This is a genomic window from Pseudomonas sp. TJI-51, assembly GCF_000190455.2.
In the GTDB taxonomy this organism is placed as follows: domain Bacteria; phylum Pseudomonadota; class Gammaproteobacteria; order Pseudomonadales; family Pseudomonadaceae; genus Aquipseudomonas; species Aquipseudomonas juntendi.
The window spans coordinates 1-57,671 of record NZ_AEWE02000079.1 but is presented as its reverse complement, the minus strand read 5'-3'; the positions used below and the strand labels follow the sequence as shown (position 1 = coordinate 57,671).

The window sequence follows — 57,671 nt, the reverse complement described above, 5'->3', positions numbered from 1 at the left end:
TGGTCGTAGTCGGCAGCCTGGCCACGCATATAGATCATGCCATTGATGGAAGAGCAGCCGCCCAGCACCTTGCCGCGCGGGTAGCCCAATGCGCGCCCACCCAGGCCGGGCTGGGCTTGGGTCTTGAAGCACCAGTCGGTGCGTGGGTTGCCAATGCAGTAGAGGTAACCCACGGGAATGTGAATCCAGGGATAGTTGTCCCGCCCGCCCGCTTCCAGCAGCAGCACGCGGCAACCAGGGTCGGCGGACAAGCGGTTGGCCAGCAGGCACCCGGCGGGGCCGGCGCCTACCACCACGTAATCGAAGACAGAATCGGCTGATGGCATGTGCAACCTCGGGCCTGATTATTATTCTTGTCCCGATCCATCTTAGTGCGTAATTTCGTGGGTGAAACACGCGATTTCGCGCAGCGGTTGTGCGTTTTAGCACAGCGGCAACTCTGTACAGGCCTCTTCGCGGGTTCACCCGCGAAAGGGGCCCACGAACAGCCACAAGGATCAGCATGTTCAACTGGAACGATCTGCGATTTTTCCTCGAGTTGCAGCGCAGCGGCCGCCTGCTTACCGCCGCCAAGCGCCTCAATACCACCCACAGCACCGTGGCCCGGCACATCGAGCGCATCGAGGAAAGCCTGGGCACGGCGTTGTTCGTGCAACACGCCCAAGGCTATGAGCTGACCCCTTCGGGCCAGGCCCTGCTCAAGCACGCCGAAGCCATGGAGAACGTCGCCCTGCTGGCCCAGGAAGAAATCACCCAGGCCATCACTCCGCTGGGCAAGATCCGCCTGGGGGTCACCGAAGGCATTGGCATCATGTTCTTCACCCCGCGCATGAACGCGCTGTTCGAGCGCTACCCCGGGCTGGAAGTGGAGCTGGTGGCAGTGCCGAGGTTCGTCAGCATCCTCAACCGCGAAGCCGAGATCAGTATCCACCTGGAGCGGCCCAACGCCGACCTGCTGATCACGCGCAAACTCACCGACTACCGCCTGGCCCTGTATGCCAGCCAGGGCTACCTCGACCGCGCACCACCCCTGCGCAACCGCGAAGATCTGGCCCGCCACAGCTGGATCGGCTACGTCGACGACCTGCTGTTCAGCCAGGAGCTGCTGTTTCTCAACAGCTTCTGCCGGGCGCCCAATGTAGTCTTCCGCAGCACCAGCGTGATTGCCCAGCAGGTGGCCGCACGTGCTGGGCTGGGCATTGCAGTGCTGCCCAACTACATGGCCCGGCACGACCCGACCCTGGTCCGCGTACTGCCTGGCGAAACCATCCAGCGCAGTTACTGGATCTGTACCCGCCGCGAGCTGCACAAGTCGGTGCGCCTGCGGGTCGTATGGGATTACCTGCTGGCGCTGTGCGCAGAGCAACAGGGCGAGCTGTTAGCTCAGTAATGCCTTGCTGGCCAGCAGCAGGGCAGCGGCGCAACCTGCCACGGCAAACATCTGCTGCAGCCGTGGGCCGGCCAACCTGGCCGCCAGGGGGCGCGCCAGCAGCAAGCCAAGCACGGCGCCGACAGCGAACGGGCCACCCACTTGCCAATGCAGGACACCTGCAAGGCTGGCACTGATCACACTGCCGGCAGACACCAAGGCAATCACCGCCAGCGACGTGGAGACGATCGTGGCCATGCGCAGGTTGGTATAGCGGTTGAGCGCCGGAATGATCACGAACCCGCCCCCCACACCGAGCAGGCCAGACAGCAAGCCGGACAGCGCACCGGTGAATGCCAGGGCGCGAGCGCAGGGCAGGGTCCAGCGCAAGCGGCCCTGCAGCGGGTTCAGCACACATGGCTCGATGAAGCGATGCGCATCGTTGGCTTCGCCACGCAGCTCCCTGGCCGCCTTGCGCCAGATACGCAGGCAGGCGTAGGTGAGCACACCGGCGAACACCAGTTGCAACGGCGTATTGGGCAAACGGTGCGCCAGCATCAACCCCAGTGGCGCTGCCGCCACCCCGATCAAGGCGATGAACAGTGCCGCCCGATAGCGCACCAGGCCGCGACGCAAACCCAGTACCGCGCCCACGGCTGCCGCCAGGCCAACCGCCAACAAGCCGACCGGTGCCGCCTCGACCATCGACAGGCCAAGGCCGAACACCAACAGGGGCACGGCAAGAATGCCTCCGCCGGCGCCCGTCAACGCCAGCACGGCGCCGATGATGGCCCCCAGGGCTGCGCCAAGCAGTTGAGTTTCGATCACTGCCCGCCCTCTGCTACCAACGGTTGTGGCCGTGCCAGCCACTCCCGCCCCTTGAGCATGCCTTGCCAGTACAGCGGCGGCAGGGCCTGGGCCTTGAGCAGCCAAGCCAGGCGGGTCGGCTTGCGACCGTCCAGCAACCAATTGGGGAAGCTGGGCGCCAGCTTGCCGCCATAGGTGAACTCGGCCAGCACGATCTTGCCGCGCTCGACCGTGAGCGGGCATGAGCCGTAACCGTCGTACTGGGCCAGTGTCTGCAACCGCCCCAGCGCTACCAGCACATTATTGGCCACTACCGGAGCCTGCTTGCGGGCCGCTGCAGCGGTCTTGGCGTTGCTGGTGTTGGCCACATCGCCCAAGGCGTGAACAGTGCTGTACTGGCGATGGCGCAAGGTGTGCGGGTCTACATCGACCCAGCCGGCACTGTCGGCCAATGGGCTTTCACGGATGAAGTCCGGCGCGACTTGCGGCGGAACCACATGCAGCATGTCGAAGGCCTCGACGCGGGTTTCGCTGCTGCCATCGGGCAGGCTACGCACGAAGGTGGCGCGTTGGTTGGGGCCGTCCACGGCGACCAGCCGATGGCTGAAATTGAGGTCCACGGCATATTTTTCGATGTACTGCATCAAGGCAGGCACGTAGTCGGCCACACCGAACAAGACTGCGCCGGCATTGAAGAAGCTGGCTTTGATCGCGCCCAGGTGACCGTGGCGTAGCCAATGGTCGCACGACAGGTACAGCGCCTTCTGTGGCGCGCCGGCGCACTTGATCGGCATGGGCGGCTGGCTGAACAGGGCACGGCCGTGCTTGAGCTTTTGCACCAGCTCCCAGGTATAGGGCGCCAGGTCGTAGCGGTAATTGGAGGTGACCCCGTTACGGCCCAAGGTCTCGCTGAGCCCATCAATGGCCCCCCAATCGAGCTTCAGGCCAGGGCAAACCACCAGTTGTTCATAGCCGATGGCCCGGCCATCTTCGAGCATGACCAACTGGCGCACCGGGTCGAAACCCTGGACGCGCGCCTTTACCCAGCGCACCCCGCTCGGAATCGTCGAAGCCATGGTGCGGGCAGTGCTCGCCGCGTTGAAAACACCAGCGCCGACCATGGTCCAGCCAGGTTGGTAGTAGTGCACCTCGGCTGGGTCGATCAAGGCCACATCCAGGGACGCGTCGCGGCTGATCAGGCTGGATGCAGTGGCGATCCCGGCGGCACCGGCACCGACGATGACCACTGTGTGGTGGTCGGGATGGGTAGTGGACGACAAGGCAGGCATGGCAATAAATCCTGGAAATCTGGTTATAGGGCAGGGCGCTTACAGCGTGTTCAGCGGGATCTTCAAATACCTGACGCCGTTGGCTTCCGGCTCCGGGAAGTGGCCACTGCGCATGTTCACCTGCACCGACGGCAGGATCAGCACCGGCATGTCGAGGGTTTTGTCGCGGGCCTCGCGCATGGCGACGAAGCTGTCCTCGTCGATACCCTGGTGGATGTGGATATTGCTGGCGCGCTGCTCGGCAACGGTGGTGACGTACTGCATTTCGCGACCACCTGGCAGGTAGTCGTGGCACATGAACAGGCGGGTCTGGTCAGGGAACGCCAGCAAGCGCCGGATCGAGCGGTACAGCGTACGGGCGTCGGCGCCGGGGAAATCGCAACGGGCAGTACCGTAGTCAGGCATGAACAAGGTGTCGCCGACGAACACCGCGGTCTCACCCGCATCCTCGATCATGAAGCTCATGCATGCAGGCGTGTGCCCAGGGGTGTGCAATGCACGCGCATGCAGGTTGCCGATGCAGAAACCTTCTTCGTCTTCGAACAGCACATCGAATTGGCTGCCATCACGGGCAAAGCCAGGCTCGGCGTTGAACAGGCTGCCAAAAACCTTCTGCACCTGGGTGATGTGCGCACCAATGGCGGTATGGCCGCCAAGCTTCTCCTTCAGGTAGGCCGCTGCCGATAGGTGGTCGGCATGCACATGTGTTTCAAGTATCCAGCGCACGCTGGCGTGCAATTCAGCCACGCGCTCGACCAGCCGATCTGCTGAGGCAGTACAGGTGCGCCCGGCCTTGGGGTCATAATCCAGCACGCTGTCGATCAACGCGCACTGCCGGGTTTCACAGTCCATGACCAGGTAGCTGATGGTCGAGGTCGCCTCATCGTAAAAGGCGTCCACGTGAAGGTTGTTGCCGATGATCATCACGTTCTCCAGTTATCCGACGCGTCTATTCAAGGCGTAGGCAGTGACAGGAGGTTTATCAAGATGCATGCCAGGCTCTTTATCGTGCCGGGCCCAACGAAACCGGAGCAGTGCTGACAGCGCCTGGCTGAATTGGCAGCATGATTGGCAGTCGACTGTCAGCCAATGGCAGTGTTTGGCAGTCCTTGTTACCCTGCATCCATCATCCGAACGGTGCTGTCATGCCTGAAACCCATCCGTTTATCCTGGCGCTGGTTTCCTACCTCGAGCACGATGCCCTGCCGACCATCGTGCTGGACACCGACTACAACATCCTGGCAGCCAATGCTGCGTATCGCCGCCAGTTTGGCCAGCACGAACAAGCACCCCTAGGGGAAAAGTGCCACAGGGTGTCGCACCACTATGCCGTGCCATGCGACCAGGCTGGCGAGCATTGCCCGATGCGCAAAGCCTGGGACAGCAAGGTCGCGGAGCGTGTGTTGCACATTCATCACACGCCACGCGGCCCCGAGCACGTGGATGTAGAGCTGCGGCCGATCCTGGACGAACAGGGTACGGTCGTAGCCTTTGTCGAACGCTTGACCACCATCACGCTGGCCTCGGCCCAGCCGCAAGAGCAAGGGCTGGTCGGCCGTGCGCCGGCCTTCAAGGCAGCCCTGGCCAGCCTGCAACGCGCGGCGCCAGCGCAGATCCCTGTCTTGCTGCAAGGTGAGTCAGGCACCGGCAAGGAGCTGTTCGCCCGTGCGCTGCACATGGGTAGCGCCAGGGCAAACGGCCCACTGGTGGTGGTGGACTGCACCGGCTTGACCGAGTCATTGTTCGAGAGCGAACTTTTCGGGTACGAAAAAGGCGCGTTCACCGGTGCCAACCAGCGCAAGATCGGCCTGGCCGAAGCCGCCCATGGCGGCACGCTGTTCCTTGATGAAATTGGTGAAGTGCCGCTGGCGATGCAGGTGAAGCTGTTGCGCCTGATCGAGTCTGGCAGCTTCCGCCCGGTAGGCAGCCTGCGCACAGTGCATTCGGATTTCCGCCTGGTGTCGGCCACGCACAAACCCCTCAGGCAAATGGTTGCCGATGGCAGCTTCCGTGAAGACCTGTACTACCGCATCAGCGGCTTCCCGATTCGCCTGCCGGCACTGCGTGAGCGGGTAGAGGACCTTCCCTTGCTGGCGCAGAGCCTGCTGCAACGCATGGCGGGCACATCGGTCCCCAGCTTGAGTGACGATGCCTTGCAGCACCTTGCCTTGCATCCGTTCCCGGGCAACATCCGCGAGCTGCGCAATGTTCTGGAACGGGCACGGTTGTTCGCTGATGATGGGGTGATCAGGCCGGAGCACCTGCCCGAGGACATCGGCGCGCAAATGCCGGTGAGCCGTGGCGCAAAGCGCCGTGACCTCGGTGAACTGGCCCAGGCCCTGGAACAGTTCAAAGGTTCGCGCAGTGAGCTGGCGCGTCATTTGGGCATGAGCGAACGCACGCTGTACCGTCGCTTGAAAGCGCTTGGGCTACGCTAGCTTCGTGTTTTTGCCAGGCCACCTTTACCGGACCTTTACCGCTGTCCTGACATTAAACGACCTGGTTCATGGTCTGATTGGTTAACCGTACCCGGTAACTGAAAGATTCAGCCGGGCGTTAATACACAGAGGACCGCAACGATGAAAAAGACCCTGACCATGATCTGCGCGGCGCTGATGCTCAGCGCACCTCTGGCAAGCTTCGCGCAGCCTGGCCCACCTGACCGTCATGATGGCGGCCCAGGGCACCCAGGCAACCCGCCCCACGCTCAGCCGCAGGGCCGCCACGAAAACGGCCGCGGGCCTGCTTATCGCGACCCGAACTTCCACCCGCAAAAAGGTATGCCGGTACCCCACCAGCAGTGGCGCCGCGGCCATGTGGTCGACCCGCATTTCCGTGGTGACCGTTACTGGGTAACCGACTGGAAGGCGCGTCACCTGTATGCACCTCCGCGCGATCACCGCTGGTTGTACGTGAACGGTGACTACGTACTGGTCGCCATCGCCAGCGGAGTGATCGTCAATATTCTCAGCGGCTACTGATGTGTAGGAACACGCTGTTCAGTTAGCAATCGGGGCTGAACTACGCGCCAGGATGTGCTCGGGCGTGTTCGATCACCATGTGGTGCCTGCCTCGAACGCTTCGCAAAAAAAAACCGCAGTAGTGAAATGCCAGTCAGTTTAGTAATTTGGGGCCGCTGTGCGACCCTTCGCGGGCCCGCCCGCTCCCACAGGGGGTCGCGCATTTCTTGAGGTCAGCGCCAAACATGTGGGAGCGGGCGTGCCCGCGAAGGGCTGCAAAGCAGCCCCAGTAACGCTTAACTGACAGGCATTACGCAGTAGCGGTTTTTTTTAGTGACCGGTAGGGGTCAGGCTTTGAACCCGGCCGGTCAACATTTGCGACACCGGGCAGCTCTGTCTTGAACCTACATCCGATCAGAAGTCCAGGTTAGAAACCGACAGGGCATTGCTCTCGATGAAGTCACGGCGTGGTTCGACCGCATCACCCATCAGGGTGTTGAAGATCTGGTCGGCAGCGATTGCATCTTCGATGGTGACCTTGAGCATACGGCGCACGGTTGGGTCCATGGTGGTTTCCCACAGCTGCTCAGGGTTCATCTCACCCAGCCCTTTGTATCGCTGGATAGTATGCCGCTTGGTGCTTTCGTTCATCAGCCAGTCCAGCGCTTCCTTGAACTCGCTGACCGCCTTGCGGCGCTCGCCGCGCTGCACATAAGCACCTTCGCCCAGCAGGGTAGAAAGGTTGGCGCCCAGCTTCACCACCGTACGGTAGTCGTTGCTGCCAAAGAAGTCGCGGTTGAACGTGACGTAGCTGGCCAGGCCGTGGGAGGTCACTTCCACTTCCGGCAGCCACACATTGCGCTCTTTGTCTTCGCGCAGGCTGGCCTGATAAGCAAGACCGGACTTCTGGCTGTTGCTCAGGCGCGCCTGGAACTTCACCAGCCAGGCTTGCATCGCAGCGTGATCGCCCAGTTGCTCGACGGTCACTTCCGGCAGGTAGATGAAATGCTCGGTGATGTCTTCTGGGTACAGGCGCGACAGACGCTTGAGCGTTTTCATCACGCCGCGGAATTCGTTGACCAGGTTTTCCAGTTGTACACCGGCAACCGCTGGCGCCGACTCGTCCAGGTGCAGGCTGGCATCTTCCAGGGCCGACTGGGTCATGTACTCTTCCATGGCCTCGTCGTCTTTGATGTACTGCTCCTGCTTACCTCGCTTGACCTTGTACAGCGGCGGCTGAGCAATGTATATGTAGCCGCGCTCGACAAGCTCCGGCAACTGGCGGAAGAAGAAGGTCAGCAACAAGGTACGGATGTGCGAACCGTCAACGTCAGCATCGGTCATGATGATGATGTTGTGATAACGCAATTTATCGATGTTGTACTCTTCGCGGCCAATGCCACACCCCAGCGCCGTGATCAGCGTGCCTACTTCCTGGGACGAGATCATCTTGTCGAAGCGCGCCTTCTCGACGTTGAGGATCTTACCCTTCAGCGGCAGGATCGCCTGGGTACGGCGGTTACGGCCCTGTTTGGCGGAGCCACCTGCGGAGTCACCCTCCACCAGGTACAGCTCAGAAAGGGCAGGGTCCTTTTCCTGGCAGTCCGCCAATTTGCCCGGCAAGCCGGCAATGTCCAACGCGCCCTTGCGACGGGTCATCTCACGGGCTTTACGGGCCGCTTCCCGAGCACGCGCAGCGTCGATCATCTTGCCAACGACGGCCTTGGCCTCGTTGGGGTTCTCCAGCAGGAAGTCGGCAAAGTACTTGTTCATTTCCTGCTCAACGGCGGTTTTCACCTCCGAGGAAACCAACTTGTCTTTGGTCTGTGAGCTGAACTTAGGGTCCGGGACCTTGACCGAAATGATCGCGGTCAGGCCTTCACGGGCATCGTCGCCAGTGGTGGCTACCTTGTTCTTCTTCGCCAGACCTTCCTGCTCGATGTAGTTGTTAAGGCTACGGGTCAGCGAGGAACGGAAGCCCACCAGGTGGGTACCACCATCACGCTGCGGAATGTTGTTGGTGAAGCACAGCAGGTTTTCGTTGAAGCTGTCGTTCCATTGCAGGGCAACTTCAACACCTACGCCATCCTCGCGCTGCACATTGAAGTGGAACACCTGGTTGTTGACCGGAGTCTTGTTGGTGTTCAGGTACTCAACAAACGCTCGCAGGCCACCCTCGTATTTGAAGAACTCTTCCTTACCACTGCGCTCATCCTTCAGCAGAATGCCGACGCCCGAGTTGAGGAACGACAGTTCGCGAATCCGCTTGGCCAGGATGTCCCAGCTGAAATGGATGTTCTTGAAGGTTTCAGCCGAAGGCTTGAAATGGATATGGGTGCCCGTGGTTTCGCTGTCACCCACAACCGCCATCGGCGCTTGTGGAACACCGTGAACGTAGGTCTGTTCCCAGATTTTGCCGCTGCGGCGAACGGTCAATACCAGCTTCTCGGAGAGGGCGTTTACGACCGAAACCCCAACACCGTGCAAACCGCCGGAGACCTTGTAGGAGTTATCGTCAAACTTACCGCCGGCGTGCAGGACGGTCATGATGACCTCAGCGGCGGAAACACCTTCTTCTTTATGCACATCGACCGGAATGCCGCGACCGTTGTCGCGGACACTGATGGATTCGTCCGGGTGAATAATGACAGTGATGTCATCGCAGTGACCGGCGAGGGCTTCGTCGATCGAGTTGTCGACCACTTCGAAGACCATGTGGTGCAGGCCGCTACCATCATCGGTGTCGCCAATGTACATGCCGGGACGCTTGCGTACGGCATCCAAACCTTTCAGCACCTTGATGCTGGAGGAGTCGTACGTTTGATTTTCGCTCATGCCTTCACTCCCGATGGTCGTGGGTCTGGGTGATACGGCCTTGTTCCACGTGGAACAAAGCAACTGGCGTTTCCGTCTGCCAGCCTTCCCTCAGTAATTCGTGATCTACACAGGTGATGAACACCTGGCAGCGTAATTCTTCAAGCAAGCGGCACAGAGCGCGGCGGTGCTGGTCGTCGAGTTCGGACGGCAAGTCATCCACGAGATAAATACAGTGACCGCGGCGAGCCTGGCTGACGAGGTGGCCTTGGGCAATGCGCAGTGCGCACACCACCAGCTTTTGCTGACCACGCGACAAAATGTCGGCTGCATTATTGGCAGCCAGACGAAGACGCAGATCAGCGCGCTGCGGACCGGCTTGGGTATGGCCCATTTGCTGATCGCGAAGGAGAGAGGAGGCGAGTACTTCTTGCAGTTCCCGGTCCTTGTCCCAGCCTCGATAGTAGCTCAGGGTCAACCCGCCCAGTTCGACCAGTTCGCTCAGGGTTCGCTCGAAGACGGGCTTCAAGGCCTTGATATAGTTGCGACGGTATTCATCTATTTCCGCACTGGCCAGGCACAGTTCCCGGTCCCAGGCGGCTTGCGAAGCTGGGTCAAGTGTACCATGCCGCAACCATGAGTTCCGCTGCCGCAGCGCCTTCTGCAGCCGTTGCCAAGCGGGTAGGAAGCGAGGTTCCACGTGGAACACTCCCCAATCCAGGAACTGGCGACGAATTTTTGGTGCGCCCTCTAGCAGCCGAAAGCTGTCCGGGTTGATGAGCTGCAACGGCAGCAGCTCTGCCAACTGCGCAGCGCTACGGGCGTTCTGCCCATCGATGCGAATGGTAAAGTCCCCCTGGCGCTCGCGGGACACACCGAGGTTACTGGTGCCGCCCTCCGTCAATTGCACCTCACCAAACACGGTACAGGCAGCCTGTTCGTACTGTATGACCGGGTTCAAGCGGGTGCTGCGGAATGAGCGCGCTAATCCAAGCAAGTGCACGGCTTCCAGCACACTGGTCTTGCCACTGCCGTTGGCGCCGTAAAGGATATTGATGCGGGGGGAGGGTGAGAGCGTCACCGGGTGCAGGTTGCGCACCGCGGTGACCATGATACGTCGAAGGGACATGTCGCCTGCTACAGGTTACAGGCGCATCGGCATGACAACGTAGGAAGAATCATCATTCCCGGCTTCCTGCAGCAGCGCACTGCTGTTGGAGTCAGACAGGATCAGACGAACTTGCTCAGTGGTCATCACGCCCAGCACATCCAGCAGGTAGCTGACGTTGAAGCCGATTTCCAGCGAGCTACCATCGTAGTCCACACTGATTTCTTCTTCCGCCTCTTCCTGCTCGGGGTTATTGGCCTGAATCTTCAATTGGCCAGCAGCCAGCTGCAGGCGAATACCGCGGTACTTCTCGTTGGAAAGAATCGAGGTACGGCTGAATGCCTCACGCAACGCCTGACGATCGCCAACCACCACCTTGTCGCCGCCTTTGGGCAATACGCGCTCATAGTCGGGGAATTTGCCGTCTACCAGCTTGGAGGTAAAGGTGAACTCGCCAGTGGTCGCGCGAATGTGGTGCTGGCCGAGCACGATGCTGACCATGCCTTCTGGGTCGGTCAGCAAGCGCGCCAACTCCAGGATACCTTTGCGGGGCACGATGACCTGGTGACGGTCGTCTTGCTCGATGGGCGCCGTCATGGAGCACAGGGCCAAGCGGTGACCGTCGGTAGACACTGCACGCAGGGTGTTGCGGGAAACCTCAAGCAGCATGCCGTTGAGGTAGTAGCGCACATCCTGCTGAGCCATGGCGAAGCTGGTGCGCTCGATCAAACGGCGCAGCTTGCTCTGCTCCAGGTTGCAGGTCAGCGAACCCGGGCCTTCTTCCACTGTGGGGAAGTCGTTGGCAGGCAGGGTGGACAAGGTGAAACGGCTACGGCCGGCCTTGAGCAACAGTTTCTGCTCGTCAACCTTGATATCGATCAGGGCGTCATTGGGCAGGCTTTTGCAGATGTCCATCAGCTTGCGCGCCGGGACAGTGATCTCGCCAGGCTCAGCCGGCTCTTCCAGTTGCACGCGGCCTACCAGTTCGACTTCCAGGTCGGTACCGGTCAACGACAGTTGCTGGCCTTGCACGACCAGCAACACGTTGGACAGGACCGGCAAGGTCTGACGGCGCTCGACGACACCGGCGACCAGTTGCAGGGGTTTCAACAGGGCTTCGCGTTGAATGGTGAAATGCATGGTCTAGTCCCTTGCCTTCAATTAGCTGCGCACACGGCCATCAGGTCGTCAGCGTTCGCAGCAGGTTCTTGTAGTCCTCGCGGATATCCGCGTCGGATTCCTTCAATTCGTTGATCTTGCGGCAGGCGTGCAGCACGGTCGTATGGTCGCGCCCGCCAAACATGTCGCCGATTTCCGGCAAGCTATGGTTGGTCAGCTCTTTGGACAGCGCCATGGCCACCTGGCGAGGGCGCGCCACGGAACGCGAGCGTCGCTTGGACAGCAAATCGGAGATCTTGATCTTGTAGTATTCGGCGACGGTACGCTGAATGTTATCCACACTGACCAGCTTGTCCTGCAGGGCCAGAAGGTCCTTCAGCGATTCGCGGATCAGCTCGATGGTGATATCGCGCCCCATGAAATGCGAGTGAGCGATCACCCGCTTCAGCGCACCTTCCAGTTCGCGAACGTTGGAACGGATACGCTGGGCGATGAAGAACGCTGCATCATGCGGCAGTTCGACCTTGGCCTGGTCAGCCTTCTTCATGAGGATGGCTACACGCGTCTCCAGCTCTGGCGGCTCTACGGCAACCGTGAGGCCCCAGCCAAAGCGCGACTTCAAGCGCTCTTCCAGGCCTTCGATCTCTTTGGGGTAGCGGTCGGAGGTCAGGATGACCTGCTGGCCACCCTCAAGCAGCGCGTTGAAGGTGTGGAAGAATTCTTCCTGGGAGCGCTCCTTGCGGGCAAAGAACTGGATATCGTCAATCAGCAGCGCATCTACCGAACGGTAGAAACGCTTGAATTCGTTGATGGCATTGAGCTGCAGCGCCTTGACCATGTCTGCGACGAAGCGCTCCGAATGCAGGTACACAACCTTGGCGTTCGGGTTCTTCTTCAGCAGGTGGTTACCCACAGCATGCATAAGGTGGGTTTTACCCAGACCCACACCGCCATAAAGGAACAACGGGTTGTAGCCATGCTTGGGGTTGTCTGCGACCTGCCAGGCCGCTGCGCGCGCCAGCTGGTTCGACTTACCCTCGACAAAGGTATCGAAGGTGAAGGTTCGGTTCAGATAGCTGGTGTGCTTGAGCGCACCTTCAACCTGTACGGTGCGCTGTTCGGCCCTGCCACTGGTGGCTGGCGCAGCGGCCGGCTCAGCCATGGCATCGAAGCTGTCGCGCGAAGACGGCTCGGCCATTTCATCCATCGGCACAGATTCGGTAACCGTTACTGCTGCAGGTTCGAGTGTGGCCGCAGCAGGCGCAGCCTTGAGGGTCTGGCTTTTGGCCTGGGTCTGCGCCTGTGAAGCGGCGACCGCAGCACTGACCGGCGCGTTGGGCGCGGCGCGCGGGGCCGAGCTGCGGCGGCTGCCTATTAATAAGGAAAGGGCAGGTGCTATGCCGCTGCCGTTCTCGCCCAACAATTCGAGCAAGCGGCCCAGGTACTTTTCATTGACCCAATCGAGAACGAAACGGTTAGGCGCATAGACGCGCAACTCGTCGCCTTCGGCTTCGACCTGTAGCGGACGGATCCAGGTGTTGAATTGCTGGGCAGGCAGTTCATCGCGCAGAAGCTCCACGCACTGCTGCCAAAGTTCCACTGACACGGATATCCCCTGAGTTTGAAAGCCGGATGAGGCAAAAACAAACCGCCATTGTACCGGTCGAGCGTCCAGTTATCCACATGTGGACACATGAGTAACCATGACAAATCAGCCATTTATCGACCAGATTGGCATGAAGGCGGTGTTGATAAGCTCTGTGGATAACCCGCCATGAGGGCTATGCACAACCCTGGGTTCTAGCCTGTGGATAATCCACCTGTGTATAACAGGCGATTTAATCCACAGGTTGCGACCACCTACGAAACAAGCGCAGCACGGGTTCAGAACATACTTATGAAACGCTGTACATCCCATTAACCGTGGCCTGAAGTAGGTTATCCACAGAAAGTTATCCACCTAAGCTTTATAGGTTTATCAGAAAAGCTTTTTATATCTCTCTTCTTTTTTTTCATGTTGTCCCCAACGCGTACCTTCGATCAAGCACCCTGGGGTCATGGCCGAGCAGTTGCCGTCCATCACATGCTCTATAGGGAAAGACTGGTTGGAAATTGACCTACGGGCTTGCTTTCTCTAGAATCGCCGGTCTCGTAAAAAGGGGGCCATCCCGGCCCGTCGTCGACAAACCAGGTAACACGCCATGAAACGTACTTTCCAACCAAGCACCATCAAGCGCGCGCGCACTCACGGTTTCCGTGCCCGTATGGCTACCAAGAACGGCCGCGCTGTTCTGTCGCGTCGTCGTGCCAAAGGCCGTAAGCGTCTGGCCATTTGATTTTTCGGCACAGGTGGTGAGTCAGGACTTCAGTCGGGAAAAGCGACTGCTTACACCCCGGCATTTCAAAGCGGTCTTCGACTCCCCAACCGGCAAGGTTCCAGGGAAAAACCTGCTGATCCTTGCTCGCGAGAACGGCCTCGATCACCCACGGCTGGGCCTGGTGATCGGCAAGAAAAGCGTCAAACTCGCCGTTCAACGCAATCGCCTCAAGCGCTTGATGCGCGATTCCTTTCGTCTGAACCAGCAGTCACTCGCCGGCCTGGACATCGTGATCGTCGCGCGCAAGGGATTGGGTGAAGTAGAAAACCCGGAATTGCACCAACACTTTGGCAAACTCTGGAAACGCCTGGCGCGCTCCCGCCCAGCACCAGTAGTCACCGCCAATTGCGCAGGGGTAGACAGCCAAGATGCGTAAACTGGCGCTCGTTCCGATCCAGTTTTACCGTTACGCCATTAGTCCTCTGATGGCCAGCCACTGTCGTTTCTTCCCCAGCTGCTCCTGTTACGCCTACGAAGCCATCGAAAATCATGGCTTGTGGCGTGGTGGGTGGCTGGCTGTTCGTCGCCTGGGGCGTTGTCATCCGTGGAATGCAGGCGGTTTCGACCCCGTTCCACCCGCTCCTTCCTCCCGAACTTCTTCGATAGCCGAGTAATCATGGATATTAAACGCACGATCCTGATCGCCGCGCTGGCAGTCGTGTCCTACGTCATGGTCCTGAAGTGGAACGATGACTACGGCCAAGCTGCCTTGCCGACTCAGAATACTGCTGCCAGCACTGTTGCGCCGGGCTTGCCCGATGGCGTGCCGGCCGGTAACAACGGTGCCAGCGCCGATGTACCGAGCGCCAACGCCGACTCCAGCCCTGCCGAACTGGCACCGGTCGCACTCAGCAAGGACCTGATCCGCGTCAAGACCGACGTCCTTGAGCTGGCTATCGACCCGGTTGGTGGTGACATCGTCCAGCTTAACCTGCCGAAATACCCCCGCCGCCAGGACCACCCGGACATCCCGTTCCAGTTGTTCGACAATGGTGGTGAGCGTGTCTACCTGGCACAAAGTGGCCTGACCGGCGCCAACGGCCCGGATGCCCGCGCCAGCGGCCGCCCACTGTATGCCGCCGAGCAGAAAAGCTACCAACTGGCTGACGGCCAGCAGCAACTGGTGGTCGACCTGAAGTTCAGCGACAACGGCGTCAACTACATCAAGCGCTTCAGCTTCAAGCGCGGTGAGTACGACCTGAATGTCAGCTACCTGATCGACAACCAGAGCAGCCAGCCGTGGAGCGGCAACATGTTTGCCCAGCTCAAGCGTGACGCCAGCGGCGATCCGTCTTCGAGCACTGCGACCGGCACCGCCACCTACCTGGGTGCAGCCCTGTGGACAGCTTCCGAGCCTTACAAAAAGGTCTCGATGAAGGACATGGACAAGGGCAATTTGAAAGAAAATGTGTCTGGTGGCTGGGTAGCCTGGCTGCAGCACTACTTCGTGACCGCGTGGATCCCGGCCAAGTCGGACAACAACGTTGTTCAGACGCGCAAGGACAGCCAGGGCAACTACATCATCGGCTACACCGGCCCGGCACTGAACGTACCTGCCGGTGGCAAGGTTGAAACCAGCGCCATGCTGTATGCCGGTCCGAAGATCCAGTCCAAGCTCAAGGAATTGTCCCCAGGCCTGGAACTGACCGTCGACTACGGCTTCCTGTGGTTCATCGCCCAGCCGATCTTCTGGCTGCTGCAACATATCCACAGCCTGCTGGGCAACTGGGGCTGGTCGATCATCGTGCTGACCATGCTGATCAAAGGCCTGTTCTTCCCGTTGTCGGCTGCCAGCTACCGTTCCATGGCGCGCATGCGTGCCGTTGCACCGAAACTCGCCGCGTTGAAAGAGCGCTTCGGTGATGATCGCCAGAAGATGTCCCAGGCGATGATGGAGCTGTACAAGAAAGAGAAGATCAACCCGTTGGGCGGCTGCCTGCCGATCCTGGTGCAGATGCCGGTGTTCCTGGCCCTGTACTGGGTGCTGCTGGAAAGCGTTGAAATGCGCCAGGCGCCATGGATGCTGTGGATTACCGACCTGTCGATCAAGGATCCGTTCTTCATCCTGCCGATCATCATGGGCGCCACCATGTTCATCCAGCAACGCCTGAACCCAACGCCGCCGGATCCGATGCAGGCCAAGGTGATGAAAATGATGCCGATCATCTTCACCTTCTTCTTCCTGTGGTTCCCAGCGGGTCTGGTGCTGTACTGGGTTGTGAACAACTGCTTGTCGATTTCGCAGCAGTGGTACATCACACGTCGCATCGAAGCAGCCACGAAAAAAGCTGCTGCCTGACGGGCTGCTACGCTAGCCTGTGAATAAAAACGCCCCCTAGTGGGGCGTTTTTGCTATCTGTCGTTATTGTCGTAGAGGCTTTCGAGCATGAACATTGTGCGTGAAACCATCGCAGCCATCGCCACCGCCCAGGGCCGCGGCGGGGTGGGGATTGTCAGGTTGTCCGGGCCCCTGGCCGCCAAGGCTGGGCAATTGATCACCGGCCGTACGCTTACCCCGCGCCACGCCCATTACGGCCCCTTCCGCGATGAGGACGGGCTGGTACTGGACGAAGGGATCGCGTTGTTCTTCCCCGGGCCCAATTCGTTCACCGGCGAGGACGTGCTTGAGCTGCAGGGCCACGGTGGCCCGGTGGTGCTGGATATGCTGCTGCAGCGCTGTGTACAAGTTGGCTGTCGGCTGGCCCGCCCAGGTGAGTTCAGCGAGCGCGCATTCCTCAACGACAAGCTCGACCTGGCGCAGGCCGAAGCTATTGCCGACCTGATCGAGGCCAGCTCCAGCCAGGCGGCCCGCAACGCCCTGCGCTCGCTGCAGGGCGAGTTCTCCAAGCGTGTGCATGGTTTGACCGAGGCGTTGATCGCATTGCGCATCTACGTCGAGGCAGCGATCGACTTCCCTGAAGAAGAGATCGACTTCCTCGCCGACGGCCACGTGCTTTCGATGCTCGATACCGTACGCCGAGAGTTATCCACCGTGCAGCGCGAGGCCGGGCAGGGTGCATTGCTGCGCGACGGCATGACGGTGGTTATCGCCGGCAGGCCCAATGCCGGTAAATCCAGCCTGCTGAACCAGCTGGCCGGGCGCGAAGCGGCGATCGTCACCGACATTGCCGGCACCACACGGGATATTTTGCGCGAACATATCCACATTGATGGCATGCCGCTGCATGTGGTGGACACCGCCGGGTTGCGGGCCACCGATGACCATGTGGAAAAGATTGGTGTGGAACGGGCGCTGAAGGCCATTGGCGAGGCTGACCGGGTATTGCTGGTGGTCGACTCCACAGCGCCCGAAGCCAGCGACCCGTTTGCCCTGTGGCCAGAGTTTCTCGACCAGCGGCCAGACCCGGCGAAGGTTACGCTGATCCGTAACAAGGCAGACCTGAGTGGCGAGCGGGTAGGGCTGGAACAAAGCGATGATGGCCACGTCACGATCACCCTCAGCGCCAAGGGCAATGACGCAGGCCTGCAGCTGCTACGCGACCACCTGAAGGCCTGCATGGGTTATGAACAGACTGCCGAGAGCGGTTTCAGCGCCCGCAGGCGCCACCTGGAAGCGTTGCGCCAGGCCAGTGAGCACTTGGAGCATGGCCGCGCACAACTGACCCTGGCGGGCGCGGGAGAGCTGTTGGCGGAAGACCTGCGTCAGGCCCAGCATGCGTTGGGCGAGATCACCGGGGCACTCAGTTCGGATGATTTGCTGGGGCGGATCTTCTCCAGCTTCTGTATTGGCAAATAATCCACAGCCGGGCACTGCCAATGGCCGCTTCTTCGGGAGCGGCTTTTTTTTGCCTGGAATTCACGCATCTGCCGTGCCGGCCTGCCAGCACCCACAAGCTTCCTGCTTGCCATGCTTGTTCCGCCCTCCTGTGGGAAAGGGTTTACCTGCCAGAAGGCCAGTACAGGCTCACAATTTTTCATACACAAGCTTGGAAATGCGTTCAGGAGCCCTGTGGAAAACCCGCCTTCAGCACCGTTGATAAGCATGCTTTTTTTCTGAGGACCAAACCCCCTGTGGGTAAACAGGCATTTAATCCACAGGCTAAATCACGTTATCCATACCCCTCAGGCCACTCCAACCACAGGGTTTAATTTCTCTGTACATTACGTAATTCAAAGCCTGCAAAGGTTTATCCACAGATAAGGCTGTGCATAAGAATAAACATAAAAACAAAGCTTTTATAAATTTCTCTTCTTTGATTTCTGTTGTGTGCCACTCATCCACAGACTGGTCAAAATTTGCTCAGACGGTTTCTTTAAGGGGGGGTAAGTCCCTATACTTGTCGGCTTACCTTCTCTATTCGCAAAAACAGGCACGAGGTGCGTGGTGGATTTCCCTTCCCGTTTTGAAGTGATCGTCATCGGCGGCGGCCATGCCGGTACCGAGGCTGCGCTTGCGTCAGCACGCATGGGTGTGAAAACCCTGCTGTTGACCCATAACGTGGAAACCCTCGGTCACATGAGCTGCAACCCCGCTATCGGCGGTATCGGCAAAAGCCATCTGGTCAAAGAGATCGATGCCCTTGGCGGCGCCATGGCGTTGGCTACCGACAAGAGCGGCATCCAGTTCCGCGTTCTGAATAACCGCAAAGGTCCAGCTGTACGGGCAACCCGTGCCCAGGCCGACCGCGCCATCTACAAGGCGGTGGTTCGAGAAATCCTGGAGAACCAGCCAAACCTGTGGATATTCCAGCAGTCCTGCGATGACCTGATCGTCGAGCAGGATCAGGTCAAAGGCGTGGTGACCCAGATGGGTCTGCGTTTCTTTGCCGAATCGGTGGTACTGACCACCGGTACCTTCCTTGGCGGCCTGATCCACATCGGCTTGCAAAACCATTCAGGTGGTCGTGCCGGTGATCCGCCTTCGATCGCGCTGGCACACCGTATGCGCGAGCTACCACTGCGCGTGGGCCGCTTGAAAACGGGTACGCCACCACGTATCGACGGTCGTTCGGTGGATTTTTCGGTCATGACCGAGCAACCAGGCGATACGCCCATACCGGTGATGTCGTTCATGGGCAATGCCGAAATGCACCCGCGCCAAGTCAGTTGCTGGATTACCCATACCAACGCGCGTACCCACGAGATCATTGCCTCGAACCTCGACCGCTCGCCCATGTATTCGGGCGTGATCGAAGGTGTGGGCCCGCGCTACTGCCCATCGATCGAAGACAAGATCCACCGGTTCGCCGACAAGGAAAGCCACCAGGTGTTCATCGAGCCCGAGGGCTTGACCACCCATGAGCTGTACCCGAACGGTATTTCCACGTCGCTGCCGTTCGACGTGCAGCTGGAACTGGTCCGTTCGATCCGTGGCATGGAAAACGCCCACATCGTGCGCCCTGGCTATGCCATCGAGTACGACTACTTCGACCCGCGTGACCTCAAGTACAGCCTCGAGACCAAAGTCATCGGCGGCTTGTTCTTCGCCGGCCAGATCAATGGCACCACCGGTTACGAAGAAGCCGGCGCCCAGGGCCTGCTGGCCGGGACCAACGCCGCGTTGCGGGCACAAGGCCGTGACAGCTGGTGCCCTCGCCGTGACGAGGCCTACATCGGCGTACTGGTCGACGACCTGATTACCCTGGGCACCCAGGAGCCGTACCGTATGTTTACGTCGCGTGCCGAGTACCGGCTGATTCTGCGCGAAGACAACGCCGACCTGCGTCTGACCGAAAAGGGCCGTGAACTGGGCCTGATCGATGACCAGCGCTGGGCGGCCTTCTGCGCCAAGCGCGACGGTATCGAGCGCGAGGAGCAGCGCCTGAAGTCGACCTGGGTACGACCCAATACCGAACAAGGCCAAGCCATTGTGGATAAGTTCGGCACGCCGCTCAGCCACGAGTACAGCTTGCTCAACCTTCTGGCCCGCCCGGAAATCGACTACGCCGGCCTGATCGAGGCCACCGGCGGTGAGGCAATCGATCCACAGGTCGCCGAACAGGTCGAGATTCGCACCAAGTACGCCGGTTACATCGATCGCCAGCAGGATGAGATCGCTCGCCTGCGTGCCAGCGAGGACACCCGGTTGCCTGTGGATATCGACTACACGACCATTTCCGGCCTGTCGAAGGAGATCCAGGGCAAGCTGGGCCAGACCCGCCCGGAAACCCTGGGCCAGGCATCGCGCATTCCAGGCGTGACCCCGGCGGCGATTTCCCTGTTGCTGATTCACTTGAAAAAACGCGGCGCTGGCCGCGAATTGGAGCAAAGCGCTTGAGTGCCCTGGTTACCCCGCAACATGCTGAAGAGTTGTCCACAGGTGCGCGGCAGCTTGGTGTAGAACTGAGTGCCGAGCAGCATGAAAAACTGCTCGGCTACCTGGCCTTGTTGATCAAATGGAACAAAGCCTACAACCTGACCGCCGTGCGCGACCCAGACGAGATGGTTTCGCGGCATCTGCTCGACAGTCTGAGCGTCATGGCGTTTATCCACAGCGCGCGGGACAACTGGCTGGATGTCGGCAGTGGTGGTGGCATGCCTGGTATTCCTTTGGCTATCCTGCACCCGCACAAGCGGGTGACCGTGCTCGATGCCAATGGCAAGAAAACCCGCTTCCTGACCCAGGTGAAAATGGAACTCAAGCTAGACAACCTCACGGTTATCCACAGCCGGGTCGAGGCGTTCCAACCTGCACAACCGTTCGATGGGATCATCTCCCGTGCCTTCAGCAGCATGGAGAACTTCACCAACTGGACCCGCCACCTGGGCGACACCGGGACGCAATGGCTTGCAATGAAGGGGCTGCATCCTGCCGATGAACTGGTAGCATTGCCCGCAGACTTCACAGTGGAAAGCGAACAGGCCCTGACCGTTCCAGGTTGCCAGGGCCAGCGCCATCTGCTGATACTGCGCCGCAAGGCATGACTGGGAACACGCGCATCAATGGCTAAGGTATTCGCAATCGCGAACCAGAAAGGTGGTGTAGGCAAGACCACCACCTGTATCAATCTCGCCGCCTCGCTGGCCGCAACCAAGCGTCGTGTGCTGCTGATCGACCTCGATCCGCAGGGCAACGCCACCATGGGCAGCGGTGTGGACAAACACGAACTCGAGCACTCGGTCTACGACCTGCTGATCGGGGAGTGCGACCTGGCCCAGGCCATGCATTACTCCGAGCACGGTGGTTTTCAGCTGCTGCCGGCCAACCGCGACCTGACCGCCGCCGAAGTGGTGCTGCTGGAAATGCAGGTCAAGGAAAGCCGCCTGCGCAACGCGCTGGCGCCCATCCGTGACAACTACGACTACATCCTGATCGATTGCCCGCCGTCGCTGTCGATGCTTACGCTCAACGCCCTGGTCGCAGCCGATGGCGTGATCATCCCCATGCAGTGCGAGTACTACGCACTGGAGGGTCTCAGTGACCTTGTGGATAACATCAAGCGCATCGCTGCCCGGCTGAACCCGGAGCTGAAGATCGAGGGCTTGCTGCGGACCATGTACGATCCCCGCCTGAGCCTGAACAACGATGTGTCGGCCCAGCTCAAGGAGCACTTCGGGCCCCAGCTTTACGACACGGTCATTCCGCGCAACATTCGCCTGGCCGAGGCGCCCAGCTTCGGCATGCCGGCCCTGGCCTACGACAAGCAATCGCGTGGCGCCCTGGCTTATCTGGCGCTGGCTGGGGAACTGGTTCGCCGGCAACGCCGTCAGTCGCGCACTGCACAGACAACTTAAGGAATCCGTATGGCCGTCAAGAAACGGGGTCTCGGACGTGGGTTGGATGCACTGCTCAGTGGTCCTACCGTGAGCGCGCTCGAAGAGCAGGCTGTGAAGATCGACCAAAAGGAGCTTCAGCACCTGCCGGTCGAACTGATCCAGCGTGGCAAATATCAGCCACGCCGGGACATGGACCCACAGGCGCTGGAAGAACTTGCCCACTCGATTCGCAACCATGGGGTGATGCAACCGATCGTGGTGCGCCCGATCGGCGATAACCGCTACGAGATCATTGCCGGTGAGCGCCGTTGGCGTGCCACCCAGCAGGCCGGCCTGGACACCATCCCGGCCATGGTCCGCGAAGTGGCCGACGAGGCCGCCATCGCCATGGCACTGATCGAGAACATCCAGCGTGAAGACCTCAACCCGCTGGAAGAGGCGCTGGCCCTGCAGCGGCTGCAGCAGGAGTTCGAACTGACTCAGCAACAGGTGGCCGATGCGGTCGGCAAGTCGCGGGTCACCGTGGCCAACCTGCTGCGCCTGATTACCTTGCCAGAGGCGATCAAGACCATGCTCGCCCACGGCGACCTGGAAATGGGTCATGCCCGCGCATTGCTCGGGTTGGATGAGAATCGCCAGGAAGAGGGGGCGCGTCATGTTGTCGCACGTGGCCTCACCGTGCGCCAAACTGAAGCACTGGTTCGCCAGTGGCTCAGCGACAAGCCTGAACCGGCCGAACCGGGCAAACCTGATCCGGATATCGCGCGCCTTGAACAGCGGCTCGCAGAGCGCCTGGGCTCGGCTGTGCAGATTCGCCACGGCAACAAGGGCAAAGGCCAATTGGTTATTCGCTACAACTCGCTTGACGAGTTGCAAGGTGTGCTTGCACACATCCGCTGAAACAATTGCTGTTGTAGCGGGCAGTCGGAAATCACTACCGAAGAGTTGAATAGGGGTTAAACCACCCCTATACTCTGCGCGCATTTTGTCGGCACAAATTATGCCAAGTCATCACTGACTTGTTGGTCGACTTCCGAGGAGCAGTTGTGATGGAAATCCGCACGCCAAACCGCCTGCCTTTCCATCGCTGGGCGGTTTTTCCGGTACTGCTGGCTCAATTTGTCGTATTCCTGCTGGCGACCCTGGTGTTGTGGCAGTGGAAAGGGGCGGTCAGTGGATATTCAGGCCTTTGCGGAGGTTTGATTGCCTGGCTGCCCAACGTGTATTTCGCCTGGAAGGCTTTTCGCTTTAGCGGAGCTCGGGCGGCACAAGCCATCGTCAAGTCGTTCTACGCTGGCGAGGCAGGCAAGATGATTTTGACGGCAGTGCTTTTTGCACTGACCTTCGCAGGAGTGAAGCCACTGGCGCCGCTAGCAGTATTCGGCGTCTTCGTGTTGACCCTTTTGGTCAGCTGGTTCGCGCCCCTGCTGATGAATAAAAGACTTTCGAGACCTTAGGGCGTTTGAGGCAACCATGGCAGCAGAAACCGCTTCGGGCTATATCCAGCACCACTTGCAGAACCTGACCTACGGTCAACTACCAGACGGCAGCTGGGGCTTTGCCCATTCGGCTGCAGAAGCCAAGGCAATGGGCTTCTGGGCGTTCCACCTGGACACCCTGGGTTGGTCCGTCGCGCTGGGTCTGATCTTCCTGTTCATCTTCCGCATGGCGGCCAAGAAGGCCACCTCCGGCCAGCCTGGCGGCCTGCAGAACTTCGTGGAAGTGATGGTCGACTTCGTCAACGGCAGCGTGAAGGACTCCTTCCACGGCCGTAGCCCGGTCATCGCACCGCTGGCGCTGACCATCTTCGTCTGGGTATTCCTGATGAACGCCGTCGACCTGGTACCGGTCGACTGGATTCCTCAGCTGGCCATCCTGATCTCCGGTGATCCGCACATTCCGTTCCGCGCCGTGTCGACCACCGACCCGAACGCGACCCTGGCCATGGCGTTCTGCGTATTCGCGCTGATCATCTTCTACAGCATCAAGGTCAAGGGCCTGGGCGGCTTCATCGGTGAGCTGACCCTGCACCCGTTCGGCAGCAAGAACATCTTCGTGCAGATCCTGCTGATTCCGGTCAACTTCCTGCTCGAATTCGTCACCCTGATCGCCAAGCCGATCTCGCTGGCACTGCGTCTGTTCGGCAACATGTATGCCGGCGAACTGGTGTTCATCCTGATCGCGGTCATGTTCGGTTCCGGCCTGCTGTGGCTGAGCGGCCTGGGTGTCGTGCTGCAATGGGCGTGGGCGGTGTTCCACATCCTGATCATCACCCTGCAAGCTTTCATCTTCATGATGCTCACCATCGTCTACCTGTCGATGGCGCACGAAGATAACCATTAAGACCGCCTGGCGTGTCTGATAGCCTTCCCCGCTCGTTTGGGGGGAGGGCTTAAAAAGTCCGCAAGGGCATGCTGTACCAAACGATTTGTTTTACCGCTTCAACTTAAAAACCTAACCAATACGACGTAAAAGTCGGGAGGAAAGATGGAAACTGTAGTTGGTCTGACCGCTATCGCTGTTGCTCTGCTGATCGGCCTGGGTGCTCTGGGTACCGCCATTGGTTTCGGCCTGCTGGGCGGCAAATTCCTGGAAGGCGCTGCTCGCCAGCCAGAAATGGTTCCAATGCTGCAGGTTAAAATGTTCATCGTTGCCGGTCTGCTCGACGCCGTAACCATGATCGGTGTTGGTATCGCTCTGTTCTTCACCTTCGCGAATCCGTTCGTTGGTCAAATCGCCGGCTAATCACTCGTAACCACGAGTTGATAGCTGTGATGAACCAAAGACCGAGCGAGGTGTTGGCGTGAATATTAATGCAACCCTGATTGGCCAATCCGTTGCCTTCTTGATTTTTGTACTCTTCTGCATGAAGTACGTATGGCCTCCGGTCATCACTGCTCTGCAAGAGCGCCAAAAGAAGATTGCCGACGGCTTGGACGCTGCCAACCGCGCAGCTCGCGACCTGGAGCTGGCCCAAGAAAAAGCGGGTCAGCAACTGCGTGAAGCTAAGGCACAGGCAGCCGAAATCATTGAGCAAAGCAAGAAACGCGCTGCTCAGCTTGTCGAGGAAGCCCGTGAACAGGCCCGCGTCGAAGCTGACCGTGTGAAGGCTCAGGCTCTGGCCGAGATCGAACAGGAACTGAACAGTGCTAAAGACGCCCTGCGTGCCCAAGTGGGTGCCCTGGCCGTTGGCGGTGCTGAAAAGATCCTTGGCGCCACAATCGATCAAAACGCGCATGCGGAGCTGGTTAACAAACTGGCCGCTGAAATTTAAGCGAGGGCGATCATGGCAGAACTGACCACGTTGGCCCGACCTTACGCTAAGGCTGCCTTTGAGCACGCCCAGGCCCATCAGCAACTGGCCAATTGGTCAGCCATGCTCGGCCTGGCTGCTGCGGTGTCGCAAGACGACACCATGCAGCGCCTGCTCAAGGCCCCGCGACTGACGAGCGCAGAAAAGGCCGCCACGTTCATTGACGTGTGCGGTGACAAGTTCAATGCACAGGCACAGAATTTCATTCATGTTGCCGCGGAAAACGACCGTCTCCTGCTTCTGCCGGAGATTGCCGCCCTGTTCGACCTGTACAAGGCCGAGCAAGAGAAATCCGTGGACGTGGAAGTCACCAGTGCCTTCGCGTTGAACCAAGAACAGCAAGACAAACTCGCCAAGGTTCTCAGTGCACGGTTAGGCCAGGAAGTGCGCCTGCACGCGTCGGAGGATGCCAGCCTGATTGGCGGCGTCGTCATCCGCGCAGGTGACCTGGTAATCGATGGCTCTGTTCGCGGCAAAATCGCGAAACTGGCCGAAGCATTGAAATCTTGAGTTTGAAGGGGCAGCAGAGCAATGCAGCAACTCAATCCTTCCGAAATTAGTGAAATCATCAAGGGCCGCATCGACAACCTCGATGTGAGCTCCCAAGCCCGTAACGAAGGTACCGTTGTTTCGGTATCCGACGGTATCGTGCGGATCCACGGTCTGGCCGACGTCATGTACGGCGAAATGATCGAGTTCCCTGGTAGCGTCTACGGTATGGCCCTGAACCTGGAGCAAGACTCCGTAGGTGCAGTGATCCTGGGTGCCTATGACACCCTCGCCGAAGGCATGAGCGCCAAGTGCACCGGCCGCATCCTGGAAGTTCCTGTTGGTAAGGAACTGCTGGGTCGCGTCGTTGACGCACTGGGTAACCCGATCGATGGCAAAGGTCCGCTGGGCAACACCCAGACCGACGCGGTCGAGAAAGTGGCTCCAGGCGTGATCTGGCGTAAGTCGGTAGACCAGCCTGTACAGACTGGCTACAAGTCCGTCGACGCCATGATCCCTGTCGGCCGTGGCCAGCGCGAGCTGATCATTGGCGACCGTCAGATCGGTAAGACCGCCATGGCCATCGACGCCATCATCAACCAGAAAGACTCCGGTATTTTCTGTGTTTATGTTGCTGTCGGCCAGAAGCGCTCCACCGTTGCCAACATCGTTCGCAAGCTGGAAGAAACCGGCGCCCTGGCCAACACCATCGTGGTTGTTGCCAGTGCTTCGGAATCCGCCGCACTGCAGTTCCTGGCGCCATACGCCGGCTGCACCATGGGCGAGTTCTTCCGTGACCGCGGTGAAGACGCACTGATCGTTTACGATGACCTGTCCAAGCAGGCCGTTGCCTACCGTCAGATCTCCCTGCTGCTGCGCCGTCCACCAGGACGTGAAGCGTACCCAGGCGACGTGTTCTATCTCCACTCCCGTCTGCTGGAGCGTGCATCGCGCGTTTCGGAAGAATACGTCGAGAAGTTCACCAACGGTGCAGTCACTGGCAAGACCGGTTCCCTGACCGCCCTGCCGATCATCGAAACCCAGGCTGGCGACGTTTCCGCGTTCGTTCCGACCAACGTGATTTCCATCACCGACGGTCAGATCTTCCTGGAATCGGCCATGTTCAACTCGGGCATCCGCCCTGCAGTGAACGCCGGTGTTTCGGTATCCCGCGTAGGTGGTGCCGCTCAGACCAAGATCATCAAGAAGCTGTCCGGTGGTATTCGTACCGCTCTGGCTCAGTACCGTGAACTGGCTGCATTCGCCCAGTTCGCTTCCGATCTGGACGAAGCGACCCGCAAGCAGCTGGAGCATGGTCAGCGCGTAACCGAGCTGATGAAGCAGAAACAGTACGCGCCGATGTCCATCGCGGACATGGCTCTGTCGCTGTACGCCGCTGAGCGTGGTTTCCTGACTGACGTGGAAGTCTCCAAGGTCGGTAGCTTCGAGCAAGCACTGATCGCCTTCTTCAACCGTGATCACGCCGAACTGATGGCGAAGATCAACGTGAAGGGTGACTTCAACGACGAAATCGACGCAGGCCTGAAAGCCGGTATCGAGAAGTTCAAGGCCACCCAGACCTGGTAAGCCGCAGCGGGGGCTCCGGCCCCCGCTTGCTAACCTGATAGGTGATACATGGCAGGCGCAAAAGAGATTCGCAGTAAGATTGCGAGCATCAAAAGCACGCAAAAAATTACCAGCGCCATGGAGAAAGTGGCGGTTAGCAAGATGCGCAAGGCACAAATGCGCATGGCTGCTAGCCGTCCTTACGCGGAGCGTATCCGCCAGGTGATCGGTCATCTGGCCAACGCCAACCCGGAATACCGCCACCCGTTCATGATCGAGCGCCCTGTAAAGCGCGCCGGTTATATCGTGGTGAGCAGTGACCGTGGCTTGTGCGGTGGCTTGAACACCAACCTGTTCAAGGCCCTGGTCAAGGACATGAGCGAAAACCGCGAACAGGGCGTGGAAATCGACCTGTGCGTGATCGGCAGCAAGGGTGCGACTTTCTTCCGCATCTTTGGCGGCAACGTTGTAGCCGCGATCAGCCACCTGGGCGAAGAGCCGTCGATCAATGATCTGATCGGCTCCGTCAAAGTGATGCTGGACGCCTACATGGACGGCCGTATCGATCGCCTCTCGGTGGTTTCGAACAAGTTCATCAACACCATGACCCAAAAACCGACGGTCGAGCAATTGGTACCGTTGGTGGCAACCCCGGATCAGGAACTCAAGCACCACTGGGACTACCTGTACGAACCCGACGCAAAAGAGCTGCTGGACGGCTTGATGGTGCGTTACGTGGAGTCGCAGGTCTACCAGGCGGTGGTCGAGAACAACGCTGCTGAACAAGCAGCCCGGATGATCGCCATGAAAAACGCCACAGACAACGCCGGTGATTTGATCAAAGAGCTGCAATTGATCTACAACAAGGCGCGTCAGGCTGCGATCACCCAGGAGATCTCGGAAATCGTCGGCGGCGCTGCCGCGGTTTAACGGTTCAAAAAATCAGAGGATCCAGCTATGAGTAGCGGACGTATCGTTCAAATCATCGGCGCCGTCATCGACGTGGAATTCCCACGTGACGTCGTGCCGAGTGTTTACAACGCGCTGAAAGTACAAGGCGCGGAAACCACCCTGGAAGTTCAGCAGCAGCTGGGCGACGGCGTGGTTCGTACCATTGCGATGGGCTCGACCGAAGGCCTGAAGCGCGGTCTGGATGTCGTCGACACCGGCGCTGCCATCTCCGTTCCTGTTGGTAAGGCCACCCTGGGCCGCATCATGGACGTACTGGGCAACCCGATCGACGAAGCCGGCCCGATCGGCGAAGAAGAGCGTCGCGGTATCCACCAGCCAGCGCCTTCGTTCGCTGACCAGGCAGGCGGCAACGACCTGCTGGAAACCGGCATCAAGGTTATCGACCTGGTTTGCCCGTTTGCCAAGGGTGGTAAGGTTGGTCTGTTCGGTGGTGCCGGCGTCGGCAAGACCGTTAACATGATGGAACTGATCCGTAACATCGCCATGGAACACAGCGGTTACTCCGTGTTCGCTGGTGTGGGTGAGCGTACTCGTGAGGGTAACGACTTCTACCACGAGATGAAGGACTCCAACGTTCTCGACAAGGTAGCGCTGGTCTACGGTCAGATGAACGAGCCACCAGGAAACCGTCTGCGCGTAGCGCTGACCGGCCTGACCATGGCTGAGAAGTTCCGTGACGAAGGTAACGACGTTCTGCTGTTCGTCGACAATATCTATCGTTACACCCTGGCCGGTACCGAAGTATCCGCACTGCTGGGCCGTATGCCTTCTGCAGTAGGTTACCAGCCGACCCTGGCTGAAGAGATGGGCGTTCTGCAAGAGCGCATCACCTCCACCAAGGAAGGTTCGATCACCTCCGTTCAGGCCGTATACGTACCTGCGGACGACTTGACCGACCCGTCGCCAGCGACCACCTTCGCCCACTTGGACGCCACCGTCGTTCTGTCCCGTGACATCGCCTCCCTGGGTATCTACCCAGCGGTCGACCCACTGGACTCGACTTCGCGTCAGCTGGACCCGAACGTGATCGGCAACGAGCACTACGAGACCGCTCGTGGCGTTCAGTATGTTCTGCAGCGCTACAAAGAGCTGAAGGACATCATCGCGATCCTGGGTATGGACGAACTGTCCGAAAGCGACAAGCAACTGGTAGCCCGCGCTCGTAAGATCCAGCGCTTCCTGTCGCAGCCGTTCTTCGTGGCCGAAGTCTTCACCGGCTCGCCAGGCAAGTACGTTTCCCTGAAAGACACCATCGCTGGCTTCAGCGGCATCCTCAAAGGTGACTACGACCACCTGCCAGAACAAGCGTTCTACATGGTCGGCAGCATCGACGAAGCGATCGAGAAAGCCAAGAAACTGTAATCCCGGCGCCCCGCAAGGGGCGCTAATCAGGTTGAGGCAAGCAGATGGCTATGACAGTCCATTGCGACATCGTCAGCGCGGAAGGAGAAATCTTCTCCGGCCTGGTCGAGATGGTAGTAGCGCACGGCAACCTGGGCGATCTGGGTATCGCTCCAGGCCACGCGCCGCTGATCACCAATCTCAAGCCAGGTCCGATCACGCTGACCAAGCAGGGTGGCACTCAAGAGGTGTTCTACATCTCCGGTGGCTTCCTCGAAGTGCAGCCGAACATGGTGAAGGTTCTTGCCGACACCGTGCAACGTGCTGCCGACCTGGACGAAGCTCAGGCTCAGGAAGCCCTCAAGGCTGCCGAGAACGCGCTGAACACTAAAGGCTCGGACTTCGACTACGGCGCTGCAGCCGCACGTCTGGCCGAGGCGGCTGCTCAGCTGCGTACTGTCCAGCAAATGCGCAGAGGCAAGTAATCCGGCCCAGGCCGCTTACTGCCAGTGCGATTGAGTTAAAGGGTAGCCTCGGCTACCCTTTTTCTTTTTCCGAATTTCTATTTTGGTCACGCAGCTGACCGCCCAGGATTGGTAGCCAGTAATGTCCCTCGATATCGTTATTCTCGCCGCAGGCCAAGGCACGCGCATGCGTTCGGCGCTCCCCAAAGTGCTGCATCCGGTCGCCGGCCACTCCATGCTCGGCCATGTTATCCACAGCGCGCGCCAGCTGCAGCCGCAAGGTATTCATGTGGTCATTGGCCATGGTGCCGAACTGGTCCGCGAGCGCCTGGCCGCCGATGACCTGAATTTCGTCATGCAGGATAAACAGCTGGGTACCGGCCACGCCGTTGCACAGGCACTGCCAGCGCTGACTGCCGATACTGTGCTGGTACTGTACGGCGACGTGCCGCTGATCGAAGTGGAGACCCTGCAGCGGCTGCTGGCCAAGGCCAATGACCAGCAACTGGGCCTGCTCACGGTCACCCTCGACGACCCGACCGGCTATGGTCGCATCGTTCGCGATCAGCAAGGCAATGTCACCGCCATCGTTGAGCACAAGGATGCCAGCGAAGCGCAGAAAGCGATCAACGAAGGCAACACGGGCATTCTGGCGCTGCCAGCGGCGCGCCTGGCTGACTGGATGGGTCGTCTGTCGAACAACAACGCCCAGGGTGAGTATTACCTGACCGACGTCATCGCCATGGCGGTGGCCGATGGTTTGGTGGTGGCTACCGAGCAGCCACACGATCCAATGGAAGTGCAGGGGGCCAACGACCGTCGCCAGCTTTCCGAGCTGGAGCGCCACTACCAGTTGCGTGAAGGGCGTCGCCTGATGGCCCAGGGTGTAACCCTGCGTGACCCGGCGCGCTTCGACGTGCGCGGTGAGGTGACCGTCGGTCGTGACGTGCTGATCGACATCAACGTTGTACTCGAGGGCAAAGTGGTCATCGAGGACGATGTGCAGATCGGTCCCAACTGTGTAATCAAGAACACGACCCTGCGCAAAGGGGCTGTGGTCAAGGCCAACAGTCACCTTGAGGGTGCGGTAATGGGCGAGGGCAGCGATGCCGGCCCGTTTGCCCGCTTGCGCCCTGGCAGCGTACTGGATGCCAAAGCCCATGTGGGTAACTTTGTAGAACTGAAAAACGCTCACCTTGGAGAGGGTGCCAAGGCTGGCCACCTGACGTACCTGGGCGATGCCGAAATCGGCGCCCGTACCAACATTGGCGCAGGTACCATCACCTGCAACTACGACGGTGCCAACAAGTTCAAGACAGTGATGGGTGAGGATGTATTCATCGGTTCGAACAACTCGCTGGTAGCGCCTGTGGAAATCCAGGCCGGCGCCACGACCGCCGCCGGTTCTACCATTACGCAGGCTGTTGAAGCAGGTGATCTGGCAGTGGCCCGGGCACGCCAGCGCAACATCCCAGGTTGGAAGCGGCCGGAGAAGATCAAGAAGAGCTGATTTATCCACAGCTGCTTTCCTCGAAGCCGACCTATGTGAGTAAGTCGGCTTTTTTTGTGCCCTATGCAACCCGATGTGTGGGCGCGGCCCGTGTGGGAGCGGGCAAGCCCGCGAACACCGGCAAAGCCGGTGCTATACATGGCGGTGCCGGCTTTGCGGGCAAGTCGGATTGCCGCACCGCCGCTCCCCAAAGAAAAATTGCCGCCAGTAAAGTTATGCACAGCTTGACGAATCGCTCATCTTAGGTTTTGATTGCAATCATTATCTTTCGAAACGAAATTTAACAGATCATGTCGAAACGAAACACCCCTCAACGCCGCCACAACATCCTGGCCATGCTCAGCGAGCTGGGCGAAGTGAGTGTGGATGCCTTGGCCAAGCGTTTCGAAACCTCGGAAGTGACCATTCGTAAGGACCTTGCCGCGCTGGAGGCGAACGGCCTGCTGCTGCGCCGTTACGGCGGTGCAGTACCGGTACCGCAGGAAATGCTCAGCGAACCCGCGCAACCAGTCTCTGCCTACAAGAAGGCTATCGCCCGTGCAGCGGTGGGGCGTATACGCGAGCATGCTCGTATCATCATCGATAGCGGTAGCACGACCGCCGCTATGATTCCGGAACTGGGCCGCCAGCCCGGCCTGGTGGTGATGACCAATTCGTTGAATGTGGCTCGCGCCATCAGCGAGGTCGAGCACGAACCGGTACTGCTTATGACCGGCGGGACCTGGGACCCGCACTCCGAATCGTTCCAAGGGCAGGTCGCCGAGCAGGTCCTGCGGTCTTACGATTTCGACCAGTTGTTCATCGGTGCCGATGGCATCGACCTCGCGCGGGGCACCACCACCTTCAACGAGTTGCTTGGCCTGAGCCGGGTAATGGCTGAGGTCGCCCGCGAAGTGATCGTGATGGTCGAGTCGGACAAGGTGGGGCGCAAGATCCCCAACCTCGAGCTGCCCTGGGGCAGCGTGCATACCCTTATTACAGATGAACGCCTGCCCGCAGCGGCACGCGAACACATTCAAGCCCGCGGCATCAACCTGATCTGTGCCGCGATCAGCCAGGAGCAATAATTCATGTGTGGAATCGTTGGTGCCGTCGCCGAACGTAATATCACCGCCATCCTGATCGAAGGCCTCAAGCGGCTTGAGTACCGTGGCTACGACAGCGCCGGCCTGGCCGTGCTCACCCAGGACGGCCAGCTGCAGCGTCGCCGCCGTATCGGCAAGGTCAGCGAGCTGGAAGCGGCCGTTGCTGCCGAGCCGCTGAGTGGCCGGCTGGGTATCGCCCACACCCGCTGGGCGACGCATGGTGCACCCACCGAAGGCAATGCCCACCCGCACTTCTCTGCTAATGAAGTAGCGGTAGTGCACAACGGCATCATCGAGAACCACGAAGAGCTGCGCGAAGAACTGAAGGGCCTGGGCTATGTCTTCGCCTCGCAGACCGATACCGAAGTCATCGTGCACCTGATTCACCATACCCTGAAAAGCGTGCCGAACCTGGCAGATGCGCTGAAGGCGGCCGTGAAACGCCTGCACGGTGCCTACGGTCTGGCGCTGGTCAGCATCCACCAGCCTGATCGCCTGCTCGCCGCACGCAGCGGCAGCCCCCTGGTGATCGGCCTGGGCCTGGGCGAGAACTTCCTGGCATCCGACCAACTGGCCCTGCGCCAGGTGACCGACCGCTTCATGTACCTGGAAGAGGGCGATATCGCCGAGATCCGTCGCGATCAGGTCACCATCTGGGACCAGGCCGGGCACGAAGTCCAGCGCGAAACCGTGCAGTACCATGAAGGCGCCGAGGCCGCCGACAAGGGTAACTACCGCCACTTCATGCTCAAGGAAATCCACGAGCAGCCAACCGTGGTTCAGCGCACGCTGGAAGGGCGCTTGGGTAAAGATCACGTTCTCGTCCAGGCCTTCGGCCCTCAGGCTGCAGAGTTGTTTGCCAAAGTGCGCAATGTGCAGATCGTTGCTTGCGGTACCAGCTACCACGCAGGCATGGTCGCCCGTTACTGGCTGGAAGGCCTGGCTGGCATCCCCTGCCAGGTGGAAGTGGCCAGTGAATTCCGCTACCGCAAGGTGGTGGTGCAGCCAAACACCCTCTTTGTGTCCATTTCGCAATCTGGTGAAACCGCTGACACCCTCGCTGCTCTGCGCAACGCCAAGGAGCTGGGCTTCCTCGGCAGCCTGGCAATCTGCAACGTGGGTATCAGCTCGCTGGTCCGTGAGTCGGACCTGACCCTGCTGACCCTCGCTGGCCCGGAAATCGGTGTGGCCTCGACCAAGGCTTTCACCACCCAGCTGGTGTCGCTGATGCTGCTGACGCTGGCGCTCGGCCAAGTCCGCGGCACCTTGCCGGCCGGTGTCGAAGCCGACCTGGTCGAAGAGCTGCGCCGCCTGCCCACGCGCCTTGGCGAAGCCTTGGCCATGGACGCCACCGTCGAGAAAATCGCCGAGCTGTTCGCCGACAAGCACCACACCCTGTTCCTCGGCCGCGGTGCCCAATACCCGGTGGCGATGGAGGGCGCACTCAAACTCAAGGAAATCTCCTACATTCACGCAGAAGCCTACCCAGCTGGCGAACTGAAGCATGGCCCATTGGCACTGGTGGACAACGATATGCCGGTGGTGACCGTCGCGCCGAACAACGAACTGCTGGAGAAACTGAAGTCCAACCTGCAGGAAGTACGGGCCCGTGGTGGTGAATTGGTGGTGTTCGCTGACGAACATGCGGGCATGACCAATGGCGAGGGCACCCACGTGATCCAGGTGCCGCACATCGCCGATGCCCTGGCGCCGATCCTGTACACCATTCCGCTGCAGTTGCTGTCTTACTACGTGGCTGTGCTGAAAGGCACCGATGTGGACCAGCCGCGTAACTTGGCCAAGTCGGTTACCGTTGAGTAACGGATAGGCGCGGGGGCTTGAGCTGTCTGAAAACAATAAAGGTTGTCACAAAACAATAAAGGTTGTCACAGAGAAATAAAGTTTGTCACAAGCGGGAGCCACCCTTCGTCGGGGCGGCTCCCGCCTCGCATTATCAGGTTCAAAATCACTGTCAGACCTCTGACCGTGATGTGAATGATCCTGCGATGTTGGCGGGATCTCCCTTCTACAGCGACGCATTTTTTGCTTTGCCACGTCTGAAAGGTTGTCCTGTTAACCGATGAACCAAGATCAAACACAAACCTCCACACAAACCCGATCTAGAGCTATCACACAGCAAAAAATCGAAAAGCGAATAGCTGCTGGGGATGGTGATGGAGTCAGAGAAGATTACAAGCCTTGGATCAAGGTTCGTGCGTTTCCGTCAAAGGGGACATCTCATATCGTCCCAGGTGTGAAGGTAGGTCGCTCGCACCACCTCCTTTCCAACGCTGAATATCATTACCACACAATTCTCGAATTTGATCGGTCAATTATCGATATTCGAGAACAATTCCCGTTATTTCCTCAGAGCGAAACTCAGGCTATTGCTTCAAGTCTGAGCGTCAAACCGCCTTCCTATCCCGGCACTAACGTGCCGTTAGTGATGACTACTGATTTTCTGATTACGCAGCTCGATTCAAATGGGAAAGAGAGGCTGGTCGCAAGATCAATGAAGTACGCGAAGGAAATTGAGGAAGCTTCTCAGAACAAAAAGAACAGGCTACTGGAAAAGCTTGAAATAGAGCGAGTTTTCTGGGAGCGCAGGAATGTTGAATGGAAGCTAGTCTTATATGAAAACATATCACAAATTCGCATTCGAAATCTTTTAGTGCTAAGAAGTCACGCGAACATTTCACCCATGTTGGCTAGTGCAAAGAATGTCAACAATTTACTGTCTGTTATAGAAGTTACCGAAACAAGTCTTATCCCCTTGAAAGCGCTTTTAAAAAAGTTATCGAAACTTATTTACATAGAATACGTCGAAACCAAAAGCCTCTTTTTTCACTTGCTTTGGATACAAGCTCTACAATTTGATTTAAGTGCTGGACTAATAGATCTCGCTAAACCTTTGAGCGTGAAGGTAGCTGCTTTCTACCCAGTAAGCATGGAGATGGCTCGTCATGCATGAAATCACTTTAAACTCTATCATCTCCCCAGTTGAAGGATCCGCAATGCTCGACTTTCCCGTTCGAGTACTGGGATATAGAGGCGATCTGTGTATTGTCATTAAGCTGTGTAAAAATCCCACCAAGCCTTGGCTTGTTGACTCGCGCTCGCTCATGGCGGAAATCGACTCAGGGCTTGTAGTTATCAATGTAGAGCAGCCAGCAGAATTCATGGTCCGAACAGAGGACGAAATAAGTGATCGTGAAAAACAAAGTCGCGATAGAAACTGGTCGCTAATTGAAGAGTTCGTCAGAAACAGAAGTCCCGAAGAAATTTTAGCTTCTTCCTTTGGCTCTGATGTTCAAAAGCAGGCCAGCCTCGTAGGTGTTGATCGCAAGCAAATCTATCGATTGCTCTATAGATATTGGAGCTTGGGGCAGGTCAAAAATGCATTTCTTTGGAACACATCTGCTTGCGGGGCCGCCGGTAAGAAAAAAAATAGGACCCCAGGAACAATTCTTGGACGAAAGCCTAAGTATCGTGGTGTGATTATCGAAGAACGAGCTGTTGCGTTAGATTCTAAGCATACATCAGCTATCGTTATTTCTTATGGCAGATATGCAAGCAGAAAGTGCGGAACGATGTGCGATTGCTATCAATGGATGCTCAACAAGTTTTATAGGGCTTTGAAATCTGACGGTGCCCAAGGAGAACTTATTCGAGGATCTTATCCAACTCAGAGGCAGTTCGAGTATCAAGGGAAAAAGCATTTTGATGATTTATATGTTTTCAAGGGCCGCAGAGGAGAAAAAAACTGGAATAAAGACCACCGGCCACTAGTTGGTATTGCTTCGCAAGGGCTTACAGGTCCGTGCCATCGATATGAGATTGACTCGACGTCTGCGGATGTATACTTGGTCCATCGAGTTAACCGTAATTGGTTGATTGGGCGGCCGGTTATTTATGTCGTGGTGGACAGCTATTCTCGAATGATTGTGGGGTTACATGTAGGTCTTGAGGGTCCGAGTTGGAATGGCGCAAGACATGCTTTGTACAATGCGTATACGCCTAAATTAGATTTCTGCAAGCGCTACGGTATTGATATCGGTCCGGAAGATTGGCCTTGTTTCCATTTGCCTGTTGAGTTAACTGCTGACCGCGCTGAATTACTAAGCGAAGCGGGCGAAACTATGAGTAATACACTCGGAACCATACTGAACTTTCCTCCTCCTTATCGGCCAGATTGGAAGGCAATTGTCGAAAGCAGATTTAAATTACTTAATGATAATCTGGACATTAGGTTCATCCCAGGTGGGGTCGATGCACGGCGCATGGAGCGAGGAGATCGAGATTATGAGATGGACGCGATACTCGATCTTGACGAATTTACTCAGATGATGATTGCCGCTGTCCTCCACCACAATCATCATCTGCGTGTTCCAAACGCGCTAACGAATGAGATGATCAAAGAAGACTTAGAGCCTACCCCGATCAGTCTCTGGAATTGGGGGATGCAACACAATATGGTTCTTTCGAAAGTCGTGACACCCGCAGAGCTTAAAATTGCACTGTTACCATCGCAGGAATGTAGAATTACTAGAGCCGGCATTCAATTTCAAGGAGTCCTTTATACTTGCGAGCTCGCTCAAAGAGACAACTGGGCCGCCCGGTCCCATAATCTTGGGACTCAATATGTTAGAGTTTGGTATGATCCCAATTCTATTGACAATTGTTGGATCAAGGTCGGCTCTGAATTCCTATCACTTTCAATTATTCCTCATATGACTAAAAAATATGCAGGGTACCGTTTGGAAGAGGTAATGGATCTAATTTCCGTAACCAAGCAGCAATCGCCCGATTCCAAATACAACGAGCTAAATAGTGCCGCTAAATTGAAGGGCCGTCAAAATGATATTATTGAACAAGCGAACGCCAAAAAGAAAGCTGCAGGCAACCCCCCATCCAAAGCTAGTTTCAAAAAAGACAAGCAGCTGAAACGCGCTGCTGAAATTAGCGCAATCCGTGATGCTGAAACTTCGGAGCTTAGCCAGCTCAGGCTGGTTCAGTCGACTGAGGAGCCGGTACAAACTAAGTCTCAGTCCTCCTCTGTAGGTAATCCTCCATCTACACGAAGCGCAGCGTTTCTCAAGCTAGTGATAAACGAATCGCTGGAGGCAGGGGAATGACAACAAAATCTTATGTGAAAGCCAGCTACCGGATGACGGGTATGCCTCAGTACGATGGAAATCCTCTTATAGAGGCTTTACCAGCGATTTTGACGGATATCGACGTTGTCCGGTACGTGGGTCATTTGCCGCCTAAGCCGAATTCAGCGGAACTGGAACTCCCTGCAAAGCTGCGTAGTCATGGTATCAATCGACTCAAAGATGTTGTCATTCCGCTCGACATCCATCTTGAACTTGAGGACAACTTTAGCCAGCTGATCCGATACGGATACACCGGTCGTCAGCCATTCGACCCTGCCACAATACGCTCCCGAATACCTACAAAAGGTGTGCAGAAATTTTCGGGTTTTAAATCTTCTGCAAATATCATGACCCTTATAGGTCTAAGTGGAATGGGTAAAACTACTGCGTTAGACGCTATTGCTAAGCTGTATCCTCAAGTCATAGCGCATAGCAAGTATAAGGGCAAAATATTCATAGAAACTCAAGTCGTATGGCTGAAAGTTGAGTGCCCTCATGATGGGTCGCTGGGAGGATTTTGCGCTGGGTTTTTTGCTTCTTTGGACATCGCTTTAGGTATTCATAAATATTCAGATATCGTCGCTAAACACCCAAGTGTTAGTGTTATGTTGACAACTATAACTCAGCTTTGTAAGGCGTTTTATATTGGTGCGATAATCATTGACGAAATGCAGCACCTAAATTCTAGGGGCGGCAAAGATCGAGAAAAGTTGCTTAATTTTTTTGTTGCATTGTCTAATGATACAGGCGTACCTCTTGTTTATGTCGGTACGAATGCGATGCTCCCACTTTTCTCTGGTGTTTTACGCAATGCCAGGCGTGCTGTGGGCATGGGTGAAGTCACTTTTGACCGTTTCAGCTTTGACGCTCCTTTTTGGGACCTGCTGGTTAACCGGCTTTGGGAGTACGACTGGACAGGGCAAGCTACCCCGATGACCGATGAGCTTTTCTCAAAAATTTACGATCTTACCCAAGGTAACACGGATTTTTTGGTGAAATTGCTCATGTTAGCTCAGCGTTTTGTAATTACCGAAAACCTACAATCGATTACTCCGACTATTCTGCAGCGCGTTTATGATGACCAGATGCGTTTGCTTCATAAGCCTATTGAAGCCCTACGCAGTGGTGATCCAGACCAGGTTGCAGACTTCGAAGATATGATGCCCACGAAAGATCAGATCATTCAGATGATGAACTATGATCTTAAACGTCGTGCCAATCGAGCGAATATGTCTCTCTACACTAACAATGTCATCGAGAATGATGCTAAGAAATCAAAAGTATCTGGAAGTTCTGTGGTGCCGTTAAGTGTGTCCAGCGATATTCACTTGGCCGCTGGTGAGCACGTGACTAATGCACTGCAGGAGCGCGGTTGGGTAGATGAAAATTCGGAGTGGTAGAAGAGTTGCTCGGGAGACGTCTTATGGAGAGTTTACTGTCTTTTCCCAAACCATTTCCTGATGAGACGCTTTACAGCCTAGCGGTTAGATATCACAGGGCGATGTCCAACAACAGTTATCGAGTTACCAGTAATGAGCTATTCGGGTGCTATTCGAGAACGTGCGGTTCAATATTCCCTTGTGGATTGGATACGTTGGCCAGCCGTTTGCAGGGTCTATATAAACTTGACTCATTGATTCAAGAGAATACTCTCTTACCTATTTATCTGCCGCTGACCAGCGCCCATAATTATTCTGCAGCGTTGAAATGTGTGGCTTACGGTACAGGCCAAGGATTAAAACTGAGACTCGGGCTCACTTCATCAGGTTTCCTTAAGCATTCTGGATTTCGTTATTGTAAATCCTGTGTGGCGGCAGATTACCTTGAGTTTGGTGTGGCTTACTGGCATCGCGTGCACATGCTGCCAGGGGTTTGCGCTTGCCCGATACATGCAGAGTGGCTAATAACTCAACGCTTTGGGCAGGTAGATGATTGGCGTCACATGCTGCTTCCCGCAGAGGATACAGGTGTGGCTCTATCCGACTCTAAAAATATAGAGCCCGCTGTTGAGGTTGCAAGGCTTCAGCAGTGGGGATTAGCGCACCCGGAATTGGCTAAGCAACTCATCGAGCGGGATTTTTTAAAATTTTGCCTTTCTGAACAGGGATTGATGAAAAAGGGCCGTCTCTGTGAGCAGGCCATCATCAAGAACGTGATGGGTCTGCTGGAGAATTGCCTCCCCATCGCTGAGTTCAGTGAACTGGTGCGAAACTCACATTGGGTAATCAGGGTTCTTCGCCCTCGCGGTAAAACTATCCAACCATTCTGTTTTTATTTTTGCCTTTGGCTCGTAAAGCAAACTGTTGATCTCATAGGCCTATTTCTTAATTCAGGCAAGACGTATGCTTTCGATTCACCAGGGCAATCACGAATCTCGAACTATCAACCATCAGCCGATATTCTGAACACGCGACGCCTTGCCTATACGAATTCTTCTAATCCGAGGTGTCATGATCGCGTGGGCTACTTTTGGCTTTATCGATATGATCGTAAGTGGCTGTTGGAAAACCTAGGGCATTTAGAATGCGATGATAGAAATTTATCCCGAGTAGACTGGCGCCAGAGAGATACCAAGTTTTCTAATGAGATTATCAGGGCCCGAGATAAAATCCTTGCTACTGTAGGCCGGCCTATCAAAGTAACTAGCTCGTCGCTTGCCAGGCTTATCGAAAATGGTTTCATGTTGCTAAGGTGCATTTCCAAGCTTCCACGCAGTGGTTTGCTGCTAAAGCGGATAGTTGAAAACGAACACGATTTTCAGCTTCGTAAGCTAAGGTGGGCTGTCAGGTCCTTGGCTTATCCTCAGTCGCTTCAGTGCGGTTTGGTAGTCAGATTAGCCGGCATCAGGGTGCGTAGATTCTTCGAAGCTGAGCTTGTTGAGATCATCCAGGCTAGTAGGCCTCTCTTACCGTCCGATCCGTTGAATACTCGCAGTAACAGATAGAAAGCCCAGCTTGCACTGGGCTTTCGCTGGTTTAAATCACGATCACGTTCCGGTTTGCGATCTCGGTCGAGACGGCATTGTAGAGGTCCACGTCGGTTTGCTGGGTTTTGATGGAAACGACCAAGCTGTATCGGACATCATCGTTGTACCGATTCTTTTTAAGCAAGGTTTTCCACCAACCTGGAGCTGGATAAACACCAAGCAGTCCCAAACCGGCAAGAGCTGAAGCGGGTCCGTGCCAGATGTCGGAGTGCAATGAGCCTCGATGCCGCCCTCGAACTCCGATTCGCCATCTATCGTCAGAAGCGCTACCGACGTAGGGAATGCCATCCTCCTCATCCCGTGCCTTCTTGTTGATGCGTTGACGGAACGAAGTCACGTCCTCACTATCGCGGCTCACTTCGAACCTGAGTCCATGCGACTCGTAGCGATAGCGACCGCTAACACCGCGTTCTATTACGCCTGGGTTTGGCTCAACAAAGTAGGACAGTGTTACCCGCATCTCGACCTCAGTATCTCCTAGGTCGATGAGCGATTGCTTAGGCCAAGGTAACTGGTGAAGATGCATGTCCTTCGCGGTAGCAGGTTTGGTGCCCTGTCGTCCGAACGGCCGTAGCTTGTCTTCCACGATCAGCGTAAGCGAATCTGCTGCACTCCAGATCGCTCGTCCGAGATCTGGCACGCCAAAGCCACAGGTACGCACAAGCCCTTCGTAATCAGTCTTGGTAGTACCCGTCAAGAAGTCTGCCTTCATCTGGGGTGTCCACTCTGCTGAATGGACCATCAGCGCTCGTACGGTTTCCGGCCACAACTCGGGGTAAGCAGCTGAGATTTGCGCTGCCATGCGCGCAGCGAGTGCCGAAGCGGCGCTCGTAGCCCATGTCGTGGAGAAGAGACGTTTGGCTGGGGTATGCGAGGTCGTGAGCAGCGACAGCGATGTGTGTTCGAAAGCCCCATGCACGTCACGTACTAGGTTACCCCCTTCAAACACGACGTCTGGTTTCAGAGGCCATTGCGTGCGCGTCCAGGTCCGAGAGGTGGTGCTGTAGGGGCTCAGCCCACCATGGGCAGCCAGCGGTTGGGAAGTTGCCGAGGGTGGATCCAGGCGGTCCTTTAAGGTGTAAGCACCAACACAGATCGCATTCCAGGACTGACCAGGATCGTGAATACCGTCGGCGAGATTGCTGTTGGGGTACTTCAAGTATTCGCTGGCCTTGGCATTGCCTGCGGAAACGACCATCAAGCGAGGATTGGCTCGACCGCCAAGGTAGTCGGCTGTGAGCATATCGACTGCTGCAGACCATGCAGATGGTCTACCACGGTCGCGGTCATCAATGCTCGTGATGGCCATGCTGAAGATGCGCTGTTTATCTGGTCCTTTGATCTCAGGATACGCCACTGCTCGCATCGTTAAAGAGCCGTACGGTTCACTTGGGGAGCCATGAGCCGCCTGCAGCAGCTTTACTGATTCTACCCGGTGAGCAACGGAAACAGGGCCTCCAGAAGACAATGGCCCGACCAAGTCTCCGTACAACGCTACACCGGCAAGACCGGTCCCATGGCCGACGTTGTCATCCACGCCCCATGCGGCATCCACGGAGTGCAGGTCTGCCATATCGATGTGAGCTGAAAGGAGAGGGTGTCCTGGGTTTACACCAGTGTCGAGCAGACATACTCGGAGTTTACTGTCACCAGCGCCGGTCACCCGCCCTGCCAGTTCTTCAGCCCAAGCGGCTTGTTCGACTGGAGGTAGGGCATCGAAGAATTCTGCCGTCTCCTTGGCCCTACGAATTTCAGCGACTTCGTTGAGTAATGCCATCGATGCCATGATCGTAGCCTTCGAGCCGAAGACATTGATCACTGACCGCTCTGGGAATGTCAGCAGGTGCTCTGAAGTTTTGAAGCCAAGCGCTCCCGCAACGGTTTTGAAACGTTGAATCACAGCTGCCTGGTCGTCACGAGCCGGCAACCAGAATTCCCACCAGATTTCTTCTGTGTCCTTAGCCGGCAGCATTGCTGGGTCGTCAGTCCACAAAGCATCGAATGTCGCAATCCGGATTTCAAGGATAGGATTGAGCAGGAGCGTGTTTCTAGGAAGTCCCTTCTTAGTGTTGCTCTCTAGGTACTGGTTAACCAGATTTTCGAAGGCGCTAAGCTTGCCATCGGGTACGAACACCGTCGCAAAATTGGTTTTCGTAGCTTCGTCATAACGGACGTTCAGCAGCTCAATTTTCTGTGGGCCGCGTGCGAGGCCTTCAAATGCCAGTTCGAAGCCTGGCTCACTGATGAATTCAAGCTGTAAACCAAACCCTCGCTCCTGTCCCGCCAGACGTTGGGAGGCCACAGCTTGGGTCATCAGCTCACGTGCTCGACCGAGCTGGGTTAGGAGGGTGGTGGCATGGCCCCGCCTGTCACGGGCTGGATATTTGGGATCACGGGTGGCTGACGCCGTGGATTGGAACCTTTCTGGCTTCCCTGTTCCCTTGAAGTGAAAGTGTGGGCGCTGTCCTGCGTTATGTTCCGTCATCGAAAAGCTCTACCGGCTCATATTCGTTTTCGTTGGTGGAAGGCTTTACGCTCCCCAAGGTGCCTTTCCACATCCCTAGCTTCTACCGAGGCTCGATCGTTGATGATCGCGTCTTTGATTGCGTCATCCGCAGCCTTCGCCAATTCCGCATAGCTCAAGCCATCAGCTGCTTCCGCAAGCGAATGCCAGCTATTGAGCGACTTCGAAAAATTAGCGAGGCGACTTTTGAGAGCGGCCTCAATCTGATCTCTATTGGGAAGCCCGTATTCGATAACATCATCGAAGCGGCGGAACAAGGCATAGTCGAGAATTTCAGGATGGTTGGTCGCGGCGAGGATCAAGCTGTTGGATTGATCCTGTTCGATCATCTGGAGAAAGCTATTCAGTACCCGTCGTATTTCACCAACGTCGTTGGCGAGCCCCCGCTGCGAGCCAATAGAGTCGAACTCGTCAAAAAAGTAGATAGCGCGGGTATCCCGAATCGCGTCGAACACCTGGCGAAGCTTGGCAGCCGTCTCGCCCATAAATTTTGTGATCAGACTATCGAGACGAACAACATACAGCGGGATGCCCAACTCACCCGCCAGCGCGGAGGCTGTCATCGTCTTGCCGGTGCCCGGCGGGCCCACCAGCAGCAGTTTCCTGCGAGGAGATAACCCATGAGCCCGGATCTTTTCGAAGTTACGCTGTTCGCTAATGATCCGCGCCAGGCGCTGCTGTGTACTGTCGTCGAGCACCATTTCAGACAGTCGAGTACCCGCTGTACCCACAGCCAGGAGATTGCTCAGTTCACCTCGCGGTAAGCCGATGGGGACTGGACTAGATGAAGGAAGCTGGCTTCGTTTAGCCTGAGCTGAGTCAATGAGTGTGCGTAAGTCCTGGGCGAGCTTGCCGTGACCCTGCTTCGCCTCGTGGGCCGCCATCTGCATGGCCACAGCAAGGAAATGACTGTCATCCCCTTTGATGTGAGAACGTACGAGTGCTTTGAGATGCTCGCCGCTGGCCATGATGTCTTACCTCGAATTCAGTGTTGTAAACGTTGTGACCTTTGGTCTTCCTTGACTACGCCTTCTGAATGAAGCCGTTGGTCACCCTTTGGAGCGTTGCAGCTGCGCCGCGTCAGGCGGCTTTTCCAGAATTACCGTAGTTTTCCTGCATCCACTGCAGCAGCTCAGTCCGCTCGATCGGATCCATATCATCGATCCGAGAGCGTAGGCGAGCTTGGCGACGTTGTATCGTTTGCCGCTCTCTAAATGTTTCGCCACGGTACCGACTGTCGTGCAAGCGGTCCGGGGATTCAAAATTCATCCAGACCACTTCCTCTCGTACATCCGCATGCGTTTTGGCGGAGAACTGGACCTTACGCCATCCAATGAGCACGCTGTTGTAAAGCTCGTTGTCGTACCCGGACAACATGACCTTGCACGGAAGCGAGACCAGGCAATCCAACAGCCTTTGATGATCAGCGTAGGTGTAGTCGCACCGATATACCTTGATTCGACGCCGGGTCTCAGGGACGTAAGGCGGGTCAACATACACCAGCTCATCGCCTGTGAACGTAAAGGTTTCCAAAAAAGTGACGGCGTCCGCTTGATAAAGCTCGCACAAGCCAAGGCGCTCTTCACGCCATTGCTCGATGACTAGTGGATCAATTTCCAATCCGATGCTGCGCAACGCGGCTTTTTTGTTGCGCATGACTGCACCCCCGCCGAGGTGCGATTCGATGTACGTCTGATGCGGTGGCATCAGGTTGATCAAGCGCTGGTAGCACTTGCCTTTTCCGCCTGGATATCTCATGGGCGAAGCATCGTCAGAAATGGCGATGATGTCAATCGCTAGCCGCCGAATGGCCGTAAAAACGGGGCTTGAGATCAGACGATCGGTTTTTTCTGCGAATCCTAATTTAGCGGTGAGGCCAAGCTGCATCGGTCTTGAAACCCACTCAAATGGAGAGCATTCAAATGCCTATCGCTAACCGTCGCAAAACCACTGGCAGCTCCAAGCCCAAAAAAATGGTGCCAGCCAAACGCAAGACAACGCCTAAAGGGAAGCGCTCAAAAGCATCCGCCAAGCAGAAGAAATTGACCCACAAAGCAGTTCGCCCTCAGCCTTTCCCTGTCTGCGGTGCGGCTCTCTATCTGACAGGTGACAGCTACGTTTACGGGCGTTGGTAAATGAGAAAGCGCGCACCTGGCTAGTCGTCGGGTGCGCTCTGACGCATGTAGGGAGCGGGTGGAGGGCCGCACCGTTGTACCTCTCTCAAGCTGAAGAAAATTGGTGGGCTCTAAGATCGTCGATAAAACTGGAATTACGCTGAGCTGGTCCAGAACAGGGCTTTAAGCTGTTCGATACGCTTATAGGTTTCATAGAGCGAAACCATGTCACCTTGGGCCATGATTTCGAGCGGTGAACGGCCTTCAAAGAATTCGTTGTCATTTTTGAAACGCGGGTAACCCTGAAAATTCTCCGGATTTGTGAAGACGGTCCTGAGAGTTGCGTGAATACCTAAAACGAAGCCGACTCGTTGGAGTTGGTCAAGATCCAACCTTCTGCCCGCGACCTGGTTGGTTGAAATACGACGATAGGTAGCGGGAGATATCCGGAGAATCCTGCATGCCTGCTGAGGTGTGGCTTGCCAGGAGCGAATGATTCGTAGGGCAACCTTCAAGCCTGTGGACGACTGGGTTGCTGTCCAGCGTTTGCTGGCTGTCATACATCCTCCTTAGGTCGGTGGGCGGGCGATTAATTTTATACCTTCCGCTTCGTGTTGCTACCAAGCAGCTCACGCAATTCAAGGTCTTTGACAGGTTGGGCAAGGCTTTCCAGGAGATTTTGCAGCAAAGGATATATATGCATCGGCAGTTCTGAAGCAGAAAAAAGCCAAAATTAAATTTAAATCAAAAGAGTGGTACTCAATACCTTTGCTATCGAGATCCATTCCAAACATTTTGCTCAGTTCTCCTTTGTATGAGTCATATCCGCGAGCGAAATCGCTTTCGTAGTTGGTATGGACATATTTGTAGGCGAGTTCGCGAGTAATCCAGATCAACCTCTTTGCCTCGCCCCTAAATTTCATCAAATCTTTGATAAATATAGCGTAGTTGTGGTGAAGAGATCTGAATGCGCTAGGTTCATCAGGGAATGACTCACTGCAATTAACAAGGTTTGAAATGCTGTGTGAGGATATAGGTATTTCGCACGCCGGACATAACTCGTGAAGTTTAACTGCATGCTTAGAACAAAGCTTTACAGATTTAGGAAGGTGACGTACATGTATGTAAGGGGAGCCATGAATTACAGTATCTTCCTTTACGCATTTTGTGCAGATTTTCCAGTTTCTTAAAGGTGTATATGTTGTTAGATTGTCAGGCAAGCTCAGCGAGCTGGCCAAGGGCTGTAGCGTGTTTTCATAAAGCGTATTTACAGGAAGCTCGTGTCCACCGATAGCATCGGGCAAGGCAATTTGCCTTCCTTCGCCTGTGAGGGTGGATTCGATTTTTTTTATTCGATGATCGATTTGCCTGAACCGCACTACACCTAATAGCTCTTGTCCGCGCCGAATAGCTGAGGTGACGAACTCGCCTGGAAGCGGAGCGTAACTCGCTAGAACTGCCATAGATTAGTTAATACCCTGGTAACGGGGGAGGGTTCCACTTTACTACAAGCCAGACGGGTGATCTGCGTCTGCCCCGATCGACTTTAAATTTTCAGATCTGAGTTTTTTGGGAACCGTCGTCACGGGAATCTTCTTTGAACCCTCTAGATCTGCCGATTTGCCTTGGCCGTTGGCTGGTACTGGTCTTCACCGATGCTGTCGACTCATGCAACGCACCGCTGTTGCGTGAGGAGGCATAAGGCTACTATGGGCTCTCGTTCAAACCGCTGCTTTCAAAGCTTCAACGAGCTGAGCCCGAGAAGGTCATCAACGAGGGGGATTAATGAGTAAGGTATTTCTGAGCCACAACCATGCCGATAAGCCATTCACGAGACGGCTTGCCGGCGACCTGCGGAAAGCAGGACACACTGTGTGGATCGATGAGGCGGAGATCAACATTGGTGATTCATTGATCGACAAGATTCGAGCAGGCCTGGACGATGTCGATTACGTGGCTGCAGTACTGAGCGAAAAGTCGATTGATAGCCCTTGGGTACAGCGTGAACTGGAGATTGCTTCCAACCGTGAGATTGAGGAAAGGCGGGTAGTCGTTCTTCCTTTGATGGTGCAATTGGTAGCTTTGCCAGGCTTCCTAAAAGGTAAGTTCTACGCAGATTTCACGGACCCTGACGCATATCCGGAGATGTTCCAGTTGCTGCTGCGGACGCTGGGACCAGCATCACCGCTGCCTAAGCCTCCTGCAGAAGAAATTGACGCCATGCGGCAGGAGTTGAGCGCCATGAAGGAGGCGCTGGCTGAGATGACGAAGCAAAATAAAGCTCACGAGCGGATGTCACTGAGGCACAAGAGCCCAAGCTTGGTGGCTGCGGTTGAGAAGGCTAACGAGAGATACCCTAGCCATGCCCCTATTAACAACACCTACGCCTTTGAAGTAGGCAGCACACCAGTCACGTTGGACTACTTGCTTTGGGGAATCAGCAAGGCCATGAGGACTGGAGCGCACGTGCTCGAATCGCTTCTTTCAATGTATAACCGTTGGGAAGACGCGGAGCGAATGATCCAGGCATACGACGATTTGCTGGCCAGTTACGATTGAATGGCCGCCCCCATGCGCAACGCCGGTCATAACCACCGTTGATCTGCATTGTGGAGAGCAGACAAGGGCCCAACGGTCTTGGCTATGTGGCGCAGTAGCGCTCCGCAGATAGCTGAGCGCCCTTTTTGAGCCTTACTTAGCCTGCTGACTAGGTAGTGGGTGAATCGAAATCAGGGCCTGCACATGGTCCGAATTGGTGCCCGACCAAATCTGATCCTGCACATCATTTAGCGCGGACTGCGTTGGAATCGGCGAAAGCACTTGGGTCGCCGGATTGTATGCGTAAACGTAAAAGCCCAGATCCACTACACGAGACACCTGCCGGTGCCAGTAGAATTTTCCATCGCCAGTGACCGCGTCCTCGGCTATCACGAGGTCATATCGCTGAAGGATATAGCCGAAAAGTACCGCCTGCGATATATCGCGAAGCGCTAAGGAATGACGAATGATTGCCGATCGCCAGACCTGATGTCGCGCAATTTTTCGGCTACTGAGTTCAGGAATGCTCAGCAGTGTGGCTGTGGCATAAAAGGCCACAGAAGACTCAGCATCGTCTACTAGAGCAATCTCAAACTGATCGACGCTGCCTTTTTGCAGCCTGTGGTCCACACGTATCAAACGGTAGCGTGGCTGGGCACTGTAACCAGAGTGCACGCCGATTTCGCTGACGCCATCGGCACCGGTGAGGGCTGCGTAAATCGCAGAGTTATCGGCAGTGAGCTTGAGTAGCTCCTTCAGCTCAGCGCGCTCAATGGTAGCTCGATACATGAAGCTGTCTCGATGAGTGGCGGGTTCCAGTCTTGAACGCTAACCCACAAAGCGAGTATGAGGAAGGAGTAACGGCTATGATGGCCTTTTCATGGCTTCGAGGGCCGTCTATGTATTCGTTCGAACTCCACCGCAGGATCAGGAAATTTTTTGCTGAATCAGAAAAATTTCGCGCGTTTCTCACCGTTGTCGCGGAGCTAGCTAAATCTGCCGAAGCGATGACTAGCTCCATTGCCCAGATTGCAGCAGGGGGCGCGGTGCAGAACGAAGGCGCAGCACGGCTTAATGCTCATCTGGCACGAGTCCATCAGATCACGTCAGCGACGATTAGCCAACGGCAGTTTTTTAAGGGTTTGGAGCATTTCCAAGCGGCATTGGCGCAGTTCCAGTTCAGCCAACCTCAAAGCCCTGAACTCATCAATAGCCTCAAACAACAAATTGAGGATTTTTCAGATCTCTACGACGTATTTATCACCAACGGAACAGCTTCCAACGCTCTGCCAGTTGTCCTTGCTGCACAAGAATTGAACATCAAATTACAAACGCTCATGCAATCCTTACAGATGGTTGACGACCTTGTAGGCAACCATGACGTCGCTGGGAGCGCCGAGGCTCCGCTAACGATCTGGCTGCCCGCACATTTTGATCTGAAAGACTTTGGTCGACGCTTGCTCGCCGTCCAGGCGCTCTACACTGAGCTTTGCATGCTGCTATCAATCTCCGAAAGCGATCATCCGTTGCGCATTTCGAAAATCGAGTCAGGCAGCCTGTGGGTGAAGGTATTTGGAGAGTCGAAAGTGATCGACCTACTCGTATCCTTCGTCAAAGAAACAGCGTCCTGGATGTACAGGAATCACACTACTGAAGGAAAGGTGTCAGCGATGCCTTTGAAAGTCGAAGCGATCGATGCGTTACTCGGACTTTCAACCAGGCTCCAAGCAGCCGGCATCGACACCTCCTCAATGGATGCGCATATTCAGAAGTCTGCGTTCGTAATCGCAAAAGATCTAGGCGTTCTGCTGGACGGGCAAGCAACTATTACCATCAATGACCAAACCATTTCCGCAAGCGCCGATTTCACTCAGGCGCTGGGCAAGCAGTCGGATACTCCTCGTCTAGGGAATCAAGATGCCGAGTCACTGCCTACCTTGCGCTCAGTCCTGCCAGACTGACGGGTCGCAGCTAACACTTCAACTCTGGCTGCTTAGCCTCTCGGTATCGATGCGTTTCCGATACGAAATCGACAAATGCCACGGCAGCTGCTACTGCAAGCCGAGCATGCCTCGGCTGCAGTCCGCGGTGTTGGCCCTCCTTTCCATGCCCGGTACCGTACAACCCTCTTAGCTGCGTAAGGTTGCTAGTTAGCTGGGTAAGATTGCGGAGTACATTCTTGATATTTTCGGCACCCTTGGCTGCATCACTTACGCCATCGGGCACCAGCTGTAAGGCCTTGGTCACCTTCTTCGTCAGGTTGCCAAGATCATCGGCCTTGGTGAACGGAATCTCTCTTATCGTGAGAATGGATTTGCAGCAACTTTCGATGAGCTCTTTAGCAGTCCCGATCGCCAATTCTGGGTCTGATTCGACGGCATACTCCATGCGCTCAATCTGCTTGGCCATCCACCCGGAGCTCAGCGCCTCAACAACTACTCTCGCTCGCATGACAGACCTGCCTGCGTTCGCCTCTGCCGAACCGCTGCTGATCAAGCGGTAGGAAAAGCGCGGGCGACCGGCGATTTGCTGCTCTTGGTACAGCTCCCAGCCGGCGTCATGCAACTGATCGTTGAAGTGCTCAACAAGCTTGATCGCGTCCTCTCGTTGTGGGCGAACGACTGGGTGCACCGTTTCACAGAGAAAGCGGAGAAATGCCTCAGCACTCCCATCAAAGAGGTTGAATCGGGAGTCACTGAAGATCCAGTCATCCTCCCAATCATCGTTGTTATAGCGATGCTGCCAAATGTCGCCGGCGGCATCTTTATAGCGACTATCGGTGGACGGAAGGTTTTCAAGCTCGTACAGCCGACTGAGAAACTCAACATCATTGAGCTCCCCATGCCACTTAATACTCTCCAGACGTAGGCCATCTACAATGTTCTGCCGCACCAATTTCGGCAAACTGGAGGATTTTCCGGATCGCCAATCAGCATGGAACTCACGTGCGGGGATGATCAGCGCTGAGTAAGCATTGTCTTGCTCGTGCTCAGTTACCATCCTCAGTGCAGTCGTGATTTTTTCCTGGATTGTGGTTCGCTTGAGCCCGAGCCTAGCGTACTCCAACGCAGGAATGGTGAAGTGGATGTCCCAGTAGTTGGTTCCACCATTCCAATTGTCGTTGCCCGTCAGCTCTGCTGTCGCGGGATGGCCGCGGACAATCTCAGCAGCCTCATCAGCACCCTCTGCTCGCAAAACGGCATAAACCGTCGCCAAAAGCGGCTCAATTTTAGTTTGCTCCATACGCCCCCCTGTCCATACACCAGAGAGCCATCGTAGCTAGCGCAAGGGGTCACCTGCCATGAAAAAATAGAAGGGTGACAGGAAAGCAAACGCCGGTTGTATCCAAGATCCCGCTCAACGCCTGCTTTGGCTCCAAGCTGCAAACGTGAATGACAGCTACCGACCCTATGTGCCTTTCGCTGCAGGTAGGAGTCGGCCACAAGCGGTCATCCTCGTGAAGAATTAATTGCTCCTCTCTAACCGCACCAGGTCCCACAAAAGAAAGAGAAGCAAGGCTGAAAGGTTGCGTATCTGTCATGGACCGACACGAATCGTATGAGAAACAGGGATGAAGTAACGATTCGACAGACGCTTCAATCAAACTATCCTTGTCGTGGACGCGAAGGTCCGGATTTCTTAGGCATTCAGGTCTTCGCCGCATGTGCATTTGCCCCAGCTTGTAGGAGTGTGCCATGACGGTTTCTATTCAGGCTTTATTCGTTACCCCAGCTATCGCAATAGCCCGTCTTGGCGGCAGCACGACGCCACTCCATGCCTACGACTGGGGCGATACCCAACAACTTCGCGTAGCTGCCGAAACGGAAGTGACACCAAGTTGGACGCTCGCTGTCCAACCCGACGGATCGGTAACCCCCTTCCTCCCACAGTCGATCGCTTTTCGAGATGGAGATCTCATTCGACCAGTGGCGCCTTTTTTTGAAATATGGGCAAGACTTGGCGAGCCTGAAAGCGAGCCTACAACCTGGACAGAGATGCCTCTGACCACTGAGCTGCTAGCCAACGACGGACTGTCACTCAGTTCACTGCAACTAGCTGTCACTGCGCGCAACCTTAAGGCTGCTCGACGTTCGGGAAATTCGGCGCATGCCTTCGGTAACTGGCAACCACTAGTAATCCAAGGCAACGACTTCAAGGTGCGAAGGGTAGAGGGACAAAGCCCGCCTAGCGTAACGGAGCCTATGATCCCAGCTGGCCGTCACATTCCTCTTGGCACCGTGCAGATGCTGCGCAGCACGCCACAGCCCATCAGCCAGCCTTGGTCCGATACAGTTCGTGTTGACACCATCCGCTTTCGCTACACGCCAGCAATCGGTACCTTCTATGGCCCCCCCGAGGCCGCGGATGCACAGCCATCACTTGGGCGACTCGCACCTGCTGTGCCCAGTCTCAATGCGTTTCTCAATCCTGCAGGCGGCTGGCGAGGGACGTCGACTAGTAACCTCGTCGAGCCTGGAGACACTTATGATCTCATCGATCAAACCAGCAACACATTGGGACCTTCTCTCGGCGTCGTTGATGATACGTGCGAAGTGCATTTTGAGGTCAGATTGGAAGTTGGGGCTGGTCGTGCTCTGACCGCACGCTCCGTCGCATTCGTCTCTCCACCCGACTTCGCACCTGATTGCCGGCCGTTTCTTTCTATCGCCGACGAACTAAATGACCGTGACGGAATGATTGCCCTCCGCAACTCAGCTCTCACCGGAGTCACGCTGACAGAGTGGGTGGAGGATCTCTTTGAGCGGATTTACGAGACCGTGTCGCTTTTCAACATTGATCACTATCGCAGTCAGCGAGCAGCATCGCGTCAACCGCCCGATTGGACCCCGGGTTCGTTACCAACAGATAAGCTGCAGACTGTTGATATCGACAAAGGAGAGAGGACGGAACCCACACGAGCGATGGGGGGGCGTGACGCGCTGCGCTCTCAGATCTACCACTTGCCAGGCGCCACCACCGATGATCCGCTGCCGCTTAGCCAGCATGCCCGAATGCGTCATCGAGCGCTTTCCGATATCCAGAATCTTATAGCGCTCGTTGCCCAAGACGCCCTTTCCGGTCGCAATCGAGTGCGGGATATCGTTCGAGCGCCGTTTGAGGTAGAAAGCTTCGAGAACGCTCTTGCCACCTCGATGCGCATGCCGCCATTCATGCGGCAGTCGAATGCGTTGCCTCTCACTCTCGCTTCTTGGCAGTACGAGCTTCTGATGCGCTGGATTGAGGAAACCCGCCAACGCGCGCTCTCCGGCCCCGCCGTTACGCTGGCGAAGCTGGTAAGGCGGGCTCGATCTAGGACTCTCTCTGCCTCAGCTTCCTCACGGCGTGCCGCTGTGCTTGCAATGATCGACGCCGCGGAGGTTCGCTAATGCAGATTATCGCCAGGGTTGCTGGGGTTGCTTCGGCAACTCTCTACAAGCGTTTTCGATCCGCTCAGGGAGAGCATCTTCTAGTAGTACCCCACTCGCGTTTGTATGATCTGCCACCAGATGTAGCAGCAGATCTTGACACCCATCCAGAGGAAATCCATCGTCTCGCAAGCTACCTGGGCGAAACGAGTACTGATGAGGCTGAGCTAGACCTCGTCGTTGAGACACCGCCTCAGAACCTGTCCCTCAATGTTAGTTCTGCGTGCAATCTAGCGTGCGCATATTGTTATGCTGATCGCGGATCGTTTGGTGGAAAGCAAGTCGAGCGCATGCAATATGCGACGGCAATATCAGCTGTCGACCGGCTACTCAATGGAGCGGATCCGGCGCGTCCGGTAACCATCGGATTCCTTGGAGGAGAGCCGCTGCTCAACCGTGAGCTTGTGCATAACGTGGTGGAGTATGCGAGTCGGGCCGGTGTCAAGCGTGGTATCGACGTGCGCTTCTCGATTACTACAAACGGCACTATTCTCTCTCAGGCCGACATTGATCTGATGCGCACACATCGTTTCGCGGTCACCATTAGCATAGACGGCGGGGCAACAATCCAAGATGCACAGCGCCCCGATAGTCGGGGCCGCGGCACCTTTGGGCGTCTTGCTGAGCGGATCTCCCCTCTCGTTACCGAACCGGGCCTAGCGCAGGTGGCCGCGCGCATGACAGTTAGTGGTGATGCGTTCAACTTAGGGGAACGCTTCGATGCTATCTGGGCTATCGGTTTCCGTGAGGCAGGTGTCGCCCCCCTACGTACCGCAGCCGACGGCTCAAACCTCAGCGAGTTGGGCTGGCCGATTTATCTCGAGGAGTTAATTGCCGTTTCGCGCCGTGAACTGGCTCGTGCCCGAATCGGCGAAACAATCCGACTGACCAATTTAGCGGTCGCGCTTAAGCAGATTCACTCGGGTGCGAGCTCACCATATCCATGTGGAGCTGGTGGTGGCTACTTCTCTGTCGCCGCAGACGGGCGCTGGTATGCCTGCCATAGAGCTATCGGAGACGACAACTTCGTAGTGGGTAACACACAAAGCCTCTCGAGGGAGCGCCGAAATGCCTTTCTCATTGAACGACACGTACATACACAGACCCCCTGTAACAACTGTTGGGCTCGCTATCTTTGTTCGGGAGGTTGTCACCAGGAGGCACGAGCAAGGAAGACGGCTGGTTGTGACTTCATTCGCGACTGGCTGGAATTCTGTCTAGCCTCCTATTGCGAGCTCCTTGCATACCGTCCTGCATATTTCAATCCTTCACACCTCACATCTGCGAGGCCCTTATGAGCGGCTCTAACACCACAAAAATTGTCGCCCGTAATGTCGCTGCCATCCGCCGTTTTGGCGAGCAGAGCCGTATAACTGAGATAATTGCGGGCAACCCCGCGGCTACCCGACTTGAATCTGGCGTCGGAAACTGTTTCCCGGGGCTTGAATGCGACCTGCGCAATCTCGAACGCCGCTTCTTTCCCTTCATGCAGGTTGAGGCGATCGGCAACATTCTCTTGGTCGCAGATATCAATATTGACGATGTTGATAGGGCGAGAGCATCTGAAGCCATCACGCTTGCAGACGCTGTCGTATATCAGGCGCTAGCCGAGGATATAGCTGCAGCACGCCTTGTGCTCATAGCACGGATTGCCGGTACATTTGGTCTGCTCGGACGGCAGGAGTTCGATCTTGAGCTCATCGAAATAGATGGCCAGCCTGCTGTCGAAGGGGACCTCAATGGAAGCAGCGAAGGCCCAGACCGGCGCCCCAGCGATGCTTGGACAGCTGTCCGCCTGCTCACCGAGGGCTCCGATGTTACCCTTACGTTCCGTCGCCAAGGGGCGGCCGAGCAGCTCAAACTTACGGCGCCTCGCGCTCGTTATCTTGATGATAATGGGGCATTGTCAGCCGCTTTTCTTCCTGGTGAATTGACACAGTCGCTGTGCAGTCCATGGACTCACGACTTTCGTGATTGTGGTTGTTTCTACTGGGCTTCGAATCATCCTGATATCGCGCAGCCGATACTGCCGAGTAGCGGTGCATCGGACCAGTCTTGGGATCGAGACGTACCCTGGCAGCGACGCAATCGCATCATCGGCATAGAACCTCCACCACCGGCGACGGCTGCGAGCGCAGCACCCATTGAGCTAAGGCACTACGAGATCAACAATCGCTGGCAGGAGCTGCACTTTGTCGTCGGGCGACGCGAGGTCACCGCCCCTTACTTGCCCCGCGGGCCCGAGCAGGCGGAGTCCTTCCCGAGCCTTACGGTGCTCCTTGAACACCTGCGCTACGCCGCCGGCGTTGAACTCGCGGTGGCGCAGGAGTATCTGTCCGCTGCTTATTCCCTAAAATTGCCTAGCGACCCAAGCATCGACGGCAATGCAGAGCTACGAGACACTATCCGAGCCACTCGCTCCGAGCTGATGCGCATTGCCATCGGCGAGATGCGCCACACCCGAGCAGTGAACGATGTTATCCGTGGCCTAATGGCACCTGGCACGTTCCAGCCTGCCCTTCGCGTTGCAAGCCGAGTTCCGGGTGCCGCCGGTAAATTTCGAGATGTAGTAATGCGGGCGGCCACACGCACGACAATCAGCGACTTCATCGATATCGAGGCGCCGTCAGCTGGCGTCGACGGCCTATACGGTCGAATTCTTGCGACACTGGTTAATCCGCCCGCCGACGTAGCACCAGTTGTGACAGACGAGTGGTGTGAGTCAATACGCTCCATCATCGCGGAGGGCGAGGACCACTTCGAAACCTTTCTTGACATACAGGAGTGGCTTGCCGACCACAAGGAGTCCGACTATCTGCGCTCCGTCAGTCCGTCCCACCCCCCCGCTGACGATGCTGCAAACCAGCAGTTGCAAGCGGCATACAAGGACATGCTTACCAACTTGCGGGATGGCTACCGCAAAGGCCGTTTCCTCGGCGCGACTGAGGTCAACACAGCACGCTCTCGTATGGTTGAGCCCAACGGCCTTAATATATTGGCGGACGCAGTGGCGGAGAAAGGTTTCCTTGTCGTGTTCGAGGCACCGGGAGGGGCGGAGTTCGTCCCGCTCGAACCCCCCTCGCTCACTTGATCATGCTCGAGTTGATAAATTTTGCCACGAGAGCATCAGGCTAGACCTCCTCTGACCATTCTCGGGGCAGGGCCGGTGGGACTTGCTGCAGCACTCTATGCCCGGCAGCTTGGACTCGCGGTCGAAATTCTGACCGATCGACTACCGGCACATGAGGATCGATGCAGGTTAGAGGTCATACCAGCTCAGATAATCGGGCTGCTCGTGGAGTTTGGGATACATCCGCGCGCGTTTGGGGTCGAGCGAATGCATGAGAGGCGATTGACGCAGTGGCGGTCGCGTGACGTTATCGTCAGCAAGGCTCCGCCTTCCGCACACGTCTCCCGTCCGGCGCTCGACCTAGCCCTCCTCGGTCTCGCAGAGAGTAAAGGCGTGCGAATTCGCCCGGTCGGCAACTCTGCGGCTATCATGGTTGGTGATGCTGTCGATGCAGGCACACTCGTTCTCGATGCAACCGGTCGCTCAGCCACTACCGCCCTCTGTATAGCCCGACCCAAGGTTCCACTTGTTTCTCGGACCTTCATACAGTCTACCGGGGGTACCTCATGCCCTGATGGGTTCGCCATCGCAGCAGGCTGCGACGGCTATGTATACCGTCTTTGCAATTCGCAGCAAGACATTCTTGGTGTTGTCGGGCATGGCGGTCTTTTGCGCGGCAGTGCTCGGAACGTCGTCGAAAGCATTCATTCCTTTGCACCCTGGATCACCGCTGGGCTCAACACTGACCGCCTAGAACCCGGCAGTGCTGGGGCGGCATCGTTGCAGTGGTGTGTAACGGCTACCGAAGGTGTCCAGCCCATCGGTGACGCCCGCATTGCCCGTGATGCGCTGGCCTCACAGGGACTCGCGATTGGCTTCACTGAGGCCCTGCGGGTGGTGTCGGCAGTGGCCGCTCAAAAGGCCGTAGACTTAAGCATGACCACAGCGCAGCTCGCACAACATCGACGTAGAGTTGGCGATCTAATTATCGAGAGCCCGTTCTCGTTGTCGCCTGAATGGAGGCAGTATCTCGCGTTCCTGCAAGTGTAGTGAGAGGATTGATGCGAGTCGGTACTTTTATCACTAGGGGGGCGGCCCAAAACTATGGCGTCGCCAATGGCCACCTTTGGCGGTTAGCTGCCCATTTTGAAGGGAAGCTATTGGTCAATTCCGAGCCGATCAAGATGTACCCGTGCGCTGGTCAAATCCGATGCAAACGGCTGTTCAAGTCGAATGCAAATAGCTGGTCTAATCAGTGCAATGGAAACTATCTCTGGCTCGCATTCTGGACCGTTTTAATTGCAGTTGTACCGATTTAAATCCAGAAATTCAGCTGCATGCGAAGAGGTGCACGTTCGCCAGAAAAATTTAGACCATCCTCCTGAGTAGTATTAGTCACAAGCCCGGGTTTCGCCCCCTTCGGGGGCTCTAAGTGTGGGCTTGAATTCCTCACGAATCGGGCGTACTAATTTTTTATGTTGTGACAACCTTTATTGTTTTCATCGGAGACACTATTTTGAGTTTTTGGTTGTTTGTGACGACCTTTATTGTTTTTTGAGTGCTGACACTCCGTTGGACTGAATCGCCCCTGGTTTC

The 57,671-nt window shown here is 56.6% G+C and carries 50 protein-coding genes (1 of these 50 running past the window's edge); 34 read left to right on the top strand and 16 right to left on the bottom strand.

Translation table 11 applies throughout. From position 1 onward, the window contains the following. Positions 1 to 326, bottom strand: partial view of a GMC family oxidoreductase gene (locus G1E_RS17480; RefSeq protein WP_009684685.1) — the 5' portion only. 1,321 nt of this gene lie to the left of the window's left edge; 326 of the gene's 1,647 nt are visible here — the first part of the coding sequence; the start codon lies at positions 324 to 326; its stop codon lies off the left edge, out of view. Between the two features lie 176 nt (positions 327 to 502). On the opposite strand from G1E_RS17480, the gene G1E_RS17475 reads away from it, so the two are divergent. Beyond that, positions 503 to 1,390 (top strand): LysR family transcriptional regulator, encoded by an 888-nt coding sequence (locus tag G1E_RS17475; protein ID WP_009684684.1) that lies wholly within the window; start codon positions 503 to 505, stop codon positions 1,388 to 1,390. On the opposite strand, the gene G1E_RS17470 is transcribed toward G1E_RS17475, so the two are convergent. Genes G1E_RS17470 through G1E_RS17460 form a run of 3 tightly spaced genes read right to left on the bottom strand, consistent with a single transcriptional unit; the run spans position 1,379 to position 4,389 of the window. Continuing rightward, positions 1,379 to 2,197 (bottom strand): sulfite exporter TauE/SafE family protein, encoded by an 819-nt coding sequence (locus G1E_RS17470; protein ID WP_009684683.1) that lies wholly within the window; start codon positions 2,195 to 2,197, stop codon positions 1,379 to 1,381. The two genes, G1E_RS17475 and G1E_RS17470, sit on opposite strands and share 12 nt — an antisense overlap. After that, positions 2,194 to 3,465, bottom strand: a complete 1,272-nt coding sequence (locus G1E_RS17465; protein WP_009684682.1) for an FAD/NAD(P)-binding oxidoreductase — start codon at positions 3,463 to 3,465, stop codon at positions 2,194 to 2,196. Before G1E_RS17465 ends, G1E_RS17470 begins: the two co-directional genes overlap by 4 nt. A gap of 39 nt (positions 3,466 to 3,504) precedes the next feature. Beyond that, positions 3,505 to 4,389: an MBL fold metallo-hydrolase gene (locus G1E_RS17460; RefSeq protein WP_009684681.1), complete on the bottom strand. Its 885-nt coding sequence runs from the start codon at positions 4,387 to 4,389 to the stop codon at positions 3,505 to 3,507. Positions 4,390 to 4,610: 221 nt separating this feature from the next. Here G1E_RS17460 and G1E_RS17455 point away from each other — a divergent pair, with 221 nt between their 5' ends. Further along, the gene (locus G1E_RS17455; protein ID WP_009684680.1) at positions 4,611 to 5,903 is read left to right on the top strand and encodes a sigma-54-dependent Fis family transcriptional regulator; all 1,293 of its coding nucleotides are present in this window, start codon (positions 4,611 to 4,613) and stop codon (positions 5,901 to 5,903) included. 141 nt (positions 5,904 to 6,044) lie between these two features. Continuing rightward, positions 6,045 to 6,446, top strand: a complete 402-nt coding sequence (locus tag G1E_RS17450; RefSeq protein WP_009684679.1) for an RcnB family protein — start codon at positions 6,045 to 6,047, stop codon at positions 6,444 to 6,446. Positions 6,447 to 6,839: 393 nt separating this feature from the next. Here G1E_RS17450 and gyrB read toward each other — a convergent pair whose 3' ends face one another. The 4 genes from gyrB to dnaA are packed head-to-tail and all read right to left on the bottom strand — an operon-like array spanning position 6,840 to position 13,072. Further along, on the bottom strand, positions 6,840 to 9,260 hold the full coding sequence (gyrB, locus tag G1E_RS17445) for a DNA topoisomerase (ATP-hydrolyzing) subunit B (RefSeq protein ID WP_009684678.1): 2,421 nt from the start codon (positions 9,258 to 9,260) through the stop codon (positions 6,840 to 6,842). A 4-nt stretch (positions 9,261 to 9,264) separates the two neighbouring features. Then, entirely contained in the window at positions 9,265 to 10,368 is a 1,104-nt protein-coding gene (gene recF, locus G1E_RS17440) for a DNA replication/repair protein RecF (RefSeq protein WP_009684677.1), read from the bottom strand. A gap of 15 nt (positions 10,369 to 10,383) precedes the next feature. Beyond that, a complete protein-coding gene (dnaN, locus tag G1E_RS17435) occupies positions 10,384 to 11,487 on the bottom strand; it encodes a DNA polymerase III subunit beta (protein ID WP_009684676.1) in 1,104 nt (367 codons plus the stop codon). A 40-nt stretch (positions 11,488 to 11,527) separates the two neighbouring features. Further along, positions 11,528 to 13,072, bottom strand: coding sequence for a chromosomal replication initiator protein DnaA (dnaA, locus tag G1E_RS17430; protein WP_029886847.1), 1,545 nt, complete (start codon positions 13,070 to 13,072; stop codon positions 11,528 to 11,530). A 595-nt stretch (positions 13,073 to 13,667) separates the two neighbouring features. Between dnaA and rpmH the strand changes: the two genes are divergently transcribed. The 25 genes from rpmH to G1E_RS27765 all read left to right on the top strand — a co-directional run bounded on the left by rpmH (position 13,668) and on the right by G1E_RS27765 (position 40,361). Next, positions 13,668 to 13,802, top strand: coding sequence for a 50S ribosomal protein L34 (gene rpmH, locus G1E_RS27775; protein ID WP_003253163.1), 135 nt, complete (start codon positions 13,668 to 13,670; stop codon positions 13,800 to 13,802). Positions 13,803 to 13,815: 13 nt separating this feature from the next. Next, positions 13,816 to 14,220, top strand: coding sequence for a ribonuclease P protein component (gene rnpA / locus G1E_RS17425; protein ID WP_033690744.1), 405 nt, complete (start codon positions 13,816 to 13,818; stop codon positions 14,218 to 14,220). Continuing rightward, a complete protein-coding gene (gene yidD, locus G1E_RS27770; RefSeq protein ID WP_009684672.1) occupies positions 14,213 to 14,458 on the top strand; it encodes a membrane protein insertion efficiency factor YidD in 246 nt (81 codons plus the stop codon). The genes rnpA and yidD overlap by 8 nt, the downstream gene beginning before the upstream one ends. Positions 14,459 to 14,460: 2 nt before the next feature. Next, a complete protein-coding gene (gene yidC, locus G1E_RS17420; protein WP_009684671.1) occupies positions 14,461 to 16,143 on the top strand; it encodes a membrane protein insertase YidC in 1,683 nt (560 codons plus the stop codon). An 87-nt stretch (positions 16,144 to 16,230) separates the two neighbouring features. Further along, positions 16,231 to 17,601, top strand: a complete 1,371-nt coding sequence (mnmE, locus tag G1E_RS17415) for a tRNA uridine-5-carboxymethylaminomethyl(34) synthesis GTPase MnmE (RefSeq protein WP_009684670.1) — start codon at positions 16,231 to 16,233, stop codon at positions 17,599 to 17,601. A 588-nt stretch (positions 17,602 to 18,189) separates the two neighbouring features. Then, positions 18,190 to 20,082: a tRNA uridine-5-carboxymethylaminomethyl(34) synthesis enzyme MnmG gene (gene mnmG / locus G1E_RS17410; RefSeq protein WP_009684669.1), complete on the top strand. Its 1,893-nt coding sequence runs from the start codon at positions 18,190 to 18,192 to the stop codon at positions 20,080 to 20,082. Then, positions 20,079 to 20,729 (top strand): 16S rRNA (guanine(527)-N(7))-methyltransferase RsmG, encoded by a 651-nt coding sequence (gene rsmG / locus G1E_RS17405; RefSeq protein ID WP_009684668.1) that lies wholly within the window; start codon positions 20,079 to 20,081, stop codon positions 20,727 to 20,729. Before mnmG ends, rsmG begins: the two co-directional genes overlap by 4 nt. 18 nt (positions 20,730 to 20,747) lie before the next feature. Next, on the top strand, positions 20,748 to 21,539 hold the full coding sequence (locus G1E_RS17400; RefSeq protein WP_009684667.1) for a ParA family protein: 792 nt from the start codon (positions 20,748 to 20,750) through the stop codon (positions 21,537 to 21,539). Between the two features lie 9 nt (positions 21,540 to 21,548). After that, positions 21,549 to 22,421, top strand: coding sequence for a ParB/RepB/Spo0J family partition protein (locus G1E_RS17395; protein WP_009684666.1), 873 nt, complete (start codon positions 21,549 to 21,551; stop codon positions 22,419 to 22,421). A 149-nt stretch (positions 22,422 to 22,570) separates the two neighbouring features. Then, on the top strand, positions 22,571 to 22,978 hold the full coding sequence (locus tag G1E_RS17390; protein ID WP_009684665.1) for a F0F1 ATP synthase subunit I: 408 nt from the start codon (positions 22,571 to 22,573) through the stop codon (positions 22,976 to 22,978). A 16-nt stretch (positions 22,979 to 22,994) separates the two neighbouring features. Beyond that, complete coding sequence (gene atpB / locus G1E_RS17385) at positions 22,995 to 23,864, top strand: F0F1 ATP synthase subunit A (RefSeq protein ID WP_003260030.1); 870 nt, start codon at positions 22,995 to 22,997, stop codon at positions 23,862 to 23,864. 144 nt (positions 23,865 to 24,008) lie between these two features. Beyond that, the gene (gene atpE / locus G1E_RS17380) at positions 24,009 to 24,266 is read left to right on the top strand and encodes a F0F1 ATP synthase subunit C (RefSeq protein WP_003097235.1); all 258 of its coding nucleotides are present in this window, start codon (positions 24,009 to 24,011) and stop codon (positions 24,264 to 24,266) included. A 58-nt stretch (positions 24,267 to 24,324) separates the two neighbouring features. Then, positions 24,325 to 24,795: a F0F1 ATP synthase subunit B gene (locus G1E_RS17375; protein WP_003253189.1), complete on the top strand. Its 471-nt coding sequence runs from the start codon at positions 24,325 to 24,327 to the stop codon at positions 24,793 to 24,795. Positions 24,796 to 24,807: 12 nt separating this feature from the next. Further along, entirely contained in the window at positions 24,808 to 25,344 is a 537-nt protein-coding gene (locus G1E_RS17370; RefSeq protein WP_003253191.1) for a F0F1 ATP synthase subunit delta, read from the top strand. A 21-nt stretch (positions 25,345 to 25,365) separates the two neighbouring features. Beyond that, on the top strand, positions 25,366 to 26,910 hold the full coding sequence (atpA, locus tag G1E_RS17365; RefSeq protein ID WP_009684664.1) for a F0F1 ATP synthase subunit alpha: 1,545 nt from the start codon (positions 25,366 to 25,368) through the stop codon (positions 26,908 to 26,910). A 48-nt stretch (positions 26,911 to 26,958) separates the two neighbouring features. Then, a complete protein-coding gene (atpG, locus tag G1E_RS17360; RefSeq protein WP_009684663.1) occupies positions 26,959 to 27,819 on the top strand; it encodes a F0F1 ATP synthase subunit gamma in 861 nt (286 codons plus the stop codon). 27 nt (positions 27,820 to 27,846) lie between these two features. Next, on the top strand, positions 27,847 to 29,223 hold the full coding sequence (gene atpD, locus G1E_RS17355; protein ID WP_009684662.1) for a F0F1 ATP synthase subunit beta: 1,377 nt from the start codon (positions 27,847 to 27,849) through the stop codon (positions 29,221 to 29,223). A 44-nt stretch (positions 29,224 to 29,267) separates the two neighbouring features. Beyond that, positions 29,268 to 29,687, top strand: a complete 420-nt coding sequence (locus tag G1E_RS17350) for a F0F1 ATP synthase subunit epsilon (protein WP_029886844.1) — start codon at positions 29,268 to 29,270, stop codon at positions 29,685 to 29,687. Between the two features lie 121 nt (positions 29,688 to 29,808). Continuing rightward, positions 29,809 to 31,176 (top strand): bifunctional UDP-N-acetylglucosamine diphosphorylase/glucosamine-1-phosphate N-acetyltransferase GlmU, encoded by a 1,368-nt coding sequence (glmU, locus tag G1E_RS17345; RefSeq protein WP_009684660.1) that lies wholly within the window; start codon positions 29,809 to 29,811, stop codon positions 31,174 to 31,176. 287 nt (positions 31,177 to 31,463) lie between these two features. Next, positions 31,464 to 32,243 carry a DeoR/GlpR family DNA-binding transcription regulator gene (locus G1E_RS17340; protein ID WP_174824181.1) on the top strand — a complete coding sequence of 260 codons (780 nt, stop codon included), beginning with the start codon at positions 31,464 to 31,466 and terminating at the stop codon, positions 32,241 to 32,243. Between the two features lie 3 nt (positions 32,244 to 32,246). After that, entirely contained in the window at positions 32,247 to 34,082 is a 1,836-nt protein-coding gene (gene glmS / locus G1E_RS17335; RefSeq protein ID WP_009684658.1) for a glutamine--fructose-6-phosphate transaminase (isomerizing), read from the top strand. A gap of 259 nt (positions 34,083 to 34,341) precedes the next feature. After that, the gene (locus G1E_RS17330; protein ID WP_047149969.1) at positions 34,342 to 35,232 is read left to right on the top strand and encodes a TnsA endonuclease N-terminal domain-containing protein; all 891 of its coding nucleotides are present in this window, start codon (positions 34,342 to 34,344) and stop codon (positions 35,230 to 35,232) included. Continuing rightward, the gene (locus G1E_RS17325; RefSeq protein ID WP_033690741.1) at positions 35,225 to 37,396 is read left to right on the top strand and encodes a Mu transposase C-terminal domain-containing protein; all 2,172 of its coding nucleotides are present in this window, start codon (positions 35,225 to 35,227) and stop codon (positions 37,394 to 37,396) included. The genes G1E_RS17330 and G1E_RS17325 overlap by 8 nt, the downstream gene beginning before the upstream one ends. Next, positions 37,393 to 38,817 (top strand): ATP-binding protein, encoded by a 1,425-nt coding sequence (locus G1E_RS17320; RefSeq protein WP_009684654.1) that lies wholly within the window; start codon positions 37,393 to 37,395, stop codon positions 38,815 to 38,817. Before G1E_RS17325 ends, G1E_RS17320 begins: the two co-directional genes overlap by 4 nt. A gap of 23 nt (positions 38,818 to 38,840) precedes the next feature. Beyond that, a complete protein-coding gene (locus G1E_RS27765; protein WP_132475645.1) occupies positions 38,841 to 40,361 on the top strand; it encodes a TniQ family protein in 1,521 nt (506 codons plus the stop codon). A 31-nt stretch (positions 40,362 to 40,392) separates the two neighbouring features. On the opposite strand, the gene G1E_RS17315 is transcribed toward G1E_RS27765, so the two are convergent. From G1E_RS17315 to G1E_RS17305, 3 genes are all read right to left on the bottom strand, one after another. Further along, positions 40,393 to 42,717 carry a S8 family peptidase gene (locus G1E_RS17315; protein WP_009684653.1) on the bottom strand — a complete coding sequence of 775 codons (2,325 nt, stop codon included), beginning with the start codon at positions 42,715 to 42,717 and terminating at the stop codon, positions 40,393 to 40,395. A gap of 188 nt (positions 42,718 to 42,905) precedes the next feature. Beyond that, positions 42,906 to 43,895 carry an AAA family ATPase gene (locus G1E_RS17310; RefSeq protein WP_009684652.1) on the bottom strand — a complete coding sequence of 330 codons (990 nt, stop codon included), beginning with the start codon at positions 43,893 to 43,895 and terminating at the stop codon, positions 42,906 to 42,908. Positions 43,896 to 44,007: 112 nt separating this feature from the next. After that, positions 44,008 to 44,814 (bottom strand): DNA adenine methylase, encoded by an 807-nt coding sequence (locus tag G1E_RS17305; protein WP_009684651.1) that lies wholly within the window; start codon positions 44,812 to 44,814, stop codon positions 44,008 to 44,010. Positions 44,815 to 44,849: 35 nt separating this feature from the next. Here G1E_RS17305 and G1E_RS28760 point away from each other — a divergent pair, with 35 nt between their 5' ends. After that, a complete protein-coding gene (locus tag G1E_RS28760) occupies positions 44,850 to 45,062 on the top strand; it encodes a hypothetical protein (RefSeq protein ID WP_177329614.1) in 213 nt (70 codons plus the stop codon). 134 nt (positions 45,063 to 45,196) lie between these two features. Here the strand turns inward: G1E_RS28760 and G1E_RS17300 are convergent, their stop codons facing one another. Both G1E_RS17300 and G1E_RS28410 read right to left on the bottom strand, forming a co-directional pair. After that, positions 45,197 to 45,601, bottom strand: coding sequence for an antitoxin Xre-like helix-turn-helix domain-containing protein (locus G1E_RS17300; RefSeq protein ID WP_033690740.1), 405 nt, complete (start codon positions 45,599 to 45,601; stop codon positions 45,197 to 45,199). A 78-nt stretch (positions 45,602 to 45,679) separates the two neighbouring features. Then, positions 45,680 to 46,504, bottom strand: coding sequence for a hypothetical protein (locus G1E_RS28410; RefSeq protein ID WP_139137859.1), 825 nt, complete (start codon positions 46,502 to 46,504; stop codon positions 45,680 to 45,682). 322 nt (positions 46,505 to 46,826) lie between these two features. Between G1E_RS28410 and G1E_RS17295 the strand changes: the two genes are divergently transcribed. Further along, complete coding sequence (locus G1E_RS17295; RefSeq protein ID WP_009684648.1) at positions 46,827 to 47,600, top strand: toll/interleukin-1 receptor domain-containing protein; 774 nt, start codon at positions 46,827 to 46,829, stop codon at positions 47,598 to 47,600. A 132-nt stretch (positions 47,601 to 47,732) separates the two neighbouring features. On the opposite strand, the gene G1E_RS17290 is transcribed toward G1E_RS17295, so the two are convergent. Then, the gene (locus G1E_RS17290; protein WP_009684647.1) at positions 47,733 to 48,368 is read right to left on the bottom strand and encodes a hypothetical protein; all 636 of its coding nucleotides are present in this window, start codon (positions 48,366 to 48,368) and stop codon (positions 47,733 to 47,735) included. Between the two features lie 110 nt (positions 48,369 to 48,478). On the opposite strand from G1E_RS17290, the gene G1E_RS17285 reads away from it, so the two are divergent. Beyond that, positions 48,479 to 49,540, top strand: coding sequence for a hypothetical protein (locus G1E_RS17285; RefSeq protein WP_139137860.1), 1,062 nt, complete (start codon positions 48,479 to 48,481; stop codon positions 49,538 to 49,540). A gap of 10 nt (positions 49,541 to 49,550) precedes the next feature. Here G1E_RS17285 and G1E_RS17280 read toward each other — a convergent pair whose 3' ends face one another. Beyond that, a complete protein-coding gene (locus G1E_RS17280; RefSeq protein ID WP_009684645.1) occupies positions 49,551 to 50,822 on the bottom strand; it encodes an abortive infection family protein in 1,272 nt (423 codons plus the stop codon). Between the two features lie 452 nt (positions 50,823 to 51,274). On the opposite strand from G1E_RS17280, the gene G1E_RS28405 reads away from it, so the two are divergent. Genes G1E_RS28405 through G1E_RS17270 form a run of 3 tightly spaced genes read left to right on the top strand, consistent with a single transcriptional unit; the run spans position 51,275 to position 56,096 of the window. Next, the gene (locus G1E_RS28405) at positions 51,275 to 52,966 is read left to right on the top strand and encodes a hypothetical protein (RefSeq protein ID WP_132475654.1); all 1,692 of its coding nucleotides are present in this window, start codon (positions 51,275 to 51,277) and stop codon (positions 52,964 to 52,966) included. After that, positions 52,966 to 54,303, top strand: a complete 1,338-nt coding sequence (locus G1E_RS27760; RefSeq protein ID WP_009684643.1) for a radical SAM/SPASM domain-containing protein — start codon at positions 52,966 to 52,968, stop codon at positions 54,301 to 54,303. Before G1E_RS28405 ends, G1E_RS27760 begins: the two co-directional genes overlap by 1 nt. After that, positions 54,300 to 56,096: a ferritin-like domain-containing protein gene (locus tag G1E_RS17270; protein ID WP_009684642.1), complete on the top strand. Its 1,797-nt coding sequence runs from the start codon at positions 54,300 to 54,302 to the stop codon at positions 56,094 to 56,096. The genes G1E_RS27760 and G1E_RS17270 overlap by 4 nt, the downstream gene beginning before the upstream one ends. 543 nt (positions 56,097 to 56,639) lie before the next feature. Here the strand turns inward: G1E_RS17270 and G1E_RS28400 are convergent. After that, complete coding sequence (locus tag G1E_RS28400) at positions 56,640 to 56,783, bottom strand: hypothetical protein (protein WP_009684641.1); 144 nt, start codon at positions 56,781 to 56,783, stop codon at positions 56,640 to 56,642. Between the last annotated feature and the right edge of the window lie 888 nt (positions 56,784 to 57,671).

Bases quoted from the DNA above. Each gene is read 5' to 3' on its own strand.
- G1E_RS17305 (WP_009684651.1), bottom strand. From the start codon at position 44,814: ATGCAGCTTGGCCTCACCGCTAAATTAGGATTCGCAGAAAAAACCGAT.
- G1E_RS17455 (WP_009684680.1), top strand. From the start codon at position 4,611: ATGCCTGAAACCCATCCGTTTATCCTGGCGCTGGTTTCCTACCTCGAG.
- atpA (WP_009684664.1), top strand. From the start codon at position 25,366: ATGCAGCAACTCAATCCTTCCGAAATTAGTGAAATCATCAAGGGCCGC.
- glmU (WP_009684660.1), top strand. From the start codon at position 29,809: ATGTCCCTCGATATCGTTATTCTCGCCGCAGGCCAAGGCACGCGCATG.
- recF (WP_009684677.1), bottom strand. From the start codon at position 10,368: ATGTCCCTTCGACGTATCATGGTCACCGCGGTGCGCAACCTGCACCCG.
- G1E_RS28410 (WP_139137859.1), bottom strand. From the start codon at position 46,504: ATGGCAGTTCTAGCGAGTTACGCTCCGCTTCCAGGCGAGTTCGTCACC.
- G1E_RS17270 (WP_009684642.1), top strand. From the start codon at position 54,300: ATGAGCGGCTCTAACACCACAAAAATTGTCGCCCGTAATGTCGCTGCC.
- rpmH (WP_003253163.1), top strand. From the start codon at position 13,668: ATGAAACGTACTTTCCAACCAAGCACCATCAAGCGCGCGCGCACTCAC.
- G1E_RS17300 (WP_033690740.1), bottom strand. From the start codon at position 45,601: ATGACAGCCAGCAAACGCTGGACAGCAACCCAGTCGTCCACAGGCTTG.
- yidC (WP_009684671.1), top strand. From the start codon at position 14,461: ATGGATATTAAACGCACGATCCTGATCGCCGCGCTGGCAGTCGTGTCC.
- dnaN (WP_009684676.1), bottom strand. From the start codon at position 11,487: ATGCATTTCACCATTCAACGCGAAGCCCTGTTGAAACCCCTGCAACTG.
- G1E_RS17285 (WP_139137860.1), top strand. From the start codon at position 48,479: ATGTATTCGTTCGAACTCCACCGCAGGATCAGGAAATTTTTTGCTGAA.
- G1E_RS28405 (WP_132475654.1), top strand. From the start codon at position 51,275: ATGACGGTTTCTATTCAGGCTTTATTCGTTACCCCAGCTATCGCAATA.
- G1E_RS17295 (WP_009684648.1), top strand. From the start codon at position 46,827: ATGAGTAAGGTATTTCTGAGCCACAACCATGCCGATAAGCCATTCACG.
- G1E_RS17460 (WP_009684681.1), bottom strand. From the start codon at position 4,389: ATGATCATCGGCAACAACCTTCACGTGGACGCCTTTTACGATGAGGCG.
- mnmE (WP_009684670.1), top strand. From the start codon at position 16,231: ATGAACATTGTGCGTGAAACCATCGCAGCCATCGCCACCGCCCAGGGC.
- G1E_RS17325 (WP_033690741.1), top strand. From the start codon at position 35,225: ATGCATGAAATCACTTTAAACTCTATCATCTCCCCAGTTGAAGGATCC.
- G1E_RS17330 (WP_047149969.1), top strand. From the start codon at position 34,342: ATGAACCAAGATCAAACACAAACCTCCACACAAACCCGATCTAGAGCT.
- G1E_RS17390 (WP_009684665.1), top strand. From the start codon at position 22,571: ATGGAAATCCGCACGCCAAACCGCCTGCCTTTCCATCGCTGGGCGGTT.
- G1E_RS17280 (WP_009684645.1), bottom strand. From the start codon at position 50,822: ATGGAGCAAACTAAAATTGAGCCGCTTTTGGCGACGGTTTATGCCGTT.
- G1E_RS17370 (WP_003253191.1), top strand. From the start codon at position 24,808: ATGGCAGAACTGACCACGTTGGCCCGACCTTACGCTAAGGCTGCCTTT.
- G1E_RS27760 (WP_009684643.1), top strand. From the start codon at position 52,966: ATGCAGATTATCGCCAGGGTTGCTGGGGTTGCTTCGGCAACTCTCTAC.
- atpD (WP_009684662.1), top strand. From the start codon at position 27,847: ATGAGTAGCGGACGTATCGTTCAAATCATCGGCGCCGTCATCGACGTG.
- atpG (WP_009684663.1), top strand. From the start codon at position 26,959: ATGGCAGGCGCAAAAGAGATTCGCAGTAAGATTGCGAGCATCAAAAGC.
- yidD (WP_009684672.1), top strand. From the start codon at position 14,213: ATGCGTAAACTGGCGCTCGTTCCGATCCAGTTTTACCGTTACGCCATT.
- G1E_RS17395 (WP_009684666.1), top strand. From the start codon at position 21,549: ATGGCCGTCAAGAAACGGGGTCTCGGACGTGGGTTGGATGCACTGCTC.
- gyrB (WP_009684678.1), bottom strand. From the start codon at position 9,260: ATGAGCGAAAATCAAACGTACGACTCCTCCAGCATCAAGGTGCTGAAA.
- G1E_RS17465 (WP_009684682.1), bottom strand. From the start codon at position 3,465: ATGCCTGCCTTGTCGTCCACTACCCATCCCGACCACCACACAGTGGTC.
- G1E_RS27765 (WP_132475645.1), top strand. From the start codon at position 38,841: ATGGAGAGTTTACTGTCTTTTCCCAAACCATTTCCTGATGAGACGCTT.
- G1E_RS28760 (WP_177329614.1), top strand. From the start codon at position 44,850: ATGCCTATCGCTAACCGTCGCAAAACCACTGGCAGCTCCAAGCCCAAA.
- G1E_RS17315 (WP_009684653.1), bottom strand. From the start codon at position 42,717: ATGACCCAAGCTGTGGCCTCCCAACGTCTGGCGGGACAGGAGCGAGGG.
- G1E_RS28400 (WP_009684641.1), bottom strand. From the start codon at position 56,783: ATGAATGCTTTCGACGACGTTCCGAGCACTGCCGCGCAAAAGACCGCC.
- atpE (WP_003097235.1), top strand. From the start codon at position 24,009: ATGGAAACTGTAGTTGGTCTGACCGCTATCGCTGTTGCTCTGCTGATC.
- G1E_RS17350 (WP_029886844.1), top strand. From the start codon at position 29,268: ATGGCTATGACAGTCCATTGCGACATCGTCAGCGCGGAAGGAGAAATC.
- G1E_RS17320 (WP_009684654.1), top strand. From the start codon at position 37,393: ATGACAACAAAATCTTATGTGAAAGCCAGCTACCGGATGACGGGTATG.
- G1E_RS17400 (WP_009684667.1), top strand. From the start codon at position 20,748: ATGGCTAAGGTATTCGCAATCGCGAACCAGAAAGGTGGTGTAGGCAAG.
- atpB (WP_003260030.1), top strand. From the start codon at position 22,995: ATGGCAGCAGAAACCGCTTCGGGCTATATCCAGCACCACTTGCAGAAC.
- glmS (WP_009684658.1), top strand. From the start codon at position 32,247: ATGTGTGGAATCGTTGGTGCCGTCGCCGAACGTAATATCACCGCCATC.
- G1E_RS17310 (WP_009684652.1), bottom strand. From the start codon at position 43,895: ATGGCCAGCGGCGAGCATCTCAAAGCACTCGTACGTTCTCACATCAAA.
- G1E_RS17475 (WP_009684684.1), top strand. From the start codon at position 503: ATGTTCAACTGGAACGATCTGCGATTTTTCCTCGAGTTGCAGCGCAGC.
- G1E_RS17450 (WP_009684679.1), top strand. From the start codon at position 6,045: ATGAAAAAGACCCTGACCATGATCTGCGCGGCGCTGATGCTCAGCGCA.
- G1E_RS17290 (WP_009684647.1), bottom strand. From the start codon at position 48,368: ATGTATCGAGCTACCATTGAGCGCGCTGAGCTGAAGGAGCTACTCAAG.